General features: G+C 55.3%; 53 protein-coding genes (2 of these 53 only partly in view). 23 read left to right on the plus strand and 30 right to left on the minus strand.

Annotated features, from left to right (window positions below; genetic code table 11):
- Both ptsI and crr read left to right on the plus strand, forming a co-directional pair.
- Nucleotides 1–925 carry the 3' portion of a phosphoenolpyruvate-protein phosphotransferase PtsI gene (gene ptsI, locus LBW88_RS08685; protein ID WP_224930778.1) on the plus strand. Its footprint begins 803 nt before the window's first position, so only the last 925 of its 1,728 coding nucleotides appear in the window; the start codon falls outside the window, past its left edge; the stop codon is at nucleotides 923–925.
- A gap of 42 nt (nucleotides 926–967) precedes the next feature.
- Nucleotides 968–1,471: a PTS glucose transporter subunit IIA gene (crr, locus tag LBW88_RS08690; RefSeq protein ID WP_034825872.1), complete on the plus strand. Its 504-nt coding sequence runs from the start codon at nucleotides 968–970 to the stop codon at nucleotides 1,469–1,471.
- Nucleotides 1,472–1,912: 441 nt separating this feature from the next.
- Here crr and LBW88_RS08695 read toward each other — a convergent pair whose 3' ends face one another.
- From LBW88_RS08695 to LBW88_RS08745, 11 genes are all read right to left on the minus strand, one after another.
- A complete protein-coding gene (locus LBW88_RS08695; RefSeq protein WP_224930775.1) occupies nucleotides 1,913–3,274 on the minus strand; it encodes an ATP-binding protein in 1,362 nt (453 codons plus the stop codon).
- Nucleotides 3,271–3,951: a response regulator transcription factor gene (locus tag LBW88_RS08700; protein WP_224930773.1), complete on the minus strand. Its 681-nt coding sequence runs from the start codon at nucleotides 3,949–3,951 to the stop codon at nucleotides 3,271–3,273. The genes LBW88_RS08695 and LBW88_RS08700 overlap by 4 nt, the downstream gene beginning before the upstream one ends.
- 178 nt (nucleotides 3,952–4,129) lie before the next feature.
- A complete protein-coding gene (cysM, locus tag LBW88_RS08705) occupies nucleotides 4,130–5,011 on the minus strand; it encodes a cysteine synthase CysM (protein ID WP_224930770.1) in 882 nt (293 codons plus the stop codon).
- A gap of 72 nt (nucleotides 5,012–5,083) precedes the next feature.
- Complete coding sequence (gene cysA, locus LBW88_RS08710; RefSeq protein WP_224930767.1) at nucleotides 5,084–6,172, minus strand: sulfate/thiosulfate ABC transporter ATP-binding protein CysA; 1,089 nt, start codon at nucleotides 6,170–6,172, stop codon at nucleotides 5,084–5,086.
- Nucleotides 6,162–7,034, minus strand: a complete 873-nt coding sequence (gene cysW / locus LBW88_RS08715) for a sulfate/thiosulfate ABC transporter permease CysW (RefSeq protein ID WP_224930764.1) — start codon at nucleotides 7,032–7,034, stop codon at nucleotides 6,162–6,164. Before cysW ends, cysA begins: the two co-directional genes overlap by 11 nt.
- Nucleotides 7,034–7,867, minus strand: a complete 834-nt coding sequence (gene cysT, locus LBW88_RS08720) for a sulfate/thiosulfate ABC transporter permease CysT (protein ID WP_224930762.1) — start codon at nucleotides 7,865–7,867, stop codon at nucleotides 7,034–7,036. The genes cysW and cysT overlap by 1 nt, the downstream gene beginning before the upstream one ends.
- Entirely contained in the window at nucleotides 7,867–8,883 is a 1,017-nt protein-coding gene (locus LBW88_RS08725; protein WP_224930759.1) for a sulfate ABC transporter substrate-binding protein, read from the minus strand. Before LBW88_RS08725 ends, cysT begins: the two co-directional genes overlap by 1 nt.
- 194 nt (nucleotides 8,884–9,077) lie before the next feature.
- Nucleotides 9,078–9,974: a Dyp-type peroxidase gene (locus LBW88_RS08730; RefSeq protein WP_224930755.1), complete on the minus strand. Its 897-nt coding sequence runs from the start codon at nucleotides 9,972–9,974 to the stop codon at nucleotides 9,078–9,080.
- 96 nt (nucleotides 9,975–10,070) lie between these two features.
- Nucleotides 10,071–10,691 (minus strand): RpoE-regulated lipoprotein, encoded by a 621-nt coding sequence (locus LBW88_RS08735; protein ID WP_224930752.1) that lies wholly within the window; start codon nucleotides 10,689–10,691, stop codon nucleotides 10,071–10,073.
- A gap of 63 nt (nucleotides 10,692–10,754) precedes the next feature.
- Entirely contained in the window at nucleotides 10,755–11,213 is a 459-nt protein-coding gene (locus LBW88_RS08740) for a DUF2919 domain-containing protein (RefSeq protein ID WP_224930749.1), read from the minus strand.
- A gap of 7 nt (nucleotides 11,214–11,220) precedes the next feature.
- Nucleotides 11,221–11,646, minus strand: coding sequence for a GNAT family acetyltransferase (locus tag LBW88_RS08745; protein WP_224930746.1), 426 nt, complete (start codon nucleotides 11,644–11,646; stop codon nucleotides 11,221–11,223).
- Nucleotides 11,647–11,856: 210 nt separating this feature from the next.
- Here LBW88_RS08745 and amiA point away from each other — a divergent pair, with 210 nt between their 5' ends.
- The gene (gene amiA / locus LBW88_RS08750; protein WP_224930743.1) at nucleotides 11,857–12,714 is read left to right on the plus strand and encodes an N-acetylmuramoyl-L-alanine amidase AmiA; all 858 of its coding nucleotides are present in this window, start codon (nucleotides 11,857–11,859) and stop codon (nucleotides 12,712–12,714) included.
- Nucleotides 12,715–12,761: 47 nt separating this feature from the next.
- Nucleotides 12,762–13,682, plus strand: a complete 921-nt coding sequence (gene hemF / locus LBW88_RS08755) for an oxygen-dependent coproporphyrinogen oxidase (protein ID WP_224930740.1) — start codon at nucleotides 12,762–12,764, stop codon at nucleotides 13,680–13,682.
- 375 nt (nucleotides 13,683–14,057) lie between these two features.
- Here hemF and maeB read toward each other — a convergent pair whose 3' ends face one another.
- Nucleotides 14,058–16,337, minus strand: a complete 2,280-nt coding sequence (gene maeB, locus LBW88_RS08760) for an NADP-dependent oxaloacetate-decarboxylating malate dehydrogenase (protein WP_224930737.1) — start codon at nucleotides 16,335–16,337, stop codon at nucleotides 14,058–14,060.
- A 328-nt stretch (nucleotides 16,338–16,665) separates the two neighbouring features.
- Between maeB and tal the strand changes: the two genes are divergently transcribed.
- The 3 genes from tal to ampH all read left to right on the plus strand — a co-directional run bounded on the left by tal (nucleotide 16,666) and on the right by ampH (nucleotide 21,016).
- Complete coding sequence (gene tal / locus LBW88_RS08765; RefSeq protein ID WP_224930734.1) at nucleotides 16,666–17,616, plus strand: transaldolase; 951 nt, start codon at nucleotides 16,666–16,668, stop codon at nucleotides 17,614–17,616.
- A 69-nt stretch (nucleotides 17,617–17,685) separates the two neighbouring features.
- On the plus strand, nucleotides 17,686–19,695 hold the full coding sequence (gene tkt / locus LBW88_RS08770) for a transketolase (protein WP_224930732.1): 2,010 nt from the start codon (nucleotides 17,686–17,688) through the stop codon (nucleotides 19,693–19,695).
- Nucleotides 19,696–19,840: 145 nt separating this feature from the next.
- Entirely contained in the window at nucleotides 19,841–21,016 is a 1,176-nt protein-coding gene (ampH, locus tag LBW88_RS08775) for a D-alanyl-D-alanine-carboxypeptidase/endopeptidase AmpH (RefSeq protein WP_224930729.1), read from the plus strand.
- Between the two features lie 103 nt (nucleotides 21,017–21,119).
- Here the strand turns inward: ampH and LBW88_RS08780 are convergent, their stop codons facing one another.
- Nucleotides 21,120–22,178: a DUF1176 domain-containing protein gene (locus LBW88_RS08780; RefSeq protein ID WP_224930726.1), complete on the minus strand. Its 1,059-nt coding sequence runs from the start codon at nucleotides 22,176–22,178 to the stop codon at nucleotides 21,120–21,122.
- A gap of 580 nt (nucleotides 22,179–22,758) precedes the next feature.
- On the opposite strand from LBW88_RS08780, the gene LBW88_RS08785 reads away from it, so the two are divergent.
- The 8 genes from LBW88_RS08785 to LBW88_RS08820 are packed head-to-tail and all read left to right on the plus strand — an operon-like array spanning nucleotide 22,759 to nucleotide 30,682.
- On the plus strand, nucleotides 22,759–23,589 hold the full coding sequence (locus LBW88_RS08785; protein WP_224930723.1) for a DeoR/GlpR family DNA-binding transcription regulator: 831 nt from the start codon (nucleotides 22,759–22,761) through the stop codon (nucleotides 23,587–23,589).
- 12 nt (nucleotides 23,590–23,601) lie between these two features.
- The gene (locus tag LBW88_RS08790) at nucleotides 23,602–24,585 is read left to right on the plus strand and encodes a substrate-binding domain-containing protein (protein WP_034825834.1); all 984 of its coding nucleotides are present in this window, start codon (nucleotides 23,602–23,604) and stop codon (nucleotides 24,583–24,585) included.
- Nucleotides 24,586–24,587: 2 nt separating this feature from the next.
- Nucleotides 24,588–26,093, plus strand: coding sequence for a sugar ABC transporter ATP-binding protein (locus tag LBW88_RS08795; RefSeq protein ID WP_224932008.1), 1,506 nt, complete (start codon nucleotides 24,588–24,590; stop codon nucleotides 26,091–26,093).
- Nucleotides 26,086–27,075 (plus strand): ABC transporter permease, encoded by a 990-nt coding sequence (locus LBW88_RS08800; protein WP_224930721.1) that lies wholly within the window; start codon nucleotides 26,086–26,088, stop codon nucleotides 27,073–27,075. Before LBW88_RS08795 ends, LBW88_RS08800 begins: the two co-directional genes overlap by 8 nt.
- A gap of 13 nt (nucleotides 27,076–27,088) precedes the next feature.
- On the plus strand, nucleotides 27,089–28,138 hold the full coding sequence (locus LBW88_RS08805) for an ABC transporter permease (RefSeq protein ID WP_224930718.1): 1,050 nt from the start codon (nucleotides 27,089–27,091) through the stop codon (nucleotides 28,136–28,138).
- Nucleotides 28,138–28,830, plus strand: a complete 693-nt coding sequence (gene alsE / locus LBW88_RS08810; protein WP_224930716.1) for a D-allulose 6-phosphate 3-epimerase — start codon at nucleotides 28,138–28,140, stop codon at nucleotides 28,828–28,830. The genes LBW88_RS08805 and alsE overlap by 1 nt, the downstream gene beginning before the upstream one ends.
- Nucleotides 28,827–29,720, plus strand: a complete 894-nt coding sequence (alsK, locus tag LBW88_RS08815) for an allose kinase (protein ID WP_224930714.1) — start codon at nucleotides 28,827–28,829, stop codon at nucleotides 29,718–29,720. The genes alsE and alsK overlap by 4 nt, the downstream gene beginning before the upstream one ends.
- Complete coding sequence (locus LBW88_RS08820; protein WP_224930711.1) at nucleotides 29,720–30,682, plus strand: ribokinase; 963 nt, start codon at nucleotides 29,720–29,722, stop codon at nucleotides 30,680–30,682. Before alsK ends, LBW88_RS08820 begins: the two co-directional genes overlap by 1 nt.
- 44 nt (nucleotides 30,683–30,726) lie before the next feature.
- Here LBW88_RS08820 and nudK read toward each other — a convergent pair whose 3' ends face one another.
- The 7 genes from nudK to LBW88_RS08855 form a co-directional block, all read right to left on the minus strand.
- Nucleotides 30,727–31,305 carry a GDP-mannose pyrophosphatase NudK gene (gene nudK, locus LBW88_RS08825; protein ID WP_224930708.1) on the minus strand — a complete coding sequence of 193 codons (579 nt, stop codon included), beginning with the start codon at nucleotides 31,303–31,305 and terminating at the stop codon, nucleotides 30,727–30,729.
- Between the two features lie 189 nt (nucleotides 31,306–31,494).
- Entirely contained in the window at nucleotides 31,495–32,079 is a 585-nt protein-coding gene (gene napC / locus LBW88_RS08830) for a cytochrome c-type protein NapC (RefSeq protein ID WP_100701226.1), read from the minus strand.
- 8 nt (nucleotides 32,080–32,087) lie between these two features.
- Nucleotides 32,088–32,519 carry a nitrate reductase cytochrome c-type subunit gene (gene napB, locus LBW88_RS08835; RefSeq protein WP_224930705.1) on the minus strand — a complete coding sequence of 144 codons (432 nt, stop codon included), beginning with the start codon at nucleotides 32,517–32,519 and terminating at the stop codon, nucleotides 32,088–32,090.
- Between the two features lie 11 nt (nucleotides 32,520–32,530).
- The gene (gene napA, locus LBW88_RS08840) at nucleotides 32,531–35,017 is read right to left on the minus strand and encodes a nitrate reductase catalytic subunit NapA (RefSeq protein ID WP_224930703.1); all 2,487 of its coding nucleotides are present in this window, start codon (nucleotides 35,015–35,017) and stop codon (nucleotides 32,531–32,533) included.
- Entirely contained in the window at nucleotides 35,014–35,304 is a 291-nt protein-coding gene (locus LBW88_RS08845) for a chaperone NapD (RefSeq protein WP_224930700.1), read from the minus strand. The genes napA and LBW88_RS08845 overlap by 4 nt, the downstream gene beginning before the upstream one ends.
- Nucleotides 35,305–35,466: 162 nt before the next feature.
- Nucleotides 35,467–36,969 (minus strand): L-asparagine permease, encoded by a 1,503-nt coding sequence (gene ansP / locus LBW88_RS08850; RefSeq protein WP_224930698.1) that lies wholly within the window; start codon nucleotides 36,967–36,969, stop codon nucleotides 35,467–35,469.
- A 277-nt stretch (nucleotides 36,970–37,246) separates the two neighbouring features.
- Nucleotides 37,247–37,519, minus strand: coding sequence for a YdgH/BhsA/McbA-like domain containing protein (locus LBW88_RS08855; RefSeq protein ID WP_224930695.1), 273 nt, complete (start codon nucleotides 37,517–37,519; stop codon nucleotides 37,247–37,249).
- Nucleotides 37,520–37,760: 241 nt separating this feature from the next.
- Here LBW88_RS08855 and narQ point away from each other — a divergent pair, with 241 nt between their 5' ends.
- The 3 genes from narQ (at nucleotide 37,761) to acrD (ending at nucleotide 43,435) form a co-directional block, all read left to right on the plus strand.
- Nucleotides 37,761–39,449: a nitrate/nitrite two-component system sensor histidine kinase NarQ gene (gene narQ, locus LBW88_RS08860; protein WP_224930692.1), complete on the plus strand. Its 1,689-nt coding sequence runs from the start codon at nucleotides 37,761–37,763 to the stop codon at nucleotides 39,447–39,449.
- Nucleotides 39,450–39,490: 41 nt separating this feature from the next.
- Nucleotides 39,491–40,123 carry a response regulator gene (locus LBW88_RS08865; protein WP_224930689.1) on the plus strand — a complete coding sequence of 211 codons (633 nt, stop codon included), beginning with the start codon at nucleotides 39,491–39,493 and terminating at the stop codon, nucleotides 40,121–40,123.
- Nucleotides 40,124–40,318: 195 nt separating this feature from the next.
- Nucleotides 40,319–43,435, plus strand: a complete 3,117-nt coding sequence (gene acrD, locus LBW88_RS08870; protein WP_224930686.1) for a multidrug efflux RND transporter permease AcrD — start codon at nucleotides 40,319–40,321, stop codon at nucleotides 43,433–43,435.
- Between the two features lie 104 nt (nucleotides 43,436–43,539).
- Here acrD and ypfM read toward each other — a convergent pair whose 3' ends face one another.
- Complete coding sequence (gene ypfM / locus LBW88_RS26595; RefSeq protein WP_414004118.1) at nucleotides 43,540–43,680, minus strand: protein YpfM; 141 nt, start codon at nucleotides 43,678–43,680, stop codon at nucleotides 43,540–43,542.
- Between the two features lie 260 nt (nucleotides 43,681–43,940).
- Entirely contained in the window at nucleotides 43,941–45,089 is a 1,149-nt protein-coding gene (locus LBW88_RS08880; RefSeq protein WP_224930683.1) for a Fic family protein, read from the minus strand.
- 546 nt (nucleotides 45,090–45,635) lie between these two features.
- Between LBW88_RS08880 and LBW88_RS08885 the strand changes: the two genes are divergently transcribed.
- Genes LBW88_RS08885 through LBW88_RS08895 form a run of 3 tightly spaced genes read left to right on the plus strand, consistent with a single transcriptional unit; the run spans nucleotide 45,636 to nucleotide 47,338 of the window.
- Nucleotides 45,636–45,995 (plus strand): ArsC family reductase, encoded by a 360-nt coding sequence (locus LBW88_RS08885; protein ID WP_224930681.1) that lies wholly within the window; start codon nucleotides 45,636–45,638, stop codon nucleotides 45,993–45,995.
- Between the two features lies 1 nt (nucleotide 45,996).
- Complete coding sequence (dapE, locus tag LBW88_RS08890) at nucleotides 45,997–47,124, plus strand: succinyl-diaminopimelate desuccinylase (RefSeq protein WP_224930678.1); 1,128 nt, start codon at nucleotides 45,997–45,999, stop codon at nucleotides 47,122–47,124.
- A 25-nt stretch (nucleotides 47,125–47,149) separates the two neighbouring features.
- Nucleotides 47,150–47,338, plus strand: coding sequence for a YpfN family protein (locus tag LBW88_RS08895; RefSeq protein ID WP_224930675.1), 189 nt, complete (start codon nucleotides 47,150–47,152; stop codon nucleotides 47,336–47,338).
- 125 nt (nucleotides 47,339–47,463) lie between these two features.
- On the opposite strand, the gene ypfH is transcribed toward LBW88_RS08895, so the two are convergent.
- The 6 genes from ypfH to dapA all read right to left on the minus strand — a co-directional run bounded on the left by ypfH (nucleotide 47,464) and on the right by dapA (nucleotide 54,204).
- Entirely contained in the window at nucleotides 47,464–48,159 is a 696-nt protein-coding gene (gene ypfH / locus LBW88_RS08900) for an esterase (protein WP_224930673.1), read from the minus strand.
- A gap of 73 nt (nucleotides 48,160–48,232) precedes the next feature.
- A complete protein-coding gene (locus LBW88_RS08905) occupies nucleotides 48,233–50,353 on the minus strand; it encodes a tRNA(Met) cytidine acetyltransferase TmcA (protein WP_224930670.1) in 2,121 nt (706 codons plus the stop codon).
- Nucleotides 50,353–51,219, minus strand: coding sequence for a neutral zinc metallopeptidase (locus tag LBW88_RS08910; protein ID WP_224930667.1), 867 nt, complete (start codon nucleotides 51,217–51,219; stop codon nucleotides 50,353–50,355). The genes LBW88_RS08905 and LBW88_RS08910 overlap by 1 nt, the downstream gene beginning before the upstream one ends.
- A gap of 202 nt (nucleotides 51,220–51,421) precedes the next feature.
- Entirely contained in the window at nucleotides 51,422–52,135 is a 714-nt protein-coding gene (gene purC / locus LBW88_RS08915) for a phosphoribosylaminoimidazolesuccinocarboxamide synthase (protein ID WP_034825771.1), read from the minus strand.
- 144 nt (nucleotides 52,136–52,279) lie between these two features.
- Nucleotides 52,280–53,311: an outer membrane protein assembly factor BamC gene (bamC, locus tag LBW88_RS08920; RefSeq protein WP_084936187.1), complete on the minus strand. Its 1,032-nt coding sequence runs from the start codon at nucleotides 53,309–53,311 to the stop codon at nucleotides 52,280–52,282.
- A 14-nt stretch (nucleotides 53,312–53,325) separates the two neighbouring features.
- On the minus strand, nucleotides 53,326–54,204 hold the full coding sequence (gene dapA, locus LBW88_RS08925) for a 4-hydroxy-tetrahydrodipicolinate synthase (RefSeq protein ID WP_224930664.1): 879 nt from the start codon (nucleotides 54,202–54,204) through the stop codon (nucleotides 53,326–53,328).
- 110 nt (nucleotides 54,205–54,314) lie between these two features.
- Here dapA and LBW88_RS08930 point away from each other — a divergent pair, with 110 nt between their 5' ends.
- Nucleotides 54,315–54,914, plus strand: coding sequence for a glycine cleavage system transcriptional repressor (locus LBW88_RS08930; protein WP_414004074.1), 600 nt, complete (start codon nucleotides 54,315–54,317; stop codon nucleotides 54,912–54,914).
- Between the two features lie 140 nt (nucleotides 54,915–55,054).
- Nucleotides 55,055–55,522 (plus strand): thioredoxin-dependent thiol peroxidase, encoded by a 468-nt coding sequence (gene bcp / locus LBW88_RS08935; RefSeq protein ID WP_224930659.1) that lies wholly within the window; start codon nucleotides 55,055–55,057, stop codon nucleotides 55,520–55,522.
- A gap of 34 nt (nucleotides 55,523–55,556) precedes the next feature.
- Here the strand turns inward: bcp and LBW88_RS08940 are convergent, their stop codons facing one another.
- Nucleotides 55,557–56,624 carry an AI-2E family transporter gene (locus LBW88_RS08940; RefSeq protein WP_224930656.1) on the minus strand — a complete coding sequence of 356 codons (1,068 nt, stop codon included), beginning with the start codon at nucleotides 56,622–56,624 and terminating at the stop codon, nucleotides 55,557–55,559.
- A gap of 210 nt (nucleotides 56,625–56,834) precedes the next feature.
- On the minus strand, nucleotides 56,835–57,671 hold the 3' portion of the coding sequence (locus LBW88_RS08945) for a diguanylate cyclase (RefSeq protein WP_224930653.1). It continues 756 nt past the right edge of the window; the window shows 837 of its 1,593 coding nt (coding positions 757–1,593); its start codon lies beyond the right edge, outside the window; its stop codon occupies nucleotides 56,835–56,837.

The following is a 57,671-nucleotide window of genomic DNA, read 5'->3' on the forward strand; positions in this document are numbered from 1 at the left end:
GGTTGAAGTGTGCGCCAACATCGGTACCGTGCGTGATGTCGCCGGTGCAGAGCGCAACGGTGCTGAAGGCGTGGGCCTGTATCGTACCGAGTTCCTGTTTATGGACCGTGACTCGCTGCCAACCGAAGAAGAGCAATTCCAGGCGTATAAAGCGGTAGCTGAAGCCATGGGCTCTCAGGCAGTCATCGTGCGTACCATGGACATCGGCGGCGACAAAGATTTGCCGTACATGAACCTGCCGAAAGAGGACAACCCGTTCCTCGGCTGGCGTGCGATTCGTATCGCCATGGATCGTAAAGAGATTCTGCATGCTCAGCTGCGCGCTATCTTGCGTGCATCGTCCTTCGGCAAATTGCGCATCATGTTCCCGATGATCATTTCGGTGGAAGAAGTGCGTGCACTGAAGGCCGAGCTTGAGCTGCTGAAAACCCAGCTGCGCGAAGAAGGCAAAGCCTTCGATGAGACCATTGAAGTGGGCATTATGGTGGAAACGCCAGCTTCAGCGGTGATTGCGCGCCATCTGGCGAAAGAAGTCGACTTCTTTAGTATTGGGACAAATGACCTGACGCAGTATACTCTGGCGGTCGATCGTGGTAATGATTTGATTTCACACCTCTATAACCCAATGACGCCATCGGTACTCGGCCTCATTAAGCAAGTGATCGACGCATCACATGCCGAAGGGAAATGGACCGGCATGTGTGGTGAGCTGGCTGGTGATGAACGTGCTACACTACTGTTACTGGGAATGGGGCTGGACGAATTCAGCATGAGTGCCATTTCAATCCCGAGCATCAAGAAGATTATTCGTAATACTAATTTCGAAGATGCGAAGGCATTGGCGGAGCAGGCTCTGGCTCAACCCACAGCGGAAGATTTGATGAACCTGGTGAACAAGTTCATTAAAGAAAAAACGCTCTGCTGATCCACGAGACGCTGGCCCCAAATTACTGCTTAGGAGAAGATCATGGGTTTGTTTTCTAAACTTTTTGGCGAAAAATCAGAGAGCGCGTCAGGGACTATTGATATCGTTGCGCCTCTGTCAGGCGAAATCGTGAATATCGAAGACGTACCTGATGTGGTATTTGCTGAGAAAATCGTGGGTGATGGTATCGCCATTAAACCGACCGGCAACAAGATGGTTGCACCGGTTGATGGTACCATTGGCAAGATTTTCGAAACCAACCACGCCTTTTCAATCGAGTCTGACAACGGCATCGAGCTGTTCGTCCACTTCGGTATCGATACGGTTGAACTGAAAGGTGAAGGCTTTAAGCGTATCGCCGAAGAAGGCCAGAAAGTGAAAAAAGGCGACGTGGTGATCGAGTTTGATCTGCCACTGCTGGAAGAGAAAGCAAAATCTACGCTGACGCCGGTTGTGATTTCGAACATGGACGAAATCAAAGACCTGATCAAACTCTCCGGTCAGGTGACTGTGGGTGAAACCCCGGTTATCCGCATCAAGAAGTAAGCAGCGTCTGGATAGTAAAAGCGGCACCCAATGGGTGTAATGCTTGTCAGTTAAAGCCTCAATTGCAAAAGCTGTCACTGTTAAAAGTGGCAGCTTTTTGTTTGGGGGAGACTGACGGGGTGCGGGCCAGAGCACCTCTGCTGCTGCCGTGCAGGCTGGTGCCGTTCAGGGGCTGGCAATCCGCAACGCTGAAAAAGAAAGGCAAACGCAGAAAAACCTCTGGCTGTGTCCTAAATGATTAGACCACTACACTATGTGTCATCCCCGCCGTTCCGTCAGGCAGACGAATGAAGTGAAGGTACCGCGCAGCGGCGAGAGGACCGCCAGCCCCTGAACGACACCAGACTGCGTCATCCCCCCGAGGCTTAACAAACGAGCATTCCACAATAGGTGCGGTTATTGACTGTGTGGCTGACTTGAACTACAGGACCCTTAAAACCTTCAGTCTTGCTTCCAGCGCGGCAGCTTCAGGGTCAGCTCCAGACCACCCTCAGGGCGATTCACCGCCTGTACCTCACCGTGATGCGCCAGAATCACCTTACGTACGATAGAGAGCCCTAAGCCGTATCCTTTGCCCATCAGTGGCGAATTAACGCGTACGAAGGGATCAAAGATGCTGGAGAGCTTCTCTTCGTCCACGCCCGGCCCCTGATCGCGTACGCGAATCGCCAGCCACTGATTTTCGGCCTGCAACCGCACATGTATGTGCTGACCTTTGTGCGAGAAGCGCAGCGCATTACGCAGCACGTTCTCCACGCCACGGCGAATCAACTCAGCATTGCCGTGCACGGTGTAATCCGCGTTCTCATCGACCTGAAAGTCGACTTTCACGCCTGGGATCTGTGCTTCATAGCGCACATCCGTGACCACCGCATGCAGCAGACCTGTGAGGTCGAAATACTGCTCGCCCGGCATGCTTTCGTGTTCCGCACGCGACAGCGTCAGCAATTCGCCAATCATCTTATCGAGGCGACGCGCTTCTTCATCGATGCGATTGAGAGAGGACTCGACCGATTCCGGCGTTTGCCGCGCCAGACCGGTCGCCAATTGCAGGCGGGCCAGCGGTGAACGCAGTTCGTGGGAGATGTCGTGCAGTAGCTCCTCGCGCGCCTTCACCAGCGTATCAAGACGCTCCACCATGGCATCGAAATCCTGTGCCACGCTGGAAAGCTCATCATGGCGTCGGCGCATCACCGGATAGAGTCGCACTGACAAATCGCCACTGGAGACGCGGGCAAAACCTTCACGCAGCTGACGCATCGGGCGCGTCAGGTTCCAGGCCAGCAACAGGCTAAACAGCAGCCCCAGCGCACCGGCAAAGGTGAACATCGGCTCTGGAATGTTGAGAATACGACGCGGCCCGCCGCCGCCCATCGAGCTATCCTCACGCAACCCTTTGACGTCGTAACGCAGCTCGTACTCTTTGCCGTCCTGTCCTTTCACCCAACGCACAATAATACTGGGGAATGGGCCGTGGAAAGGTTCACTGAAGGTCTCAGGCGGTGCATTGCCCGGCGTAGCAGCGGGTTTATCATGCTGGATGACTGAGAAGAACTGACGGTCGTTGGGTTCCCAATCGGCCATCATGTCATCCAGTGAACTCGGTCCGCCGCGTTCAAGAACAGAAACCGCGGACGCCATCTGTAAATTCACAATACGGCGTATAGCGACAATTTCGGGTGGCTCATGACGATTACCGGAAAGCGTAAAACCTAGCCACAGCAGCTGGCTGATAATGACAAAAACAATCCAGAAGCCCAGTAGGATCTTCCAGAACATGCGGCCGCGGTAGCTGTGTTTCATCGAATGCGATAACCAATACTGCGCACAGTTTCAATGTTAATGCTGTCGGCGGTCAGCGCAGCCAGCTTCTGACGGATATTGCTGATGTGCACATCCACGCTGCGATCGTAAGCTTCACGCGGACGGCCGAGCCCTTTCTCTGACAATTCATCTTTCGACACTACGCGATCTGGCGCACGCAGCAGCAGATCCAGCAGGTTGAATTCAGAGGCGGTCAGGTCAAAGGCTTTGCCCTGCCATTCAGTGATGCGTGTGGCCGGATTCAGGCTCAGTTCGCCCCAGCGCAGCACTTCTTTTTTGTCCTGAACCGGCGCCTGATCTTCAAAACGACGCAGCACGGCACGCAGACGCGCCACCAGCTCACGCGGATAGCACGGCTTCGGTACATAATCGTCCGCGCCCATTTCCAGGCCGATGACGCGATCGATGTTGTCGCCTTTGGCGGTTAACATGATGACCGGTAAGCGGCTGTTCTGGCGCACCTGACGCAGCACATCAATACCGCTCATATCCGGCAGCATAATGTCGAGAATCATCGCGGTATAGTTGCCCGACAGCGCACCTTCAACCCCGGCGGTTCCGGTTAAAACCAATTGCGTTTCAAAGCCTTCCGCAATCAGGTACTGGCTCAGCATGGTGCCAAGTTCTACATCGTCATCAACAAGCAGAATTTTCATCTTTATCTCTCGTACAAAATTGCCGCTATTTTGGCCTGAGTTGGCAATGAACGCAGCCGATTTTACTCGATCCTTACAGTGCCAACACCAGACGATTATCAGGGAGACTATAGACAAAAATGGCCCGGTCGCACCACAACAGTACGCTCAGGCCAGATAAAATGCGGGGGGAAGAAGGTTAGTGGAACACGCCGGTGGAGAGATAGCGGTCGCCGCGATCGCAAACAATTGCCACCACGATGCTACCGGGATGGGCCGCGGCGATGCGAAGTGCACCTGCGACAGCGCCTCCTGAACTCACACCGCAGAAAATCCCTTCACGCTGCGCTAACGCACGCATGGTTTCCTCGGCTTCCAGCTGTGCCATATCGATGACCTCATCCACTAACTCAGGACGGAAAATTCCCGGTAGATAAGCCTCGGGCCAGCGTCGAATGCCGGGAATGCTGCTGCCCTCTTGCGGCTGTAAACCAATGACTTTCACCGCCGGTGCAAACTCTTTGAGATAGCGACCGACGCCGGTGATGGTGCCCGTGGTGCCCATACTGGAGACAAAATGCGTCAGGCGCCCCTGCGTCTGCTGCCAGATTTCCGGACCCGTAGTGAGATAGTGGCCGAGAGGATTGTCGGGATTGTTAAACTGATCTAACACCCTGCCCTCGCCACGATCGGCCATCTCTTGCGCCAAATCGCGGGCGCCTTCCATGCCCTGTTCACGCGTCACCAGCACCAGTTCTGCGCCATAGGCACGCATGGCATCCTGTCGCTCCTGGCTCATGTTATCTGGCATCAGCAAGCGCAGTTTGTAGCCTTTCATCGCTGCGATCATCGCCAGAGCAATACCTGTGTTGCCACTGGTGGCTTCAATCAGTTGATCGCCGGGTTGGATATCACCGCGCAGTTCCGCCTGGTGGATCATCGACCAAGCCGCACGATCTTTTACTGAACCAGCCGGATTATTGCCTTCCAGCTTTAACCAGATTTCACTGCCGTTATTCGGCGTCAGGCGCTGCAACCTGATCAACGGCGTGTTGCCGATAGTATTTTCTAGTGTGGTCACGGTTTGGTTCCAGACAGAAGAGACGCAAAGAAATCGGGCGGGAAAGTCCCGCCCGAAGGAGTGTCAAAAATATCAGGCGCTTTCGGCAAAGGCAACCGGACGCAGCGGTGTCGTGCCGTTGTACAGTCGTGCCTGCTGCAGGCCAACAAACAGGCGCTCGCCGCGAATCGGAGCGGTGTGATCGCCGTCGTAGACCACCGAGAAGACATCACCCTGCCAGCCGCTTGGCTGCACCACTAATTGCCAGAAGTGGCCACGTGGGCTGATCTCCAGTACTTGTACCGGCAGCGGGGTTTCGAGGCTGCTCTGACGTGAGATATCCACTTCCCACGGACGCAGAAACAGCTCTATTTCACCCTGATGCGCAGGCGTATAGCCCAGCGGCCAGCGGTGCGCACCGACATGGAATTGCGAGCCGTGTACTTCACCGTCGAAGCGATTCACTTCGCCGAGGAACTCCAGCACAAAGCGGGTGGCTGGTTCCTGCCACACTTCATCCGGCGTCCCGACCTGTTCGATATTGCCCTGGCTCATCACCACCACGCTGTCAGCGACTTCCATCGCCTCTTCCTGGTCATGGGTGACGAACACGCTGGTGAATTTCAGCTCTTCATGCAGCTGACGCAGCCAGCGACGCAGCTCTTTGCGCACCTGCGCGTCTAGCGCGCCGAAAGGCTCATCCAGCAACAAGATCTGCGGTTCCACCGCCAGCGCACGCGCTAAAGCCACGCGCTGCTTCTGTCCACCGGACAGCTGCGCCGGGAAACGATTGGCGAGATGCGCCAGTTGCACCATCTCCAGCAGTCGCGTCACACGCTGTTTAATTTCAGCGGCGGACGGGCGCTCACGGCGCGGCAGCACGGTCAAACCAAAGGCGATGTTGTCGAACACCGTCATGTGGCGGAACAGCGCATAGTGCTGGAACACGAAGCCGACCTGACGATCGCGCGCGTGAATGCGGCTGACATCTTTACCGTGGAAATGAATCTGGCCGCTGTTCTGATGCTCCAGCCCAGCGATGATGCGCAGCAGCGTAGTTTTGCCCGAGCCTGACGGCCCCAGCAGCGCCACCATCTTACCGGTAGGAATATCCAGTGAGATATCGTTCAACACCGGGGTGCGACCGAACGATTTATTAATTTGTTTAATCTCAATGCTCATGATTTTCCTCCTGTAGGCGCTTCTGCTGATGCTCTAATCGCCACTGCACGATGCTTTTCAGAAACAGCGTCAAAATGGCCATCAGGGTCAACAGCGCTGCCGCAGTAAAGGCGCCAACCGTGTTGTAATCCTGATGCAGTAATTCAACCTGAAGCGGCAAGGTATAGGTCTCACCGCGAATCGATCCCGATACCACCGAGACCGCACCAAATTCGCCAATGGCTCGGGCGTTGGTTAACACCACGCCGTACATCAGCGCCCAGCGAATGTTCGGCAGCGTCACGCGGCGGAACATCTGCCAGCCCGAGGCGCCTAACAGCACCGCGGCTTCATCTTCATTGCTGCCCTGGCTCAACATCACCGGCACCAGCTCACGCACCACAAACGGACAGGTCACAAAGATAGTGGCCAGCACCATGCCCGGCCAGGAGAACATAATCTGGATATTGTGGGCATCGAGCCAACCGCCAGCCGGACCGTTAATGCCCCAGAACAGCAGATACATCAGCCCGGCCACTACCGGTGACACGGCAAACGGAATATCAAACAGGGTCAGCAACAGCTGGCGGCCAGGGAAGGTAAATCGCGTCACCAGCCATGCCAGCAGCGTACCGAACACCAGGTTGACCGGCACGGTGATCAACGCCACCAGGATCGTCAGCCAGATGGCGTGCAGCATGTCGCCATCTTTTAAATTAGAGAGCGAAGCGACAATCCCCTGATTCAGCGCTTCCCAGAAGATGCTGATCATCGGGACCACCAGCAGCAGGAAGGAGATCAGCGCGCCCACGCCAATCAATACCCATTTACCCCAGTTCACCGGCTGGCGTTCAGCATGATTAATCTGCGAAATCTCCGCCATTAGTGGCCTCCTAAACGACGGCCAAAGCGGCTCTGCAGGGTGTTAATCGCGAACAGCAACAGCAGCGAAGCCGCCATGATCACCGAGGCGATTGCGCTGGCTGCCGGGTAATCGAACTCCTGCAGACGAACAAAAATCATTAGCGAGGTGACTTCGGTTTTCCAGGCGATGTTACCCGCAATGAAAATCACCGCACCGAACTCGCCCAGGCTGCGCGTGAAAGATAATGCCGTGCCCGCTAACAGCGCAGGCGCCACTTCAGGCAGCACCACACGGCGGAAGCTCTGCCACGGCGTCGCGCCGAGGGTTTCTGCCGCCTCTTCATATTCCGGGCCTAACTCTTCCAGCACCGGCTGCACCGTGCGCACCACAAACGGGATGCTGGTAAAGGCCATCGCCACCGCAATGCCCAGCCAGGTGTAAGAGACTTTAATATCGAAATGGGCCAGCCATTGACCATACCAACCACTCACCGAGAACAGACCGGCCAGCGTCAGACCAGCAACGGCGGTCGGCAGTGCAAACGGCAGATCCATCAAGCCATCCAGCAGCGCACGGCCAGGGAAGCGATAACGCGTCAAAATCCAGGCCATCAACATGCCAAACAGCGCATTGAAAATGGAAGCGACACCAGCCGACAGCAGCGTCACCTTATAGGCCGCAATCAGCTGTGGATTGGTGACGACATCCCAATACTGCGCCAGCGTCATGTTGGACAGCTGCATCAGCAAGGCACTGATCGGCAGCAGCAGAATCAGGCAGGTAAACAGCAGACTGGTGCCAAGGCTAAGACCAAATCCCGGCAGCACGCGCTTTTGCGCTAAAGCAAACATCAGCCGCGCCCCGCTGCCAGCAATTTGTCCAGCTCACCGCCGCTGGCAAAATGGGTTTTCATCACATTTTCCCAACCACCAAACGCGTCCTGCACGTTAAACAGCGCCGTCTGCGGGAAGCGATCTTTTTGCTCTGCCATCAGCTGAGGATTGTTCACGCGATAATAAAAACCGGTAATGATTTTTTGCGCCTCAGGGGTGTAGAGGAAGTTCAGATAGGCTTTGGCCGCATCGGCGGTGCCATTCTGCTCCACGTTTTTATCCACCCACGCCACCGGGAACTCCGCGAGGATGTTGGTTTTCGGCACAATCACTTCATATTCATCTTTGCCGTATTGATTACGGATGTTGTTCACTTCCGACTCAAAGCTGATCAGCACATCACCCAAGCCACGTTCGGCGAAGGTAGTGGTGGCACCCCGGCCGCCGGTGTCGAACACTTCAACGTTCTTGAGAAACTTCGCCATAAAGGCTTCGGTTTTCGCTTTGTCTTTGCCATCCGCCTGATCGGCAGCGCCCCAGGCGGCCAGATAGGTATAACGGCCATTGCCTGAAGTTTTTGGATTCGGGAACACCAGCTTCACGTTGTCGCGCGCGAGGTCAGCCCAGCTATGAATCTGCTTGGGGTTCCCTTTGCGCACCAGGAAAGCCATGGTGGAGTAAAACGGAGAACTGCTGTTCGGCAGACGCGATTGCCAGTCGGCGGGAATCAGGTTGCCTTTGTCATGCAGCACCTGCACATCCGTCACCTGGTTGTAGGTCACCACGTCCGCACGTAAGCCCTGCAGAATGGCCAGCGCCTGTTTTGATGACCCGGCATGCGATTGTTTAATCGTCAATTTGTCATTCGGATGCGCTGCATCCCACTGCTTTTCAAACGGCGCATTGAGGGCGACAAACAGCTCGCGCGAGACATCATAAGAGCTGTTCAACAACTCTGTTGCCTGCGCTGCACCGGCTAACGCCAGCGACAAGGCGATTCCGCTCATCCATTTTTTCGCAATCGGAAGTGTCATGCTGCACCCTGCTAGTCGGCGATATCGCCAATGCCATTAGATGCTGTCAGTGTATTTATAACTCAGGGCAAACCAGTAACGGTTTTATATATCGTTTGGGGATTTCAAAGTCTAAAAAGGCATAAGACGGCGGGAGAGTTTATGCGGCGGGCGGGATTAACGGTGAGCGGCGCATAAGGCCGCTCACTCTCGTGTTACAACGCCTGCAATGCGTCCAGCGAGGGCGCAAAGAAGTAGCTGCCGGTTACCGGCTTGGTGAAGCGCAACATCGCATCCATCTTGCCGTCACGCTCGCCAAACATGCTCAGCAACTGCTGCTCGATGTTGTACAAGCGATGGCAATAGGAGATGAAGTACAAGCCATGGGTGCCGCTGGCCGAACCGTAAGGCAGGCTTTGACGCAGAATCTTCAGCCCTTTGCCCTCTTCTTTCAGATCGACACGGCTGAGATGCGAGGTGGCGGGACGCTGATCGCCAGGCAACTCTTCGTTATCCACTTTCGTGCGACCCATAACCGCTTCCTGCTTCTCCACCGCCATACGATTCCACAGTTTGAGATTGTGCTCCCAGCGCTGGGTGAAGACGTAGCTGCCGCCGGCATCCGGGCCATTAGCGATAATCGCCACCTGCTGGCGCGCCTCGCCTTGCGGGTTTTCAGTGCCATCGACAAAGCCGGAGAGATCGCGCTCTTCCACCCAGCGAAAACCGTGCGTCTCTTCTTCGATGTCCACGGCGTCAGCAAAAGCCGCCAATGCCGCCTGCGCCAGCGAAAAGTTGACGTCATGGCGCAGTGATTGAATATGGATCAGCAGATCACGCTGCGTCGCGGGTGCAATGCCTTTACCGAGCGGCGCAAAGGCTTTTAGCTCTGGAGCAGAACCCTGGCCTTGCAGATCGCGCCACAGTGCATCGCCAAAAGCGATCACCGCGCCTAATCCGGCATCGGTAAATTTCTGTTGCAGCAGTTCGAGGTGTTGCAGGAAGGTTTTGCTCCCCTGGCGGACAGCATCGAGATCGCCCGTGACGCGGGCTTCAAGCCAAATGGCGAAACGGCGGTGCTCCAACAGGATCCCGCTCTGAAATTGAGACATTGCACTGCTCTCCGGCATGAAAGTTAGGACGATTTTTCGCCCACATCATACCGGAAAGCCACACAATGGTTGTGCGTTAACGCAACTTTTTTTTGCTTAGCGCTGCCAAACGATCTTGCTGATTTTCCAGCTTTTTAAGGTGTCGTCAGCGGGCATTAAACCTTCGGGTCCGTGCCCTTCGCCGCTGTAAACATAAGAGATGTGCTGACTACCCGGTGCGCGACATTCAATATCGCGGGCATCTAATCCGGTGGTGAGTTTGCAGTTGTCGAAGGCTTTACTGAATTTGGCGCTAAACAAATCGCCAATTTTGCTGCCGTCTGCGCTCTTTGCATCCGCATCCATCACTTCAATGCGTTCAACGCTGCTCTGGCCGTTGATCACCAACTTCACTTTGCCATCCTCGAGCGCCTGCCAGAAATCGACAACCTGACCATTCTGGGTGCGCATGCCCTGACGCAGTTGATAATCATTGTTCAGTGCTTTACCGATCGCCGCTTCTGACATGGCGGTGGTGCTGCTTAAGCCTGCCACGCCCTGCTCGGTCACAGTGAGTGATCCACCAAACCAGGTCATCGGATTCAATGCCGACCAGTGATAGCTGAGCGGATTATACCAATGACTTTCGCTCGCGCTGGAGGCGGTAGAGGAACCTGAACTGGCGCAACCCGCCAGAATCATGGCGCTGACCAGCAGTGCGGGACGAACAACTTTCATGAATGCTCCTTGATCTCTTGTGCCGATTGGCGTGCCTGTTGGAGTCGCAAACCGGCAAAAAGTTTATTCGATGTGATGTTCCGGCAGAAAACAGTCGCGCAGGCGCTGATGAGCTTGTAGCCAGACCAGCGCCAGCAGGTCAAACAGCGTCAGTAGCAACGGCAACGGGGAATCGGGAAAAGCGCCCTGCCACAGACCGTAGCCCTGCGACAGCAGACTGATTAAAAACGATGCGATGAGCACAAGTCGCCAGCGCTGCCACAGGCGCGGCCAGCGTTGGCGATAGCCGGTGAGCAACAAACCGATTGCCGCCGGAATGCCCAGCGCTAACCCAATCCAAAAGCTCTGACGGTCTGGATAGAACAGTACAAGCAGATCGTTGCCCTGCTGACGAGATGCGCCCGCCATCACCAGCAACAGCCAGGTACGCGCTTGCAGTAGCAAGATCAGCCAGAAAAGAAATGGCAGCCGTAGCTGCCCTTTCGCATCATACTCATCTGGCAAATATTTCAGCCCCATCATGGGCAGCTTAATACTCGCGGTCTTCGATTAGGCGCTTACCCAACAGCACCGAATCTACTGGCTCGTACTCAAGCTTTTCATAGAAAGCGATCACCTGATCGTTCTCTTCACGCACCATCAGATTGATTTTCGGACAGCCACGCGCGATCAGCTTCTTCTCAAGGCGATTCATCAGCGCGTTGGCAAAACCGCGCCCCTGATAATCCGGGTGCACCGCGAGGTAATAAACTGAACCGCGATGACCATCGTAGCCGCCCATTACCGTGCCGACCACTTCACCGCCGACTTCCGCCACCAGAAACAGTTCGGCGTCGTGGTTCATTTTACGTTCGATATCCAGTTCAGGATCGTTCCATGGGCGTAACAGATCGCAACGCTCCCAGAGCGTGATCACTTCTTCAAAATCTTCCTGGCGGAATGAGCGGATTTCCATCGGCGTTACCCTGCAATTAGGCACAATTCGCTGATTATCACGCATTCTTTGCCAGGCGCAACCCTCACGCCGCGCAACGGAGGAAAAAAACGGCTAAATTGCTGTTAGTACCGTGTAATACAAAGTAATGCGCTGAAATGGTTGTGAAGTCGCCGCAAGGCAGTTGTTACGATATAACACTGGGCAGGATTTTCTGTCAGGGACCCCATTATGAGTAAAATTTCACTGCTGAAGCGCCTCACCAATCGGCGTCAGTTGCTCCTGTCTGGCCTTGCGCTGGCAGTGCTGTCACCCCGCGCGGTGATGGCGAAAGAAGAGAGTTCCAATTTGCGCGTGAGCAATGGTCACACGCCGCCGAAACCGGCGACCAATGGCAAACGCATCGTGATGATCGATCCCGGCCACGGCGGCATTGATTCAGGCGCGGTGGGCGAAGAGGGTTCGGAAGAGAAACATGTGGTGCTGGCGATTGCGAACACCGTGCGCACGTTGCTGCAAAATCACCCTAAAGTGGAAGTGCGCCTGACGCGCGACAGCGATCACTTTATCCCGCTGTATCAGCGTGTGGAGATCGCACACCAGCACGGCGCCAACCTGTTTATGTCGATTCATGCCGATGGTTACACCAGCCCGGATGCCAACGGCGCATCGGTGTTCGCCCTGTCGAATCGCGGTGCCAGCAGTGCCATGGCGCGCTATATGTCTCAACGAGAAAACGATGCCGATAAGGTCGGCGGCGCGGAAGTGCAGGAGAAAGATAACTACCTGAACCAGATTCTGTTCGATCTGGTGCAGACCGATACCATCCGCAACAGCCTGACGCTGGGCAAACATGTGCTGGATCAGATCCGCCCGGTGCATCATCTGCACAGCCAGCATACTGAACAGGCCGCGTTTGCGGTGTTGAAGTCGCCTTCAATCCCGTCGGTGCTGGTCGAAACCTCGTTTATTACCAACCCGCGTGAAGAGCAACTGCTGGGCACCACCGCCTTCCGCCAGAAGATCGCCAGCGCGATTGCGGATGGCATCGTCAATTACTTTAACGAGTACGATCGGCACCAGGCGTAGCTTTTTCCTGTGATAGAATCGCGGCAAATTTCCGGAACGAGTGACTCATGAGCAATCCCGATATTTCCCGCGTCAAAGCGTTCTTATTGACGCTTCAGGATGAAATTTGCGCCCAGTTGGCGGCAGCCGATGGCCAGGCGACCTTCGCCGAAGATGACTGGCAGCGCCCAGGCGGCGGCGGCGGACGCAGCCGCGTATTGCGCAACGGTGCTGTATTTGAGCAGGCGGGCGTGAACTTCTCGCACGTGCACGGCGATCAAATGCCCGCCTCTGCCACCGCGCATCGTCCTGAACTGGCCGGCCGCAGTTTTGAAGCCATGGGCGTGTCACTCGTTGTCCACCCGGAAAATCCGTACGTCCCCACCAGTCATGCCAACGTGCGCTTCTTCATTGCCGAGAAGCCGGGTGCCGATCCAGTGTGGTGGTTCGGTGGCGGATTCGATCTCACACCGTATTACGGTTTCGAGGAAGATGCGCTGCACTGGCATCAAACCGCGTTTGACCTGTGCCAGCCGTTCGGTGAAGACGTCTATCCGCGCTACAAGAAATGGTGTGATGACTATTTCCACCTTAAGCATCGCAATGAGCAGCGCGGCATCGGCGGACTGTTTTACGATGACCTGAACACGCCGGACTTTGATCACTGCTTCGATTTTATGCAGGCCGTGGGCAAGGGTTATCTGGACGCGTATCTGCCGATCGTCGCAAAGCGCAAAGCGCTGCCGTGGGGCGATCGCGAGCGTCAGTTCCAGCTTTATCGTCGCGGGCGCTACGTCGAATTCAACCTGGTGTGGGATCGCGGCACGCTGTTCGGCCTGCAAACCGGCGGCCGCACCGAGTCGATTTTGATGTCAATGCCGCCGCTAGTGCGCTGGGAATATGATTATCAAACCGAAGCCGGCACGCCAGAAGCGGCACTCTACAGCGATTTCCTGCCGGTGAAGGATTGGCTGGGATTGGGTGAGTAACCTTATTTCATACAAACTGGTGTTAAGGCTGATTATTGGATCTGATGGTAATGTCGTCTTAGCAGTGGGCAACCCTGTCCTGGGCTGCTTGTAGATTCTGAATGAAACACTGTTTGAAGCTGCGTATTGGATCTGATGATAACGCTGGCTGGAGCCAGGCGCATGGATGCGGCTGGCAGTTCGGGTTGGCCTGGATGGCCTTACCCGAACGATCCGTCGGCACGACGTGAAAGCCGAGGGTACCGCGCAAGCGGCGCGAGGACGGCCCGGCAGCAGCAGAGGTGCTAAGGCCCGCACCACCACACCATCGTAAAACCGCAACAGCCCACCACCGCATCAACAGCCTCCAGCTGTTGGCCACCTAACCACAATTCATCAAAGCGGCTCGGTCTGCGCCTCCACCACCGCTAATGCCACCATATTCACAATGCGCCTTACCGATGCAATGCGCGTCAGCACATGCACCGGTTTACTGATCCCCATCAACACCGGCCCCACCGTCACCCCTTCCGAGCACGACACGCGCAACAGGTTATAGCTGATGCGCGCCGCTTCCACGTTCGGCATGATCAGCAGATTAGCGGTGCCTTTCAGCGGACTGTCGGGCATCAACTCGCGACGAATACTCTCCACCAGCGCCGCATCACCGTGCATCTCACCATCGATCTCCATTTCCGGCGCACGGCTCTGAATCAATGCCAATGCTTCACGCATCTTGCGTGCGCCCGGCGCATTCGAGGTGCCAAAGCTGGAGTGCGACAGCAGCGCCACGCGCGGTTCGATACCAAAACGGCGCACCGTCTCAGCCGCTAGCAATGTGATATCCGCCAACTGTTCCGCACTGGGATCTTCATTAACGTAAGTATCAGCAATAAAAGTGTTACCGCTCGGCAGGAGCAGCGCGTTCATCGCCCCGGCGACTTTTACGTCATCGCGGAAACCAAATACCTTCTCCACCACATCGTAATGTTCACGGTAATCGCCGATGGTGCCGCATATCAACGCGTCAGCCTCGCCACGATGCACCATGATCGCACCGATCAAGGTCGGATTGCCGATCACCGCGCGCTGAGCGGTTTCAGGCGTCACGCCGCGCCGTTTCATGATCTGGTAATACTCATTCCAGTACTCTTTAAAGCGCGGATCGGATTCGTTGTTCACGATCTCAAAATCCTTGCCCGCTTCGATCTTCAGCCCTTGTTTCTGAATACGCATCGCAATCACATTCGGACGACCAATCAGAATCGGCTTCGCCAGCCCCAGCGACACCAGCTCCTGTGTCGCATGCAGCACCCGCACTTCCTCTCCTTCCGCCATCACCACCCGCTTGGGATCTTTGCGCGCCTGCGAGAAAATCGGCTTCATAAACAGATTGGTTTTATACACAAACTCGGTGAGCTGCTCACGATAGGCATCGAAATCGGCGATCGGTCGGGTCGCCACGCCAGACTCCATCGCCGCTTTCGCCACGGCAGGCGCGATCTGCACAATTAAACGCGGATCGAACGGCTTAGGAATCAGATACTCCGGACCGAAGCTCAGATCCTGATCGTCATACGCCGACGCCACCACATCGCTCTGCTCGGCCTGCGCCAACGCCGCAATCGCATGCACCGCCGCGAGCTTCATCTCCTCGTTAATGGCGGTAGCCCCTACGTCCAACGCCCCACGAAAAATAAACGGGAAGCACAGCACATTGTTAACCTGATTGGGGAAATCCGAGCGCCCGGTGCAGATAATCGCGTCCGGCCTGACCTCCTTCGCCAGCGGCGGCATGATCTCCGGCTCAGGATTGGCAAGTGCCAGAATCAGCGGGTCCTGCGCCATTTTCTTCACCATCTCTGGCGTCATCGCTTTCGGACCAGAACAACCCAGGAAGATATCCGCGCCCGCAATCACTTCATCCAGCGTGCGAGAGCCATTATCCTCAATGGCATACTCGGCTTTGGTCGGCGTCATATTCGGTTCGCGATCGCGGTAGATCACCCCTTTCGAATCGCACACCACAATGTTGTGCTTTTGCATGCCGAGCGCCACCAGCAAATTCAGGCAGGCAATCGCTGAAGCCCCCGCGCCGGAAACCACCAGCCGCACATCGGAGATGGCCTTTTTCACGATAGTCAGACCATTGAGCACCGCCGCGGTACAGATGATCGCCGTGCCGTGCTGATCGTCGTGAAACACCGGAATCTTCATGCGCTCACGCAGCTGCTGCTCAATGTAAAAACACTCCGGCGCTTTAATGTCCTCCAGATTGATGCCGCCAAATGTCGGCTCCAGCGCGGCAATCACCTCAATCAGCTTATCCGGGTCCAGCTCATCAATTTCGATATCAAACACATCAATACCGGCGAACTTCTTGAACAATACACCTTTACCTTCCATTACCGGCTTACCCGCTAACGCACCGATGTTGCCGAGCCCTAGCACCGCCGTGCCGTTGGAAATCACCGCCACCAGATTGCCGCGCGCGGTGTATTTATGCGCCGCCAGCGGATCGGCCGCGATCTCCAGACAAGGTGCCGCCACGCCTGGCGAATAGGCCAGCGCTAAATCACGCTGGGTCGCCAGCGGTTTGGTGGGTGAAACCTGAATTTTTCCGGGAGTGGGGTATTGGTGGAAGTCGAGCGCACTTTGCTTGAGTTGATCGTCCATTGGGCATCCTTTGGCACGGCTGAAAGCCACCAGTATAGGAATTTACGGCACAAAAGAGGGTGAAGGCGCTCAAAGAACACACAGTTACAAGGGCACAGATTGCCACGGCTTCGCCTGCGGCTTTGGTGCAGCCTGCTATGCTTATGGATGGCAAAAAGCGTAGCTGAACCGATCAGGCAACCTCTTCTGTCACAGAAGTACTCCGACGCCACAATCAGAGAAAACGCATTTTCTTCGTGCAACGTCTGTAGCACTGTGTTGAGCCAGGACTCAACAGGAAAGGGCACGAATACCCTGCCCACATTATTGCTAATCAAGGAGTTAAGCGATGAACCAGCTAGATGCATTGAAACAGTTCACCACCGTGGTGGCGGACAGCGGCGACATCGAATCTATTCGCCATTACCATCCGGAAGACGCAACAACTAACCCCTCTTTAATTCTGAAAGCCTCCGGTCTTGACGCTTACAAACATCTGATTGATGACGCCATCGACTATGCGAAAAAACAGGGCGGCAGCAAAGAGACGCAAATCATTAACGCCAGCGACAAAGTGGCGATCAATCTCGGTATGGAAATTCTGAAAAGCGTACCGGGCCGTGTTTCGACCGAAGTGGATGCGCGCCTCTCCTTCGATCGTGGCATGTGTGTGACCAAGGCTGAAAAACTGGTGCGGATGTATGAAGAGAACGGCATTGATCGTTCGCGCATCCTGATCAAACTGGCCTCAACCTGGGAAGGGATCAAAGCCGCCGAAGAACTGGAGAAGAACGGCATCCAGTGTAACCTGACGCTGCTGTTCTCCTTTGCTCAGGCGCGTGCCTGTGCCGAAGCCGGCGTGTTCCTGATCTCCCCGTTTGTCGGCCGTATTTATGACTGGTACAACACCCGTAAACCGCTCGACCCGTACGTGGTGGATGAAGATCCTGGCGTGAAATCTGTGCGTCGTATCTACGATTACTACAAGAAGCATCGTTATAGCACCGTGATCATGGGTGCCAGCTTCCGTAAAGTGGAGCAGATTCAGGCGCTGGCCGGGTGTGACCGCCTGACCATCTCCCCTAACCTGCTGGAAGAACTGGCGAACAGCGATGCGCCACTGGAGCGCAAACTGGAGCCTTCAACCGAAGGTTTCCACCAGCCTGCATCGCTCTCCGAAGCGGAGTTCCGCTGGGAACATAACCAGGATCCAATGGCGGTGGAAAAACTGTCTGACGGCATCCGTCAATTCGCCATTGACCAGCAGAAGCTGGAAGATGTGCTGGCTTCTCGCCTGTAAATCACCACCCTTTTCATGTCGGACGGGCGTCTGCCCGTCCTCATTTGCCCAATCATAAGGGAGAACCCTATGTCTTCACGCAAAGAGTTGGCTAACGCGATTCGTGCTTTAAGTATGGATGCGGTACAAAAAGCAAATTCTGGTCACCCCGGTATGCCAATGGGGATGGCGGATATCGCCGAAGTGCTGTGGCGCGATGTCCTCAAACATAACCCTAACAACCCGGCCTGGGCCGACCGCGACCGCTTTATCCTCTCCAATGGCCACGGTTCGATGCTGCTTTACAGCCTGCTGCACCTCACCGGGTATGACCTGCCGATGGAAGAGTTGAAAAACTTCCGCCAGCTGCATTCGAAAACACCGGGCCATCCCGAAATTGGCTACACGCCGGGCGTGGAGACCACCACCGGTCCGCTGGGCCAGGGCCTGGCGAATGCCGTGGGGATGGCGATTGCTGAGCGCACATTGGCAGCACAGTTCAACCGCCCGGGCCACGATATCGTCGATCATCACACCTACGTGTTTATGGGCGATGGCTGTCTGATGGAGGGGATCTCGCATGAGGTCAGCTCGCTGGCGGGCACGCTGGGCCTCGGTAAACTGATTGGTTTCTACGATCACAACGGCATCTCAATTGACGGTGAAACCGAAGGCTGGTTCACCGATGACACGCATAAACGTTTCGAAGCCTACAACTGGCACGTGGTTGGCAGTGCGGAAGGCATTGATGGCCACGATCCTGAAGCCATTGCGGCGGCGATCAAAGAAGCGCAGAGCGTCACCGATAAGCCTTCGCTGATCATCTGCCGTACCGTGATTGGTTTCGGTTCGCCGAACAAAGCCGGTAAAGAAGAGTCACATGGCGCCGCGCTGGGCGAGCAGGAAGTGGCACTCACCCGCCAGAAACTGGGCTGGCACCATCCACCGTTTGAGATCCCGAAAGAGATTTATCAGCAGTGGGATGCCAAAGAGGCCGGCAGCCAGCGTGAGAAAGCCTGGGATGAGAAGTTTGCCGCCTATAAAGCCGCACACCCGGATCTCGCCGCCGAGTTCAGTCGTCGTCTGGATGGCGGTATGCCTGCCAAATGGAGTGAGGAAACTCAGGCCTTTGTTGACCAGTTGCAGGCTAATCCGCAAAAAATCGCCAGCCGTAAGGCTTCTCAGAACACGCTGGAAGTGTATGGCAAACTGCTGCCAGAGCTGCTGGGCGGTTCAGCAGACCTTGCGCCGAGTAACCTCACCATCTGGTCGGGTTCGAAGTCGATCAAAGAGGATCTCGCTGGGAACTACATTCATTACGGTGTGCGCGAATTTGGTATGACGGCGATTGGTAACGGTCTGGCGCATCACGGCGGCTTTATTCCGTACACCGCGACCTTCCTGATGTTCGTTGAGTACGCGCGCAACGCGGTGCGTATGGCGGCGCTGATGAAAGCGCGTCAGGTGATGGTGTACACCCATGACTCGATTGGCCTGGGCGAAGATGGCCCGACGCATCAGCCGGTGGAACAGCTCGCCAGCCTGCGCGTGACGCCAAATATGAGCGTCTGGCGTCCGTGCGATCAGGTGGAAACCGCCGTGGCCTGGAAAGCCGCCGTTGAGCGCCACCATGGCCCTACGGCGCTGATTCTGTCGCGTCAAAATCTGCTGCAGCCCGAACGCAGCAAAGCACAGGTAGCGGATATCGCTAAAGGCGGTTATGTGTTGCAGGATTGCGCGGGCACGCCAGAAGCGATCATCATCGCCACCGGTTCTGAGATTGAAATCGCGCTGGGCGCGGCGGATAAACTCGGTGCCAGCGGTCACAAGGTACGCGTAGTGTCGCTGCCCTGCACCGACGTGTTTGATAAGCAGGATGCGGCCTATCGCGAATCCGTGCTGCCTTCCGGCGTGAAAGCGCGCGTGGCGGTTGAAGCCGGTATTGCCGATTACTGGTTCAAGTATGTTGGACTGGATGGCGCGATTGTCGGTATGACCACCTTTGGTGAGTCTGCACCGGCCGGCAAGCTGTTCCCGGAATTTGGCTTTACCGTGGAAAATATCGTGAGCCATACCGAAGCATTACTCAAGCCACACTAATCGATCCGGCCCTGCGTCATTTGGCGTAAGGGCCGTTTTTTGATCACAGCCTGATACAGAAAAAAATCCTGCCTTCCCCCTTCACGCCTCGCACAAACTGATTACTATAAGCTTTCCTCCGAATCCTGTTGCGGACGCTTTCCCGTTGAAAAAACGTACTCCCTTTTTACTGGCCTTAATGGTTTCAGTGCTTCCATTAAAAAGCATGGCGCAGACGGTGGCCGATCCGCTGCTGGCTTCTCAGATTGTGGATCGTTACGCCGAGCACATCTTCTATGGCAGCGGCGCAACCGGCATGGCGCTGGTGGCGATCGATGGCAATCAGCGCGTGTTCGCCAGCTTTGGCGATACCAGCCCTGGCAATAACGTGCGCCCTCAGCTTGATTCGGTGATTCGCATCGCCTCGCTGAGCAAGCTGATGACCAGCGAAGTGATGGTCAAGATGGCGGAACGCGGACAGATTCGCCTTGACGATCCGCTGAGCAAATATGCACCGGCTGGCGCGCGCGTCCCGAATTACAACGGTCAGCCGATTCGCCTGATCAACCTCGCCACCCATACCGGCAGCCTGCCACGTGAACAGCCGGGCGGCAAACCGCATCGACCGGTGTTTGTCTGGCCAACCAAAGCCGATCGCTGGCAATGGCTGCAAGGTGCGCAGCTGAAAGCCACGCCGGGCACCCAGGCCGCTTACTCCAATCTCGGCTTTGATCTGCTGGGCGATGCCCTGTCGAAAGCGGGAGGCATGCCCTATCCGGCGCTGTTGCAGCAGTTAGTAACTCGCCCACTCGGCATGAAAGACACCACCTTTACGCCATCACCCGATCAGTGCCAGCGTCTGATGATTCCAGAAAAAGGCGCCAGCCCGTGCAATAACACCCTCGCGGCAGTGGGCAGCGGTGGCGTTTACTCTACGCCGGACGATATGGGCCGCTGGATGCAGCAGTTCCTGAACTCGGCGGTCAATCACCGCACGCCACAGGTTGATCGTCTGCAAACGCTGATCTATCGCCGTGACCAGCTGACCAAAGTGGAAGGTATGGATGTGCCCGGTCGTGCCGATGCGTTAGGCATGGGTTGGGTGTATATGGGGCCGAAGGAGGGACGTCCGGGAATTATTGAAAAAACCGGCGGCGGCGGCGGCTTTATTACTTACATGGCGATGGTGCCACAAAGTAACGTCGGGGTATTTGTGGTGGTGACCCGTTCACCGCTGTCACGCTTCACACCGATGAGTGATGGCGTGAATAACCTGCTGGCGGAGCTGGTCGGTAATCAAAATGGCTCACCGATGATGATCAATGCCATACCTTCCCCCTAAATAATTCGTGAAGCAGAAAGGCGGCAATTGAATGAATCCCCAGGAGCTTACATCAGTAAGTGACTGGGGTGAATGAAAACAGCCAACGCATCTGCAGTGCGAATTATCTAGGGGGTTGGCTGACCCACAGGGTTGGCCAATCATCACTGCTATGCCAGGCATCACAGGTTTTCTCTTCAGCATACTCTGCCAGCGCAAATTCATTGCCGTCATATTGCCAGCGCGTAGCGACACCGCAATCGCCCAGACCGCGACCTTTACTGAAGGTGTAAAGCAAACCGTTGCTGGCATCAAATTCAGCATTAACCAGTTCCATTTGATTGTCACTGCGTCCCGGTGGCGTAAACGGCAAGGTTAGCGTCAGTCCGCGTGCCACATAGGGCTGGCTGCGCGTCACTTCAAACGCCAAATCAATCACGTTGTAGGCACCGGTTTCACAACTGATTAATAGCAGCGCTTTCGTGTCGGTGAGCGGCGCCACACTCACTTCACGTCTCAGCGGATCGAGCGAACAGTTATCGGTGTTAACTCGCCATGTACCGTAATCAATCAGCCCGCTGGTTTCTTCCTGGGTCAACGGCGCTGGCTGCGGCAAGGGAGCAGGCAGTTGCGGGGCCTGCGGCACAGGGGGAACATCCCATTGCGCGCGATCGCCCCGCTTCACCCAGGCGCTGGCGCCATTCACCCGGCCCTGAACTTCATCCATCAGCAGGAGCGCCGCTTTCATGCCGCTAAGTGGAATGATGGCTTTCGCCTGATAGGTCAGTTGCAGAGTATGGGCGTCCAGCGTTTGCGCCAGAAATTCATCGATGGCGATGGCATTGCTGGTGGCGAGATGGTGTGGCTCCACACTCCAGTGTTTGAGGTCTGGTGTCAGGCGACGCTGATCCAGCAGCAAATTATCCTTTAACGGACCACCGGGCAGTTCTCCGCTGTACGCGCTGCCGTAATCGATACGCAGCAGTGGGCGATCGTTAACGCCAGCGCCGCGTGAAAGGGTCATCACTAATCCGTTGTCCCCCGGAAAGCTGCGCGCCACGCAAAAAGCCGCGTTGTTACAGGTGAGCTGCCAGTCAGAAAATGACTTTTGCAGTGGCTCAGCCTGAACGCACGCGACAAACACAAAGGGCAATAAAAGCAGCAACTTCATCCAATAAGACATCAAAAAAAAAGGTCCCCAAATTCCTTGAAAGGAAATCATAGCGTAACGGCAACGTGGTCAGCAGGCCGAAACTGTGAGCTGGCCCTAAAAGCGGTACTAACTGCTGAAAAAGCCGTCGCCTGGGGCGATCTAAGGCTGGAGAAGCAAGGGTTCCATCATCCTTTTTGACTGATTTCCGCTCAATCGGATTCGTCGGACTGTGGAGTCATGTTTTTCTTAAAAGTGTGCATGTGAGTGAAATATCTGCCCTGGCGCAGCCACGCCGTTTGTAAGGGTTAAGCTCAAAACAATTTTTATTCACATCACAAATCGGTCAAATACACATAAACGGTCACAACCGGTCATGATAAGGTGTTTTCATACGGTAATAATTGTTTGCTACCGATCCCCCGATTTAGCGCTAACACGCGTGTTTATGTGAATCAGATCTCTATTAAATGAAAATTTTAGATCTCATTTACATAAAAATTCGACTCACATCACTCTTACGTCGCCGGGCATTTTGACCACTGCGGACTCGTGCGCAGTCCACATTTTCCCGCTGCGGTATCCAGTACTTTATAGCCATCGGAGGGAAGTCATGTTGCCGATTGAAAGACAGCAGCGAATTATTGACGAACTAAATTTAAATGGTCGGGTTATTGTCGCTGAATTAGTCACGTTGTGTCAGGTTTCGCAAGAAACCATTCGTCGTGATTTAACTCAGCTGGAGAAACGTGGGCTGTTGCAACGTAGCCACGGCGGTGCAGTACCAGCAAAACGACAAGCCGCTAACATTCAGGGGAATACGAGGGGTGTTAACGAGTATGAATTATCTTTCCGCCAGCGCATGAATGAACATGTAGATGCAAAGATGGTGATAGCCAAACGTGCACTCGATTTCATCAGCCCCGGCGATTGTATATTACTCGACAGTAGCACTACTTGCTGGTATTTAGCGCGACAGCTGCCGGATATTGAATTAACGGTATTAACTAACTCCATCAGAATTGTCCAAACCCTTGCGGCGCGGGGCAGTATCCGCACCATCTGTCTGGGGGGAGAATATTCTGACCGTTATGAAGATTTCCATGGTGTTGTCGCTGAGCAGCCTTTACGGGAATTTCAGATTAATAAGATCTTTTTTTCCTGTAGCAGTTTAGGCAATGACGGTTATTTACGTGAAGGTAATGAAAACAACGCACATTTAAAACAACAGATGTTATTGGCAGCAGAAAGAAAACATCTGCTGCTTGATGCCAGTAAATTCCTGCGGCCCTCATTCGCGCGTATTTGTCATTATCGCGATGTGGACTTTCTCATCACTGACCAATTAAAAGACAAAGAGCTGGAACAAGAATTAGCCTGGAACGGCGTCAATATTATTGATTGCTCACAGCGCAACAATTCAATGCAGCTAATAAAAAATTAATCCGGAGTCTTTATGAAAAAACATCTTATCGCCTGTTCTCTGCTTGCTCTGTTTGCCGCCACCGGCGCGCACGCTGCTGACAAATTACGCATGGGCATCGTGGTGAAAATTGGCGGTATTCCGTGGTTCAACGCCATGGAAGCGGGCATCAAGAGTGAAGCGGCGAAACGCGGCATTGATGCATGGATGGTAGGCCCAACCGCCGCCGACCCTGCCCTGCAGGTGCGTGCAATTGAAGATTTGATTGCGCAGAAAGTCGACATCATCGGCGTGGTGCCGAACGACCCGAAAGTGCTGGAGCCGGTGCTGAAACGTGCGCGTGAAGCTGGTATTCAGGTCATCACCCACGAATCACCGGATCAGAAAGGTGCGAACTGGGATTTCGAACTGGTAGATGCCCCAACGCACGGCATCAACCATATGAAAGCGCTGGCGAAATGCATGCATGAAGAGGGCAAATACGCCATGTACGTTGGCAGCCTGACCGTGCCACTGCATCAACAGTGGACCGATGCGGCGCTGAATTATCAGAAAGAACATTACCCAAAAATGCAGATGGTGACCGACAAATTCGGCGTCGGCGAATCGCTGGATGACTCCATTCGTACCACCAACGAGCTGATGTCCAAATACCCGGATCTGAAAGGCATTATGGCATTCGGATCGCAGGGCCCAATTGGTGCCGGTCGTGCAGTGATGAACCGTAACAAGATTGATCAGGTCTGCGTGATTGGCGCCTTCAGCCCGGGCCAGGGTGCTTCTCTGGTGCAGCGTGGCGCGATCAAAGGCGGCTACATCTGGAATCCACAAACCGCCGGTGAAGTGTTCGTGCGTATCGCCGACATGATGCAGAAGAAAGAGCCAATCACCGACGGTATGACCATCGACGGTCTGGGCAAAGTGAAAGTTGACGAGGCGACCCACACCATCCTCGGTAACAACACCGAAAGCCTGGATAAAGAAAACCTGCCAAAACTGGTGAAAATGGGGCTGTAATGATGAAAGAGGTGATCCCACAGACGATAATTGCGCTCGACAACCTGTCGAAAACATTTGGTGGCAACCGCGCACTGAGCGATATCTCGCTGAGCTTACTGGCGGGCGAAGTGCACTGCCTGGCTGGCACCAACGGCTGTGGCAAAAGCACCTTAATCAAAGTCATTTCCGGGGTACATGCCCCGGACAATGGCAGCCGCATTACCTTAGGTGATGGCCCGACCTTCCCGCGTCTGACCACCCGTCAGGCGCGTGATTTCGGCATCCAGGTGATTTATCAGGATCTGTCGCTGTTCCCGAATTTGAGCGTGGCCGAGAACATCGCTTTTGAGCACAATCTCAATAGTCTGTTGGGCTGGCACCGCAAGGCCAAGCTGCGCGCAACGGCAACCCGCATTATTGAAGAGCTGAAATTCGATCTCGATTTGGATGAGAAAGTTTCGGCGCTGTCGATTGCCGCACGTCAGCAGGTGGCCATTTGCCGTGCACTGGTCGCCGATGCGCGCCTGGTGATCATGGACGAGCCAACCGCTTCCCTGACGCGCACCGAAGTGAATCAACTGCTGCGCACTGTGCGCTACCTGAAAGATAAAAACATCTGCGTGGTGTTTGTGAGCCATCGTCTGGATGAAGTGCTGGAAATTTCGGATCGCGTAACGGTGATCCGCGACGGTCGCAAGATGGGCTGCTGGCCCGCCAAAGAGATGACGCCACATCATCTGACTGAACTGATGACCGGGCTTAAGCTCGATTATCAGCTTAAAGCACCAACGCGTAATGCCGACCGCGCCATTCTCGAAGTCGAGAATCTGACGCGCGCCGGACAATATCACGACGTCAATTTCAAGCTGTATCAGGGCGAAGTACTCGGCCTGTGCGGCCTGCTCGGTTCGGGTCGCACCGAACTGGCGCTGTCACTGTTTGGCATGACCAAACCCGACAGCGGCAAAATCTGGCTCGACAGCAAACCCGTGCGCTTCCGTGGCCATGAGGATGCCATCAAAGCCGGTATCGGCTATGTCTCCGAAGACCGCTTAACCCTGGGCCTGGTACAGCAACAATCGGTGGCCGACAACATGGTGTTGCCGATCCTCGATAAGCTGCAAAACCGTTTTCACATCATCGACGAATACCGCAAAAACAAGCTGATCCTGCAGTGGATTCAACAGCTCGGCGTGCGCGTGGCCGATCCCAATCTGGCGATCTCCACTCTTTCAGGTGGTAACCAACAGAAGATCGTGCTGGCGAAATGGGTGCTGACCCAGCCGCGCATTTTGATTCTGGATTCGCCCACCGTGGGCGTGGATGTCGGTGCCAAAGCCAGCATCTATCAGCTGATCCACGAGCTGGCGAAGGAAGGTCTGTCGATCATTCTGATTTCCGATGAAGTGCCAGAGGTTTGGTACAACTGCGACCGCATTCTGCACTTCCGTGATGGCACCGTTCATGCCGAATACCAACCCGATACCGTTGAGCAAGAACAGCTGGCGGAGGTGATCAATGCCTGATTTTTCTCGTTTACGTCCGCACTCCAGTCAGGGCTGGCTGGCGTGGGTACTGCTGGCTTTCATCCTGTTCTTCTCGGTAGCCAGCGATCAATTCCTTTCGGTGCAGAACCTGCTGGATTTAGCCGAAAGCTACGCCGTGACCGGCATCTTTGCCCTCGGGCTATTCGTGGTGCTGGTGACCGGCGGGATCGATATCTCCTTCGCTGCGGTGGCGTCGGTGGTGCAATACCTGATTGCTTCGCTGTTTGTGCAGTTCCAGTTTGATAACGCGGCGCTGAGCATCCTGCTGGCGATTGCCTGCGGCACCACCTTTGGCGTGATTAACGCCCTGTTGATCACCTCACTGCGCGTGGTGTCGATCATCATCACCATCAGTATGCAGTCGCTGCTGTTTGGTCTGCTGATGTGGGTGACCGGCGGTAAGAGCCTTTATTCCCTGCCGGACTGGTGGATCACGCTGCGCAGCGTGCTGCCCTTCACCTGGCAAGGCAACAGCTTCCAGATTGGCCTCCCGCTGATCACCATGCTGGTGATTGCCGGACTGACCGCGCTGCTGCTGAATAAAACCAATCTCGGCCGCCAGCTGTATGCGGTGGGCGGCGATGCGGAATCCGCACGTCGTATCGGGATTCGCGTCGGCTTGATTCACGTCTTTGCCTACGGCTGGCTCGGTGCGATGGCAGCGATTGGCGGGCTGGTGCAGGTGTATCGCATGGGTGAAGTGGTGCCGAATGCTTTAGTCGGCGGCGAGCTGGATGTGCTGGCAGCAACGGTGCTCGGCGGTGCCAGTCTGATGGGCGGTAAAGGCACGGTGAGCGGCACGCTAATGGGCGTGTTCCTGATCGCCATTCTGAAGAACGGCCTCAACCTGATTGGCGTCTCCAACTACTTCATGAACATCGTGGTAGGCGGCGTGATCATGGTGGCGATTGCCGTGACTCACTACAAAAAACGTAAAGAAACTGACGTCAGTTTCGTCTGACAGGGGCATTCACATGAAATCACTCTCTGCTCTGCGTCCGGACGGCACCAATATCGGCCTGATGCTGCTGATTGCGCTGGCGCTGGCAATCTTCACCATTATGCTGCCGGGCCGCTTTATGACCGACTCGACCTTTATGAGTATGGCGTTCCAGCTGCCGGAACTCGGCCTACTGACGCTGGCGATGTTTATCGCCATCCTCAGCGGCGGCCTGAACCTGGCGATTATCGCCACCGCCAACCTGACCGCACTGTTTATTGCCTGGACGCTGATGAGCGCCCTGCCCGCTGATGCTGGCACCGGTCAGCAGCTGTTGTGGCTGTTTATTGCCATCATCGGCGCGATGTTAATTGCCGCGGTGATCGGCGTGATTACCGGCGTGATGGTGACGCGAATTGGTGCTCACCCGATTCTGGTGACGCTGGCGACCATGATGACGCTGAACGGCATCGGTATCTGGCTGACCAAAGGTGCGGCCGTGAGCGGCATGCCATCGGTGGTGCAGGCGCTCGGTTCCAATACGCTGTTGGGTATGCCGCTGCCGCTGTGGGTCTTCCTGATTGCCGCTGCGCTGCTGGCGCTGTTCCTCGGCAAAACGCGCGCCGGTAAATGCATCTACATGGGCGGCAGTAACATCAATGCCACCTGGTTTAGCGGCATCAACACCCATCGCATGGTGGTGCTGGTGTACGTGATCTCCAGCCTGCTGTGCGTGTTAGCCGGATTGATCATGATGTCACGCTTCAACTCGGCACGAATGGGTTACGGCGATGCGTATCTGCTGCTGACGGTGCTGGCGATTATTCTCGGCGGCACGGATCCCAACGGCGGTTTCGGCCGCGTCACCGGTGTGGTGCTGGCGCTGATTGCACTGCAAGTGCTCTCAACCGGATTCAATCTGATGAACATCAGCCAGCACGTAAGCCTGGCGATGTGGGGCGCGGTACTGATTGTGGTGCTGGCCTTCAAACAATTTAAAGCCCGTTTTAATGAACATCGTGCCGTCAAGCTGAGCAAACTCGCTGCGGCCCTCAATCCTCTGACCGAAAAAAAGGAAGTCTAATGCGTATTCAAGTCTCCCCGTCGTTGATGTGTATGAATCTGATGGAGATCAAGCACCAGCTGGAAGTGCTGGATTCCCGCGCAGACTTCCTCCATATCGATATCATGGACGGTCATTACGTTAAGAACATCACGCTGTCGCCGTTCTTTATTGAGCAGATTCGCCCGCACACCAAAGTGGCGCTGGATGTGCACTTGATGGTGGAACAGCCGACCGATTTCATTGATGCGATTGCCAAAGCGGGTGCCGATTACATCTGCCCGCATGCCGAAACCATCAACCGTGATGCGTTCCGCGTGATCAACCTGATTCGCAGCCACGGCAAGAAAGTCGGCGTGGTGCTGAACCCGGCCACACCTGTGTCGTTTATCCATCATTACATTCATCTGCTGGATAAGATCACCGTGATGACCGTGGATCCTGGCTATGCCGGCCAACCGTTCATTCCGGAAATGGTGGCGAAAGTCCAGGAGCTGAAAGCCCTGAAGCAGCAGCATGGTCACAAATATCTGATTGAGATTGATGGCTCGTGCAACACGCGCACTTACAACACGCTGGTCGGTGCGGGTGCTGAAGTACTGATCGTCGGCACCTCTGGCCTGTTCAATATCCATGACGATTTAGCAACGGCCTGGGACATGATGCGTGACAGCATCGATGAAGCTCAGGGCCTGGCGAAGGTATCCGCATGATTCCACGCTGGCTGGGTATCGACATTGGCGGCACCGGCACACGTCTGCAGCTGATGGAAGAGGGACGCATCTGGTCCAGCTTCCGCAAGGTGCCGACGGCCAGCTGGGCGCAGCAGCCCGACGCTTTGACGGCACTCGGGCAGTTAATCAGTGAAACACTGGAGCAGCAGCCAGTGAGCGGCGTAATGCTGGGATTGCCGGGCATTCTCAGCCGCGATCGCCAGCAGGTGATTTCGCTGCCGTTTATTCAGGCGCTGGATCACCAGCCGGTGGCGTCGATCCTCACCGAGCGTCTTGGCGTGCCGGTGGCGATGGATAAAGACGTTAACCATCTGATGATGTGGGATTTAATGCAGCTGGAGCAGTTGCCGGATATCGCGGTAGGTTTGTATCCCGGTACTGGCATGGGCAACAGCTTGTGGATCAATGGCCGCTTCTATCACGGCCAGCACGGCGGCGCGGGGGAATTGGGCCACGTGCCGATTGCCGGGAACGCTCTGCCCTGCCCGTGCGGCAACCACGGTTGTGCAGAGACGGTGACTTCCGGCAACTGGCTGAGTCACTGGGCAAGGGCAAACGTGCCGGATACCGATATGTCGGCGCTGTTTACCCAGCATGGCGACCATCCGGAACTGCAGGCGTTTGTGTATCGTCTGGCACAGCTGATTGCTACCGAGATGAACATCCTCGATCCGGAGTACCTGATTTTGGGCGGTGGCGTACTGGCGATGGCGGACTTCCCGCTGGCGCAGTTACGCAGTCAGATTCAGCAGCATCTGCGTCCACCGGCCACACGTGACAATCTGAAGATCGTCTTTAGTCAGTCCACCGATCACACCGGCTGTCGGGGAGCCTGTTTAGCCGCCGAACGCCTGTTCAGGAGTGCATGATGAAAGGAAAAGTGTGTGTGTTTGGCTCGTTCAACCTCGACGTGGTCGCGGTGATGAACCGTTTCCCGATGCCCGGTGAATCACTGACCGCCCACAACAGCATGATGGGACCCGGCGGCAAAGGGGCAAACCAGGCCACGGCGGCGCTGCGTGCCGGGGCTCGCGTACACTACATCGGTAAAGTGGGTAACGATGATTTCGGCACTTTTGCCCGTCGTCACCTCGAGAAAACCGGCTTCGATGCGATTACGCTGTTTACCTGCAAAGAGAAACCCACCGGCAACGCACTGATCTATGTGGCCGGGGATGATGCCGAGAACATGATTTCGGTGTTTCCAGGTGCGAACACCACGGTAACGGCGGCGGAAGTGTCACGTTGCCAGCCTACGGTGGCGGCGGCGGATATTTTGCTGGTGCAGTTAGAGAACAACCTGAATGCCATTCAGCGCATGATTGATAACGCGCGTGCGGGTGGCACCTTTGTGATTTTAAACCCGGCGCCGTGGCAGAAAGTGAGTGATGCACTGCTGGCGAAGGTGGATTTACTGACGCCGAATAGCACCGAAGCGATGCAGATCACCGGTGTGAAGGTCACTGATTTTGCCAGCGCGCAGAAAGCCGCAGAAGTGATGCACCGCAAAGGCGCACGTCAGGTGATTATTACCCTGGGGATGGCGGGTGCACTGCTTTCTACGGCAGAACAACAACCGCTGCGCATTCCGCTGTTCCCGGCGCAACCGCTGGATACCACCGGTGCGGGCGATGCGTTTAACGGCGCGCTGGCAGCGCGTTTAGCTTCGGGTGATGAACTGCCACAGGCGGCTCTTTTTGCCTCGGCGTTTGCTTCGCTGTGTGTGGAACGCTCTGGTGCGGCCAACTCTATGCCGTCTTATGCCGAAGCGCTGGCGCGTATGCAGGCGCATCCGGAGTGCGTGCCTGAGCCGTTGGAAGTGATGGCCTGACTGACGGTGGGCGGCCATTAAGGTCGCCCATAGCATTGCAATCGTTAGGCTTTGAGCCAACCCGCAATCTGCGCGTGCTGCAGCAGCATAATCGCTTTACCATCGAGGATGCGGCCATCTTTCACCATCGCCAGCGCTTCCGGGAAAGGCAACTCCAGCACGGTAATCTCTTCATCTTCCACGCCACCACCGGCGTTGGCGCGCATCGATTCGCTGTATTCTGCTGCGAAGAAATGGACGATCTCGGTCACGCCACCCGGCGACATGTAAGCTTCAAACAGCTTCTCTACTTTGCCTACTTCATAACCGGTCTCTTCGATAGCTTCTTTGCGGATGCAATCTTCTGGCGAGTCGTTATCCAGCAGCCCTGCGCAGGTCTCAATCAACTCACCGCTGGCATTGCCGTTAACGTAAGTCGCAATGCGGAACTGACGAATCAGCAACACGGTATTTTTATCGCGGTTGTAAAGCAAGATGGTGGCGCCGTTGCCGCGGTCATAGACTTCGCGTTTGTGGCGCACGACTTCGCCGTTGCTACGGGTCAGCTCGTAGGTGAAGTTACGCAGGATAAAGTAATTATCTGACAATAACTTATCTTTGATGATGTTGATCTTTAACGACATGGCCGCTCCACCGCTTAAATGAGGGAGCCTGAGATAATAGGCGCTAGCGGCGGGGAAAACTATCTGAATTCGTGCGGTCAATACGCAATGAAGGGCGAGAACGGTCGCGCAATACATTGCGCCGCCACCGCAAAGTGCAGTGAGTGGTAGCGGCGCGATTTATCGCGCGAATTGATGACAATGCGAAAATCAAAAACCGTTCTTCTGCTCGCTCATATCCGGCAGATGGTGGGCGATCCCTTTGTGGCAATCAATACAGGTTTGCCCGTCCTCGACGGCTTTGCTGTGCATCTTCGCCGCGACGGTTTTCTGCGCGGTGAAATCCATATACTCAAAGTTGTGGCAGTTACGGCACTCCTGCGAGTTATTGTTTTTCATCCTGCGCCACTCATTCTGTGCCAGCTCAATGCGCGTCTCTTCAAACTTTTGCGGCGTGTCGATCAGGCCGAAGATCTTGGCGTACACCTCTTTGCTGGCCTGCAGCTTGCGCAGCATTTTCGGGCCCCATTCGTGCGGCACATGGCAATCCGGGCAGGTCGCGCGCACGCCGCTGCGGTTGTTGTAGTGCACCGTTTGCATGTACTCCTGATAGACGTTGTTGCGCATTTCGTGGCAGCCAATGCAGAACTGCTCGCGGTTGGTCATCTCCATCGCGGTATTGAAGCCGCCCCAGAAAATAATCCCGCCGGCAAAGCCGAGAATCAGCAGCGTGCCGAGTGCTAAGCGACTCGGACGTCGCCACCAGCGCCAGATGCGTAATAGTCTTTCTTTCATTGATAACCTCACTGCCCAAAACCGTTAGCCGGTTTAAAGGTGTTCTCCACCACCGGTTTGGCATCGGTCTGCGGGACGTGGCACTGCAAACAGAAGTAGCGGCGCGGCGAAACTGTGCTGCTCACCAGACCATCGCGATCGGTAAAGTGTGTTGGGCTAACGCGCGGCGCACCGGTGGTCAGGTAACTTTGCGTGCCGTGGCACTGCAGGCAACGATTAACGTTTTTCGTCACCTGATAGCCATCGACGCTGTGCGGGATCACCGGCGGTTGGTTCACATAGTTCAGCGGTTTACGGCTCTGCTCTTTCGGCTGATGGATAGTGCCCTGCTGCGTGGCCGTAACTTCCGGGGATTGCGTGAGATCCACGCTATTGCCCGCGTATACCACGCCGCCCAGCATCAGGGCAGCGACGGTGATAAGAGTGAATAAGGGTTTCATTGCATCCTGCCTTAGATTTTGACCAGCTTGACGGCGCATTTTTTATAATCGGTCTGCTTGGATAGCGGATCGGTGGCATCCAACGTGACGTTATTGGCCAGCACACCCGCATCGAAGAACGGCATAAACACCAAGCCTTTAGGCGGTTGATTACGCCCGCGCGTTTCGACGGTCGCCACGGTTTCACCCCGGCGTGACACCACGCGCACCTTCTCGCCACGGCGGAAGCCACGGTCTTTGGCATCCAGCGGATGGATGTACAGCAATGCCTGCGGCACCGCGCGATGCAGTTCCGGCACGCGACGCGTCATGGTGCCGGTATGCCAGTGTTCCAATACGCGGCCGGTACAGAACCACATATCGTATTCGGCGTCTGGTGCTTCAGCGGGTGGCTCATACGGCAGTGCGAAGATGGTGGCTTTGCCATCCGGCTTGCCGTAGAAACGCACGCCCTCGCCCGCTTTAACGTAGCTGTCAAAACCTTCGCGATAGCGCCAGCGCGTCTCCTTGCCATTCACCACCGGCCAGCGCAATCCACGCGCCTCATGGTAGGCATCGAATGGCGCCAGATCGTGACCGTGGCCGCGACCAAAGCTGGCGTACTCTTCGAACAGCCCTTTCTGGATGTAAAAGCCGAAATCGCGCGCCTCGTCGTTCAGTCGATCGTCCGCCACTTCACTCAGCGGGAACTGATTGACCTGCCCATTGGCGTACAGCACGTCGTACAGGGTTTTATCTCGCAGCTCCGGCTGCTGAGCGATCAACGCTTCCGGCCACACTTCGGTTACGCGGAAGCGCTTGGCGAAATTCACCATCTGCCACAGATCCGATTTCGCCTCGCCCGGTGCTTTCACCTGTTGATGCCAGAACTGAGTACGACGCTCAGCGTTGCCGTAAGCGCCCTCTTTCTCCACCCACATCGCGGTCGGCAGGATCAAATCTGCGCACAAGGCACTTACAGTCGGATAAGGATCGGACACCACGATAAAGTTGCGCGCATCGCGCCAGCCTGGCATACGTTCCTGCGTCAGGTTCGGACCCGCCTGCATGTTGTTGTTACACATCACCCAGTACGCATTGATCTTGCCGTCTTTTAGCGCGCGATCCTGTGCTACTGCGTGCAGGCCGATTTTGGCGGGAATAGTGCCCTGCGGCAGCTTCCACAGCTTTTCCGCTGTGGCACGGTGCTTGTCATTGTTGACCACCATGTCGGCAGGCAGGCGGTGCGAGAAGGTGCCTACTTCACGTGCGGTGCCGCAGGCAGAAGGCTGGCCGGTGAGCGAGAACGGACCCGTGCCAGGACGTGAAATTTTCCCGGTCAGCAGATGGATGTTGTAGCACAGGTTATTGGCCCACACGCCGCGCGTATGCTGGTTGAAACCCATGGTCCAGTAGGAGACCACGTTGATGCTCGGGTCGGCATAAAGCTCAGCCAGCGCGATCAGCTGGTCCTGCTCTACACCGCTCATCTCACTGGCTTTCTCTACCGTGTATTCGGCAACGAATTTGGCGTATTCGTCGAAGCTGATCGGCGTGGATTCGCCGCTATCCGGGTTTTTCGCTGAGGCCTGACGCGGATCGCTCGGGCGCAATCCATAACCAATATCCGTCACGCCTTTACGCAGCGTGACGTGATTTTGCAGGAAGGTTTTATCGACTTTATTGTTCTGAATGATGTAGTTGGCGATGAAGTTGAGGATCGCCAGATCGCTCTGCGGCGTGAACACCATGCCGTTATCGGCCAGTTCAAAACTGCGATGGCGATAGGTGGAGAGCACCGCGACTTTGACGTTGTCATCGCTCAGGCGACGGGCGGTCAGACGTGACCAGAGAATCGGATGCATCTCGGCCATGTTCGATCCCCACAGCACAAAGGCATCGGCCACTTCGATGTCATCGTAGCAGCCCATCGGTTCATCCATGCCGAAGGTGCGCATAAAGCCCACCACCGCCGAGGCCATACAGTGGCGCGCGTTAGGATCGAGATTGTTGGTGCGAAAACCGGCTTTCATCAGTTTTGACGCCGCGTATCCTTCCCATACCGTCCACTGGCCGGAGCCAAACATGCCTACCGAGTCAGGTCCGTTGGCTTTTAGCGCCGCTTTAAACTTCTGCTCCATGATGTCGAAAGCCTGATCCCAGCTCACCGGGGTGAATTCGCCCTCTTTATCATAATGACCGTCAGTCATGCGCAGTAAAGGCTGGGTCAGGCGATCTTTCCCGTACATGATTTTCGGCAGGAAATAGCCTTTGATGCAGTTCAGTCCACGGTTCACTTCCGCCTGCGGATCCCCCTGAGAGGCCACCACGCGTCCTTCTTGCGTGCCCACCAGCACGCCACAGCCGGTACCACAGAAACGGCACGGTGCCTTTTCCCAGCGGATCGGTGCACCCAAAGCAGTCACGGCTTTGGTGACGCTGGGAATAGTGAGTCCTGCGGCGATTGCCGCCGCGGCGGCCGCATTGGCCTTCATAAATTCTCGACGACTGACTTTCATGATGCTTCCTTGTGACGATATTCCGTTTCGTCCTGCTGGTGATACACCAGAGAAACGGCCAATACATGCGGGATATTGCGGGTGGCTTCGATGTTGTCCAGCAAGGCGCGGCTGTCTGCGGCACCTAAGGTTACGGCCAGCGTGCCGCGAGCGCTGTCTTCGGCAGCGATATCGCAGTAAGAAAGCGCCAGCAAAGCCTGCTTTACCGCCGGGATGGCGTGGGGTCGCGCCTGGATCACCAGACCGCACACGTGCCAACTGCTTTCAGGGAGAATGGAGTGCGTCATGCGCTCACCTCGTTTAGCCAGCTTGAGATGAGGCGTAAAATAACCTGAGGTTATGCAGGGCTATATCACCCGAAAGGTGTATATCCCGATGTGGGATCAAGGGAAGGACAATTGAAATGAAAACGGGGGCCAAAAGGCCCCCGTTGATGAGAATCGCTGCGATTAACGCGAGCTATCTTCCGCCAGCTTAGCTGACGCATCATCCTGATCGTCATGATGATGGTCGTGCTCTTTCATGGCTTCCGCATGCACGCGTTTGCGCACGCCGAACCAGCCCAGCACCAGTACCACCGCGATCAGCGGCAGTGAAGCGATGGTGTAGGTGCCGTTTGGATAGTCAAACGCCATCAACACCAGCACGCTCACCAGGAACAGCAGCGTCAGCCAGGAGGTGAACGGCGCCCACGGCAGCTTAAAGCTGACGTCTTCCGCTTTACCTTCTTTAATCGCTTTGCGCAGACGCATCTGGCACACCACGATAAAGCCCCACGAAGAGATGATGCCCAGTGAAGCCACGTTCAGTACGATCTCAAATACCTGCGAAGGCACGTAGTAGTTGAGCACCACACCAATCACGTACACCGCGATAGTGACCAGGATACCGGCGAACGGCACCTGCTGTTTGCTCATCTTCGACATGAACTGTGGTGCAGAACCGCCCATCGACATGGAACGCAGAATACGACCGGTGGAGTAAAGGCCAGAGTTGAGGCTCGACAGCGCCGCACTCAGCACCACGATGTTCATCACGCTACCAATATAAGGCACGCCCAGTTTGGAGAAGAAGGTCACAAACGGACTTTGTCCCGCCTGATAGGCATTCCACGGCAGCAGCAGCACCAGCAGCACCACCGAACCGACGTAGAACAGACCAATACGCCAGATCACGCTGTTGATAGCTTTTGGCAGCATGGTTTTCGGGTCTTTACACTCCCCGGCCGCCGTGCCCACCAGCTCAATCGAGGCGAAGGCAAATACCACGCCTTGTACCAAGACCAGCGCAGGCAGCAAGCCGTGCGGGAAGAAGCCACCGTTGTCAGTGATCAGGTGGAAGCCAGTGGTGTTGCCATCCAGCGGTTTACCGCTGCCAAGAAACACTACACCGACGACCAGGAACACCACGATCGCCAATACTTTCACCAGCGCGAACCAGAACTCCATCTCAGCGAACCACTTCACGCCGATCATGTTCATGGTACCGACAATGGCCAGTGCGCCGAGGGCAAACACCCACTGCGGTACATCACCAAACGCGCCCCAGTAATGCATATACAGCGCCACCGCCGTGATATCCACGATACCGGTCATCGCCCAGTTAACGAAGTACATCCAACCTGCAACGTATGACGCTTTTTCCCCAAGGAATTCACGTGCATAAGAAACAAAGCTGCCGCTTGATGGACGGTGTAATACCAGTTCGCCCAGCGCACGGAGGATAAAGAAGGAGAAGATACCGCACACCAGATAAACCAGTGCCAGAGCAGGACCCGCCATCTGCAAGCGTGCGCCTGCACCAAGGAACAGGCCGGTACCGATGGCACCGCCAATGGCGATCATTTGTACCTGACGGTTACCCATCGCTTTCTGATAACCGCTGTCGTGAGAGTTGAGCCAGCGTCTTTTCGCAGCGCGTTGTTCGGCTGCGGTTTTTTTAGTTGATTTCATAGCTTTCCTGTTTGTCCTGACCATCAATCATCGCCTAACCAAACGATTGCGTACGGCGGTGCGAAATGGGGTAAAACCTGCTACCGCAACGGCGGAACGATGCCGCGCGGAGAGCCGGGAAATTACGGCGATGAATCCTACCCGTTCTGCATGAACGAAGCAAAAAATACCGTTTGGTTGCACAAAGTGAATTGTAAGAATCGGTCGCGGTGCACAAAAAAACCGGCCAGTGAATGGCCGGTAAAGGGGTGGCTACAGGGAAAACTACTGGAGGGGATTAACGGTAAATCTCTGCGGTGCCGCTCCACAGGCTGGAGTCGCCTGGGTTCTGCACGCCTATAACGCGGTAATGGCTGGCGCCCATATCTTCCGCTTTTTGCGACAGCTGGCGGGTTGCATCATCGAGTGAACCACGTACGCCGCTGATGGAAACGGTGCCGCTGCTTTGCAGATTTTCCGCCTGCTCAGCACTTAAAGGTTGCGCGGCGAAGGCCGTGAAACTTGCGGTGGCAAGCAGTGCAGCAGTCAGAATGGCAATGGGTTTCTTCATCATTTGCTCCTGTTGTCGTCCGTTCATAAAAGTGATTACGCTGCAAATTATCAGCGATGTAATGAAAAGCAGGCACAGCAGGCCGTAAAGCCGTTCAATAATTCGCCAGCTAACGACATGCAATCCAGGGAAAGGTAAAGAGAAGTGGATTTCTCTGCTAAAAGTAACCTGATGTGACGATTCCGGCTCGCTGTCTGCCTGACGCTGCCTTATAATCCCACGTTCTTATAAGGGTTTTATCGTGATAGTGAAACGTCCTGTTACCCGCACCATAGCCCGTGCTTTGAGCGCGATTGTGTTGTTATCGCTGCTCACCACCGGTCTGGCGCTGTTAACACTCTCCAGCAGTTTACGTGATGCCGAAGCGGTGAATGTCGCCGGTTCGCTGCGCATGCAAATATACCGCCTCGCCTGGGATACCACGCGCGATCCGCAGCAGCTGGCGCAGCACATTCAAATCTATCAGCAAACTCTCCGCTCACCGGCTTTGCAGCATCTGGAACGCCCATGGGTGCCGAAGGAAGTGTCCAGCCGCTATCGCTATCTACGCGACAGCTGGCCGCAGTTGCAGCAAACGTTGCAGCCTGAACGCGCGCAGATCTATCAGCAACGCGTTGCCGGTTACGTCAGTGAGATCGACCGTTTTGTGCTGGCGCTGCAGCATTACGCTGAACTGAAAATGCATCTGGTGGCGGCCAGCAGCCTGTTTGGTTTCCTGGCGATTGTGGCGCTGGCGCTGTGGACCATCCGCTTTATTCGTCGCAACGTGGTGCGCCCGCTGGATTCACTGGTCACGGCCAGCCAATACGTTGAGCAGGCGAATTTCAGCTTTCCGCCGTTATCGATTTCCCAACCCACAGAACTCGGCGTGTTAGCTCAGGCCTTTACCACCATGGCCGAACGGCTGCACTCGCACTATCGCCTGCTTGAGCTGGCGGTGCGTAATAAAACTGAAGATCTCACCCAAGCCAATCGCACGCTGAAATTACTCTATGAAAGCTCACAGATCCTCACCAGCAGCCCACTGAACCCAGAGTTGTTCCAGGGATTGCTGCGGCTGGTTCAACGTCGTGAAGCGTTGACCGTATTGAGCATCACCAGCGACGGCATTGATTTTCAGGCGGGCGTGGCGGAAGACGATCTCGAATGGCAACGTTTGCCGTTGCAGCAAGAGGATCAACGACTCGGCGAACTGTGCTGGCAAACGCGGCGAGCACCACCTGCCGATGAACTGATGCAAAGCCTGGCCAACATGCTGGCGCGCTCGCTATGGATTTGGCAGACACAAAAACAGTACCAGCAGATGCTATTAATAGAAGAGCGATCCACTATTGCACGTGAACTGCATGATTCGCTGGCGCAGTCGCTCTCTTTCCTGCGCATTCAGCTCACGCTGCTGCGCCGCAACGTCGATAATACCCAGATCCAGGCGCAATCCATTATCGCCGAGTTTGATCGCGCCCTGGCCGAGGCCTACCAGCAGCTGCGCGAGTTGCTCACTACCTTCCGTCTGACCATCGAACAGGCGGATTTAGTACAGGCGATGCAGGCCATGATCGCCCCGCTGCAGGAACAGTCCCACGCCGCGATCGCCTTCGATTATCAATCGGGCCTGCAAACACTGGATGCTCAACAGCAGGTACATGTGCTGCAGATCGCACGCGAAGCGCTGCTGAACGCTATTCGCCACGCGCAGGCACAGCAAATCCATATTTACTATCAGCGCGATGCAGATGCCTCCCACCTGCTGACCATTGAAGATGACGGTTGCGGCATTCGCAGCCTTGAAGAGCCACCAGGCCATTACGGCCTGACGATTATGGCGGAGCGCGCTGCCCGACTTTCCGGCAGCTTACTGATTACTCCGCAGACACGCGGCACGCGCGTCACACTGCGTTTCCCACCACGCCCGGCACACCGGCTGGCTTAACGCGATACACTTATGTTGAATGGACCTTGACTGGAGAACTTATGGCACCCTCTTCCCTGACGATTATGATCGTCGACGATCATCCGCTGATGCGTCGTGGTATCCGCCAACTGCTGGCACTGGAACCGCGTCTGGAAGTGGTGGCCGAAGCCAACAACGGCACCGAAGCGCTGGCTGAGGCGCGTCGCCTGTCGCCCGATGTGATCCTGCTCGATCTGAACATGAAAGGCATGTCGGGTCTGGATACCCTGAAAGCCCTGCGCCACGAAGGTATCGCCTCCCGTATTTTGGTACTGACCGTTTCCGACGCGCGCAATGATATTTACGCCATGGTCGATGCGGGAGCCGATGGCTATTTGCTGAAAGACAGCGAGCCGGAATTATTGCTGGCGCAGGTGATGCGCGGTGCATTGGGTGAGAATGTGTTTAGTGAAGTCGTGGCAGACTATCTGGCGACGCGACAGCCGAGCGCCAATCCTTTCAAACAGCTCACCGAACGTGAACTGGATGTGCTGCAGGAAGTCGCACGTGGCTTGTCCAATAAAGAGATTGCCGCCACCTTGCATATTTCCGAAGAAACGGTAAAAGTGCACATCCGCAATCTGCTGCGTAAACTGGATGTGCGTTCACGCGTCGCCGCCACCGTGTTATGGCTTGAGAGCCGCAATGTGTAGCAGCGCACAGAATCCCAGCACGACATTTACACTTTCTCCATAATTTATCCACGATTCTCTAATTTGCGCCGCGTACAGTAAGCAGCAGCAGGAGTTTTCGGGATAGCACCTTGCACTCCGCCGACGTGAAGCCGACCGCGCTTCACGTTTTACATAATAAAAGTAAAAAATACGCAGCTGAGGAGTGTCGGTTCCATGTCGAATTTTTTTATCGACCGCCCCATTTTTGCCTGGGTTTTGGCTATTTTGCTTTGTCTTTGCGGCACACTAGCGATCATCTCCCTGCCCATTGAGCAGTATCCCGATCTCGCACCGCCTAACGTGCGTATTACTGCCAACTATCCCGGTGCCTCTGCGGAAACGCTGGAGAATACCGTCACCCAGGTTATCGAACAGAACATGACCGGCATCGATAACCTGATGTATATGTCTTCTAACAGCAGTAATACCGGTCAGGCGCAAATCACCCTCACCTTTACCGCTGGCACCAATCCTGATGAAGCACGCCAGCAGGTACAAAACCAGCTACAAACCGCACTGCGCAAACTGCCCGCCGCCGTTCAGTCTCAGGGCGTGACGGTGAATAAAACCGGTGACAGTAATATCCTGATGATTGCGTTTGTCTCTACCGACGGAAGTATGGACAAACAGGATATTTCAGATTATGTCGCCAGTAACATTCAGGATCCGCTGAGCCGCATCGACGGTGTCGGCCAGGTGGATGCCTACGGTTCGCAATATGCTATGCGAATCTGGCTCGATCCCAACAAACTGATCGCCTATGCGCTGACCACGGATGACGTGGTGACGGCGATCGAATCGCAGAACACCCAGGTGGCGGTCGGTCAGGTCGGCGGCTTGCCGTCGGTGGATAAACAGGCGCTCAATGCCACCGTGAATGCGCAGTCCATGCTGCAGACGCCAGAGCAGTTCAAAGCCATCACGCTGAAAAACAACAGTGATGGTTCGGTAGTGACGCTGGGCGATGTGGCCGACGTGGCGATGGGCGCGGAGAAATACGATTTCCTTAGCCGCTACAATGGCCAGGCGGCTTCCGGTCTCGGCATTAAGCTGGCGTCTGGCGCCAACGAAATGAACACCGATAAGCTGGTGCGCGCCCGCGTGGAAGAGTTATCGCACTACTTCCCGCACGGGCTGGAAGCCAAAGTGGCTTATGAAACCACGCCGTTCGTAAAAGCCTCGATCACCGACGTGGTGAAAACGCTGCTGGAAGCAATTCTGCTGGTGTTCCTGGTAATGTATCTGTTCCTGCAGAACTTCCGTGCCACGCTGATTCCGACCATTGCCGTGCCGGTGGTGCTGCTCGGCACCTTCACCGTGCTGTATGCCTGCGGATTCAGTATCAACACGCTCACCATGTTCGCCATGGTGCTTGCCATCGGCCTGCTGGTGGATGATGCCATCGTGGTGGTGGAAAACGTCGAGCGCATCATGAGTGAAGAAGGACTTTCACCGCGCGCCGCCACGCGAAAATCGATGGGCCAGATTCAGGGTGCGCTGGTCGGTATTGCGCTGGTGCTGTCGGCGGTGTTCGTGCCGATGGCCTTCTTCGGCGGCACCGTGGGCGCTATTTATCGTCAGTTCTCGATCACCATTGTCTCGGCGATGGTGTTGTCGGTGCTGGTGGCGATGATCTTAACCCCTGCCCTGTGCTCGACGCTGCTAAAACCTCTCGAACAAGGTCACCATCACGGACGGCGCGGCTTCTTTGGCTGGTTTAACCGCAACTTTAACGCCAGCGCGGAACGCTATGAGCGCGGTGTCGCTCGTATCCTGATGAAAGGTGGCCGCTGGCTGTTGCTCTATCTCGGCATTATCGGTCTGATGGCGTTTCTGTTTCTCCGCCTGCCAACTTCATTCCTGCCGCTGGAAGACCGTGGCGTGTTCCTCACGCAGGTGCAGCTGCCGCCGGGTGCGACGTTAGAGCAAACCTCCAACGTGGTGGCGAAGGTCGAAAATTATTATATGACCGCCGAGAAAGACAACGTGCTGTCGGTGTTCTCGACTATTGGTGCCGGTCCGGGCGGTAACGGCCAAAACGTGGCGCGCCTGTTTGTGCGTCTGAAAAACTGGGAAGAGCGTCCAGGCAGCGATCGTACCTCGTTCGCCATCATTGACCGAGCGACTAAGGCCTTCCATAAGATCAAAGAAGGCCGTGTCATCGCCAGTAGCCCACCGGCGATTACCGGCATGGGAAGCTCTTCTGGATTCGATATGGAGCTGCAGGATCACGGCGGTGTCGGCCATACGCAGTTGATGGCGATGCGTGACAAGTTGCTGGAACTGGCCGACAGCAATCCGGCTTTATCTCGCGTGCGTCACAACGGTCTGGATGACAGCCCGCAATTGCAGATCGATGTCGATCAGCGCAAAGCGCAGGCGCTAGGCGTATCGCTTGATACCATCAATGACACGCTGACCACCGCATGGGGTTCAACCTATGTGAATGACTTCCTCGATCGCGGGCGCGTGAAGAAGGTGTATGTGCAGGCAGGTGCGGAGTTCCGCATGCTGCCGGGCGATATCAATAAGTGGTACGTACGCAACAGTAGCGGCACCATGGTGCCCTTCTCCGCCTTCGCCACCAGCCGTTGGGAAACCGGTTCGCCGCGTCTGGAACGTTACAACGGCTACTCATCGCTGGAGATCGTCGGTGAAGCCGCCAACGGCGTCAGTAGCGGTACCGCGATGGATGTGATGGAGAAACTGGTGGGCCAATTGCCGTTAGGCGTAGGCTTCCAATGGACCGGAGCTTCTTATCAGGAGCGTCTCTCTGGTTCGCAGGCGCCTGCGCTGTATGCGATTTCGCTGCTGGTGGTGTTCCTGTGTCTGGCGGCACTGTACGAGAGCTGGTCGATTCCATTCTCCGTGATGCTGGTGGTGCCGCTCGGTGTAGTCGGTGCGCTGGTGGCAACCTGGATGCGCGGTCTGGAGAACGACGTCTACTTCCAGGTTGGCTTGCTCACCGTGATTGGCTTGTCGGCGAAGAACGCCATCCTGATCGTGGAGTTCGCCAATGAGATCAACAGCAAAGGGCGCGAGTTGCTGGAAGCCACGCTGGAGGCTTCACGCCAGCGTTTGCGCCCGATTCTGATGACGTCGCTGGCCTTTATCTTCGGCGTGCTGCCGATGGCCATCAGCAGCGGAGCCGGTTCCGGTAGCCAGCACGCGGTGGGTACAGGCGTAATGGGCGGCATGATCTCCGCAACTGTGCTTGCCATCTTCTTTGTGCCGTTGTTCTTTGTGCTGGTGCGTCGTCGCTTCCCATTGAAAGACAAGCCGCACGATTAAAACCGGAGTCATAAAAAAAGCCGCTATGGAGACATAGCGGCTTTATTGCTTTGTGTGGTTAGAATTACAGCAAGTTGGGAATGCCCTGCTTTTCTCTTCGCGTATTACTTACTACGTAACATCGCTTCGATGAATTCTTTCCAGTTTCCCATTTCGGTGTCGACCATCGTACCCTCTCTTATTGTAGGGCTGATTCTACGCCGTTTTTTTCTACAGGTGAATACGTTTCCACCACTTGTCACCATCGGTAAAAGCGCACAAAAGCGTCATTTTGCCGAAATTGCGTACTGACGCACATTTCAGCAACCCGTTATCACCACAGGGAAAAATCACTGAGGTTATCAAAAGTCGCTTTTGCGAGATTAGGATAATTCTTAGCGGCCTGATGATGCCGCTGGCGACTATTTATGACGTTAATGAAAACGTTTACTGGATCTAATAAGTAACTTTGATAACGCCAAAATAATCATGAAAAAACAAATAAAACGCTGGATGCTGAATCCTGTTATTCCCGCAAAAGTTCGACATATCGTCTGTACTCGTAGCTCCGGTGACGAGACCTGCCTGAGGTCTCAACCAGCACGCCCGCTTCTACCAGACTTTTCACCGCTGCGTTTGCTGTCGGATAAGTTACCTCCAGCAGTTCAACTGCCCGATCAACGGTCAGCTTCGGCATTGTCGGTAAAAACTCAAACAGGCGGATACTGTGTACAGATGTTGACTTCATAGAGAGCATCCTCTTTCTGTCATCAGCAAAAAGGGTCGCAATTCTGATGATGCCCTGCTGGGCTTCCTCAGCGGAGAAGGTCACAGCTTCAAGGAAAAAGGCAACCCACTGCTCCCAGTTGCCGCTGGAGCGGATTTCAGTAAGGCACTGGTAGTAGTATCTCTGATGTTGTTTCAGGTAGCCTGAAACATACAGCAGCGGCTCATTCAGCAGTTTCCACTCTTCAAGCAACATCGCTATCAGCAAGCGGCCGATGCGGCCATTACCGTCCAGAAAGGGGTGGATAGTTTCGAACTGAGCGTGTACGAGTGCTATACGGACAAGTGGCGGAAGTGAATGGTCGGGCGCGTGGATGAACTTCTCCAGATCGGACAGTAAGTCCCCGACTTTTTCAGGCGGCGGCGGAACATAAGATGCGTTGCCGGGTCTTGTGCCGCCAATCCAGTTCTGCGTCGTTCTAACCTCTCCGGGCTGTTTTGCTGCCCCACGTGCGCCAGATAACAGCATCTGATGAGCATTTTTTAACAAGCGCACGCAAACAGGCAGCCCCGATGCGGTATTCATTTCATCGTGAACGAATTTATAGGCTCGCAGGTAATTAGTGACCTCTTCAACGTCATCTACATTCGTGACGGCAAGCCCGGCCTCTTCATCAAAGATATCAGCCAAAGTTGCCTGCGTGCCCTCCAACTGTGAAGTAAGCAATGCTTCTTTACGAATAGCACTGTAGACCAGCCATTCACTCGACGATACCAGCCCTGACATGCCAGACAGTCTGGCCAGCGATTTTTCCGCCTTTTCATTAATCTCAGTGAAAGAGGCAGGATCAAGTTCTGGTGCCGTGGGGGGTAAGGGGGCCGGCATAAATGCACTGACCGTCTCATCATAGCTGGTCGTTGTGATGAGTTGGCCGGAAGCACGTTTCATAAAAATCCTTTCATCGCTGATGACGTTATTTAAAGGTTTTTTAATTATGCCATGCCTTATTAAAGACTGCTTTAATAACGGATTGCTGTTTTAAAAAATTTTTACTTTAAGTCGGACCTGACGCTGTAGCAACCTGAGAGGCGCCAGTCTTGAGGCCTTTGAAAAAGACCCCATCGCGAGGACAGTGAATGTCTAAGGGAACGGAGCACTTACTGTGCTCGATAAACAGAGAAGGAACGTCATTACCTTGAATGGGAAGCGTTCGGGGCTTGCACAAATAAGTGCAGTACGTTCGATAAGCTCCGCGTTAACCTCTGAGAACAGCATCCCTAACCCGAATCGCGTTGATGATGGCCTTCAAATGCTGATTTCATGCTATCTAGGATCATCTCGGTATTGTTACAATCCAGCCCCAGGGAATGCCCCATGTTCTGAACATTAAGCCACTTTGCTTCTTGGCGTCCTGGACCATCGCCAGTGCTTTGAGCATCAGAACGGATACGGCAATACAGGAAACACTTACGCATTTAAGAGTACCGACGCGCTATGTTTAAAATGTACGGCATTAAAAATTGCGACACCATAAAAAAAGCACGCAACTATTTAACCGCATCCGGCATCGACTATCGTTTTCACGATTATCGCGTGGATGGCATCGATGATGCGCTGCTGCAATCCTTTATCGACCAGCTGGGTTATGAAGTGCTGCTGAATACGCGCGGCACCACCTGGCGCAATCTGCCGGAAGCCGAGCGTGAAGCCGTCACCGATGCGGCCAGCGCGAAAGCCGTGATGCTCGCTCAGCCTGCCATTATCAAACGTCCGGTATTGTCTGCGCCAAATGGCGATCTGCTGGTCGGTTTTAAAGATTCCCTTTATCACGCATTTATCCAGGAGAAGTCATAACATGTTCTGTCCGGTCATTGAGCTGGCTCAGCAGCTTATTCGTCGCCCGTCACTGAGTCCGGATGATGCCGGTTGTCAGGGGCTGTTGGTGGCGCGTCTGGAAGCGATTGGCTTTACGGTCGAGCCGATGCATATCGGCGATACGCTGAACTTCTGGGCCACGCGCGGCCAGGGCGAAACTCTGGCGTTTGCCGGTCACACCGACGTGGTGCCACCGGGCGATGCTAATCGCTGGATCAGCCCGCCGTTTGAGCCTTCGATTCGTGATGGCATGCTGTTTGGCCGTGGTGCCGCGGACATGAAAGGATCGCTGGCGGCGATGGTGGTGGCTGCTGAACGTTTTGTCGCGGCTAATCCGCAGCACAAAGGGCGTCTGGCATTCCTGATCACTTCCGATGAAGAAGCCAGCGCGGTTAACGGCACGGTGAAAGTGGTTGAGCGTCTGATGGCGCGCAACGAGCGCATGGATTACTGCCTGGTGGGCGAGCCTTCCAGTACCGAAATCGTTGGCGACGTGGTGAAAAACGGCCGTCGCGGTTCGATGACCGCTAATCTCACCATCCACGGTGTGCAGGGTCACGTGGCCTATCCGCATCTGGCCGATAACCCGGTGCATCGCGCGATGCCGGCATTAAATGAGCTGGTCGCCACCGAATGGGATCAGGGCAACGAATTCTTCCCGCCAACCAGCATGCAGATTGCCAACGTGCAGGCCGGTACTGGCAGCAATAACGTGATTCCTGGTGAATTTTTCGTGCAGTTCAACTTCCGTTTCAGCACTGAACTCACCGATCAGATGATCAAAGAGCGCGTTGCGGCGCTGCTGGATCGCCATCAGCTGCGTTATACCCTGGAGTGGAATGTTTCCGGTCAGCCGTTCCTGACCTCGCGTGGCAAACTGGTTGATGCCGTGGTAAATGCTGTCGCGCACTATAATGAAATTAAGCCACAGTTGCTGACCACAGGCGGCACCTCTGACGGACGCTTTATCGCGCGGATGGGTGCACAGGTTGTGGAGCTGGGCCCGGTGAATGCCACCATTCATAAAATCAATGAGTGCGTGAAAGCGTCAGATTTGCAGATGCTGAGTCGTATGTACCAGCGCATCATGGAACAGCTGATCGCTTAAGTAAGCACGCTAAAGGAGCAATGGGATGGAATTCTTTAAAGAGTACTGGTGGATCTTAGTGATCCTGCTGATGGTCGGTATTTTAATGAACGTTTATAAAGATTTAAAACGTATCGATCATAAAAAATTCATGGATAACAAACCGGATTTACCACCGCATCGCGACTTTAACGATAAATGGGACGATGACGAAGACTGGCCGAAGAAGAAATAATTGCGGCTAACGTTTCCCCTGTAAACCTGACGGCGTGATTCATCGCGCATCTGATAGCGAACTGGCTACAGTAATGCGCGATTTATCTCGCCGTTTGGTTAATTGCCAACCTCACTGTCCTGCCATCACATCATCATGATGACATCATCATCGCCCGGTTTAGCACCGCTGAGCGCCTCGTCAAAATATCGACGCGGAATGGTATAACGCAGATGATTCAACGCCAGCTGCATGCTGCGGTCATCAATCGCGTGCGGCAAATCGTCCACCACATCCAGCGTCACATCGCCTCCCAGCGCGGTTAATCGCTGCATGGCAGCTTCGGCATGCTCTAACGGGATCTGCTCATCATAATCACCGTGGATCAGGTGGATGGTATTCCGTGAACTGGCACGCTCAGGCAATGTGCTGTAGCGACCACTGAACACAATCGCGCGTCCTGCCAGGTCGGCTTTCGCTTTCACGCCTTCCAGAACCATGGTGCCGCCCTGCGAAAAGCCCACCAGTGCGGTAGCTTCCGGCCGAACACCCGATGCCTGCTGCCAATGGCGCACCGACTCCACAAACATCGGCATCACGGCATTGATGCCCTGCTGCTCTGAGCGGTCATGCGCGGGGATATCCGCAAACCATTGGCGACCCTGCGGCTCGCTAGCGGGATAAGGCGCGCCCACCGCCACAACGAACGCTTCCGGAAACGCTTTGGCGAACCAGTTGCCGACTTGTGCCATCGAATCAGGGTTGTCATTCACGCCGTGATACAGCAAAAACAGCTGCGCAGCGTGCGTCGGTTGCTGAACAATTACATATCGTAGTGCCATAAGATCCTCCTCAAATCACTATACGCCGCTGAGGCCACAGTGATATTGGGAAAATTTGAACGAGATAATGGATTTATTGCAATGATGCCAACTGCTGCTGCCACTGTTTCGCGCGGCTGGCATCACACTGCATCAGGGCCGCAGCCGCTTCCTGTCGGAGACGTAGCACCAGTGCCTTGCGGCCACTGATGCCGGCTTGTTGAGCGACCTCAGTCAGCGCTTGTTTTTGCACAAGAATGGCTTCAAGTAGCGGTTGCGAGGAGGCGCGAACCAGGCGCTGTAAAACGGCATAGCTCGCTTCATACGGCCGCTGCGCCCAGGCGAATCCTGCCAGAAGCGGCCAGTCATCATCATTGAGTGTTTGCGGGTGCTCTGTGGTCTCGAAAGGAAGATCAATAATGTCGCGCAGCCACACCGCATCACGCGAAAAACGCTGTGCCGCTTGCTGCTGCAGTCGTTCTCCTGCCGGCGTTAAGGCGCGTATCGCCATCGCGGCATAGCAACCGCTGCTGGCTTCACGCTGAGAGCCGATGCGCACCAGGGTAAAACCACAGCGCTGCCAGAACTGCCACAGCGTCTCGGTATAGCCAAAACTTACAGAAAGGAAATCGCACCCATCGGCCTGCTGCTGTGCCGCGGCAACCAGCGCGCTACCAATGCCACGCTGCCGTTGTGCGGCTAACACGGCGATACGACTGATGCGCTGCGAGCGTAAGGTGGCGGCTTGCGTAAATCCGGCATGCGCAGCCAGTGACTGTGCGACCAGATTACCGCGCGGGCGGCGTAAACCTGCCCAGACCGCTTCAGCCAGCGGCTCCTCTAACCCACCCTCTTCCACCAGCCACAAGGCACCGACAATATTTTCCGGCGTACCAGCCAGCCAAAAGCGCATGCCCGGCGCATCCAGCATGCGGCGAAGATCCAAAGGAGAAGTGCGATAATGCGCGCTCGCCAGCAGACGATAACCTGCTTCCAGCACCCCTTGCTCAGGCGTGGCCGGGAAAATCGTTATCTCGCCGCCAGGTTCGCTTTCTATAGCATCCTCAAACAGCAACGCCTGGCTTAGCCACTTTTCCAGCGGATCGTTGGCAGACCAGCGCAGCGGTTCATCGAGCTGGAAATGTTTTACCTGCGGCAAGGTGGCGCAGAAACGCAGCATAAAGCCGCGCCCGGTGCCTTCATAACCCTGCACGGTAGTGGTCATCAACACGCGCGGAAAACGTTGAACCAGCTGTTGTAACAACGGCGCTGGAATCGCAGCCGCTTCATCAACAATCAGCCACTGCACTGACGGCTCAGCATCCATCGCGAGAATGGCATCTGGCGCCATAAAGTGAAAATGTTCACCGGCAAACGCCGCCAGCACTTCAGTGGAAACTTTGGCGGGTGCCGTTACCAGGCAGTGCTGATTATGCTGCGCCAGCATGCCGGCCAGCGCCGATTTACCACGCCCGCGCGCGGCAGTGATCACCGCCACGCCAGAGGGCATCGTTAGCAATTGTTGCAGGATCTGCGCCTGCTGCTGGGGTGCCTGGCAGTGCCAATCGGGTAAATCCAGCAAGGCAGGTGTACGCTCAGGTTGATGCTGATGCAGTAACTCGGATGCGCGAACAGGCTTATGCCGATGCAATAATTCGGGTGCGCGAACAGGCTTATGCCGATGCAATAATTCGGATGCGCGAACAGGCTTATGCTGATGCAATAATTCGGGTGCGCGAACAGGCTGCTGGTGCTGGTGCTGGTGCTGATCCAGCAACATGACCTGCTGATCCTGCTCCATTAACTGCTGCAGATGGTGAATAAAATGAGGCGTGGCGATGGGTTCAGCGACATCGGCCCAACGCAGGCTGTCGTCATCCGGTTGCGTGGCCCAGTCGTGCCACGGCGGCGTCAGTAACAGCAGCCAGCTTCCCGCACGCAACGTGCCTGCCAACGCCGCAAAGGCCTCCGCATGGAAACCGCTGCGCGCATCGAAAATCGCATGCTGGAATTCACGCCCCAACAACGTACGCAGTGCAGCGGGGGCGACGCGTTGGGGGAAATCATCGTTGTCGCTGAGCGTCAGCCAGTCACCGGGCAGCACCGCACGCCATTCGACCGCCTGTTGCAGCGCCCAGTCAGCTTCACCGGAGACGACGCACAAGCGTCGAATACCCGCACGCTGCATCGCGGCGGTGATATCAATTAATGACATCAGTTAGAGGCGAAGGTGTTGCAGTCGCCGGGGTTACCGCTGTCGAAACCGCGTTTAAACCAGGTATAACGCTGCTGTGAAGTGCCGTGTGTGAAGCTATCCGGCACCACGCGCCCCTGGCTTTTCTGCTGCAGTCGGTCATCACCAATCGCTTCAGCGGTATCCAGCGCTTTCTTGAGATCGCCCACTTCCAGCATATTTTGCTGCTGCACATAATGGCCCCACACGCCGGCAAAGCAGTCCGCCTGCAGTTCCATTTTTACTGACAGCTGATTGGCCTGCGCCTGAGTGGCACCCTGCTGCATCTGACGCACTTTTGGCTCAATGCCCAGCAGTTTCTGGATGTGATGGCCAACTTCATGGGCAATCACATAGCCCTGCGCGAAGTCTCCGCCCGCACCCAGCTTGGTTTTCATATCATCGTAAAACGATAGATCGATATAAACGGTTTGATCTGCCGGGCAGTAAAACGGCCCCATCGCCGACTGACCGGTGCCGCAGCTGGTCGAGGTAGCATTGCGATACATCACCAGCTTAGGCGGTACATACTGTTTGCCCATTTTCTGGAACAGCGTGCCCCAGGTCTCTTCGGTGGTCGCGAGAATCACCTTGGTGAATTTGGCATCTTCATTATCCTGCGCAGAGTTAACCGGGCGCTGTTGCTGTTGCGTCACCGGCGTTTCCCCTTGCAGCAGCGCGGTGAGGTCATAACCGTAATAACCCGCCACCGCCACCACAATCAGCAGGATGATGCCGCCTTTGCCGCGCGGCAAACGGATTTGCCGCCCGCCGCCGCCACCCATTCCGGGTGAATCATTGCGACGATCTTCTACATTGTCGCTTTCACGACGACCTTGCCAGCGCATGGCTCGCTCCTGTTAAAAGGTTTTGCATGATTTTAGTTGGCGGCGTTGCTAATCACCAGCGTTGCGGCGCAAGCGTAGCGAGATTGAGAGAAAGGAGGCGAATTAAAGCGTGCAGGAATAGCAGAAACAGAAAAGGGCGTCATCAATGACGCCCTTACGGCAAGATTTCATCAGTTGCGCAGTGATGCACACCAATTGAAACTTAATCCAGTTTCACACCCAGGCGGTGCGCCACTTCTTCATACGCTTCGATCAGGCCGCCGAGGCTCTGACGGAAACGGTCTTTGTCCATTTTGTCCATGGTCTCTTTGTCCCACAGACGCGCGCCGTCTGGCGAGAACTCATCGCCCAACGTCACTTCGCCATTGAACAGACCGAACTCCAGCTTGAAGTCGACCAGGATCAGACCCGCGTCATCAAACAGTTTGCTCAGTACGTCGTTGGCTTTGAAAGTCAGTTCCTGCATGCGCGCCAGATTGGCTTTGCTCACCCAACCAAAGGTCTCGCAGTAGGATTCGTTAACCATCGGGTCGTGTTTGGCGTCATCTTTCAGGAAGAGATCAAACAGCGGTGGATTGAGCAGCATGCCCTCTTCCACGCCCAGACGTTTTACCAGCGATCCTGCCGCACGGTTGCGTACCACGCACTCCACCGGCACCATCTCCAGCTTTTTGACCAGCGCTTCGTTATCCGACAGCAGCGCTTCCATCTGGGTCGGAATGCCCGCTTCCTGCAATTTGGTCATGATGAAATGGTTGAACTTGTTGTTCACCATCCCTTTACGATCAAACTGCTCGATTCGTGCACCGTCTCCTGCTGACGTATCGTTGCGGAATTCAAGTACCAGCAGATCCGGATTGTCGGTGCTGTATACGGTTTTCGCTTTACCGCGATACAACTCAGCTCGCTTTTGCATCTCATTAACTCCAAACATGAAAGAACCCGTGTTCAGCGGTGTTTCACCGCGCGACGACTGCCTGACGCAATCGTTTACTTCGCCGGGCGCTATTATGCCAAAATCAAAACAAAAAGGCCGGAGAATCTCCGGCCCTTTGGCAATTTATTTGTTCAGTGCACCCTGGAACACGGCCACCAGCGCGTCATTCTGCGCCTGAGTGAGCACATGGCCCTTAGGATCAATGAACTGCAGACTGCTGCGGTTATCCAGATCGCCAACCTGCAATTTGTAATCGCCGTTTGGCAGCTCAGGATCTTTCGCACCAATCGCGTCAAACGCGCTGCTGCCTGGCTGTTTGTAGGTCACTTTCAGACTACCCTGCGAGCGGTTGTCATCAGTCACTTCCATACCCACACGCTTCAGCGCCGCTGGCAGACGCTGCCAGGTGACGTTAAACGGTGAACGCAGCACCAGCAGTGGCAGACCGGTATCATCTGCGCCGCTCTGGACATCAATCTGTCCGGTTGCGCGGCCTGCAGCGGCATCGGCGCTGGCGGTATCAATCTTATCCAGACCGGTACTGATGTCGTTTAGCATCTGGCCGGTGTAGCGTTGGATTTGCGCAGGGGAAGTCACCGTCTCACCTTTCTGCTGCAGTTCCAGCAGACGAACCGTCAGCACTTGCTGATAGCTCTGGTTCTGTACGCTGATCTGGTAACGACCGCGATACTGGTTGTCTTCATCCGCACGGTTCCACTGCACCCAATCGGTGGTCAGCTGCTGCCCAGCATCATCACGCTGTGCAATCGGGAACTTGTAAGACTGGATCACATTGACGACCTGTGACCAGATAGAACCACGGCTGCTTTCCACTGCCAACACGGCCGTGTTGCCATTGAACTGCGCACGCGTTCCGTTCAGCAACGCCAGGGGTTGAGCCGGAGGACGAATATCCAACTCTTTACCTACAGCACCCTTGGCGACAGTGTGCGGCACATCATAATCGCCATTCTGCAGAGGCAGAATCATCCCCGCCGGGGCTTTTAAATCATGCAGTTCAGGCGCCTGCAGGTAAGATTCATCACCGCTGACCTGGCGCTTATAACGCTGATCGCTGGAACAAGCTGTTAGCAGCATCAGGGTGGACAAGCCCACCACGGTTGCCAGCGTCGAGCGCTTAACTGAATAACTCATTGATTCTCCCTAATTTATCGCAGACCCGCTTTAATCAGCGCCTGAGCCGTTTTCGCCTGACCCGCTTCGGTCAGTGGCGTCATTGGCAAGCGCAGCGTGTCATCCGCGATTAATCCTAGCTGTTTCGCTGCCCATTTAACCGGGATTGGATTGGGTTCACAGAAAAGCGTCTGGTGCAGATGCATCAGACGCTGATTCAGGCGACGCGCTTCGGCAAATTTACCCTGTTGCGCCAGCGCACAGAGTTCAACCATTTCACGCGCTGCAATGTTAGCCGTGACCGAAATAACGCCATTGCCGCCCAGTTGCATGGAATCCAATGCTGTCGCGTCATCGCCGCTGACAATAATGAACTCATTATTAACCAGCTCTTGGATCTGAGTAATGCGTGATAAGTTCCCGGTCGCCTCTTTGATTCCGATAATATTTTTGATTTCAGCCAGGCGAGCCACGGTTTCTGGCAGCATGTCGCAGCCGGTGCGTGATGGCACGTTGTACAGCATCTGTGGCAGATCGGTGCTCTCAGCAATGGCTTTAAAGTGCTGGAACAGACCTTCCTGGGTTGGACGGTTGTAGTAAGGCGTCACAGTCAGACAACCCACCACACCGGTGCCGGTGAAGCGTTTAGTGAGAGAGATACCTTCAGCAGTGGCATTGGCGCCGGTTCCGGCAATCACCGGGATGCGGCCATCAGCCAGCTCCAGGGTCTGCATCACCACATCGCCATGTTCTTCATGGCTGAGGGTAGCGGATTCGCCGGTGGTGCCAACAGAAACAATCGCCGCGGTGCCGCTGGCAACATGATAATCAATCAGTTTTTTCAAACTCTCGCGGCAGACATTACCTTTTTCATTCATTGGCGTAATGAGCGCAACAATACTTCCGGTGAACATGGGCTATCCCCTCGACAAACAAGTGCCTCATGTTACGTTTTACCTCGAAAGAAAAGCAAGCGAGCCAAGCCATTCCTGCCCTTGTCAGCAGTTTTTTTTATGTTTACCTTATGGTTATTAGCGAACGTACAGGAAATGCCATTTTGTCGCAGTCACAGCCTCACCATTTGGTGATCACCGCTTTGGGCGTTGATCGTCCGGGAATCGTCAATACCATCACTCGCCACGTCAGTAGCTGCGGCTGCAATATTGAAGACAGCCGTCTGGCGATGCTCGGGGATGAGTTCACGTTCATTATGCTGCTTTCGGGTAGCTGGAACGCGATAACCCTGATTGAATCGACATTGCCAATGAAAGGGGCTGAGCTGGAACTGTTGATTGTCATGAAGCGCACTAATGCGCGCATCACCCCGCCGATGCCCGCCACTGTATGGGTGCAGGTGGAAGTGCCGGATTCGCCCCATCTCATTGAGCGCTTCACCGATCTGTTCGACAAACATCAGATGAACATTGCCGAACTGGTGTCGCGTATTACCCCGGCACAGGAAGGTGTCCCACCGACGCTGTATATTCAGATGACGGCACACAGTCCCGATAACCATGCCAGTGCACCGTTTGAACAAGCCTTCAACAATCTGTGTGAAGAACTGCATGCACAAGGCTCAATTCGTCTTTATAGTGTCACCGACGATGCCAACAACACCCTGTAAACTAACGCCGGGTTATTTCTCCACACACTCTGCCGCACGGCATACCGTGTAGTGAAATAACCCAGAGGGTGGCACCCGCTGGTACTTTTTCCCGCGATGGTGTATTACCCACAGCATGAAGAAAAAAATGGAGAGTTGTGATGAATCCACTGAAAGCCGGTGATACCGCACCGAAATTTAGCTTGCCCGATCAGGACGGCGAACAAGTAAATTTGGCCGACTTCCAGGGACAGCGCGTTCTGGTCTATTTCTACCCAAAGGCCATGACGCCGGGTTGCACCGTTCAGGCCTGTGGTCTGCGCGACAACATGGATGCGTTGAAAACCGTGGGCGTGGAAGTGCTGGGCATCAGCACCGATAAGCCTGAAAAACTGTCACGCTTCGTCGAAAAAGAAGTGCTGAACTTCACCCTTCTCTCTGATGAAGATCACCAGGTGTGTGAGCAGTTCGGTATCTGGGGTGAGAAAACCTTTATGGGCAAAACCTATGACGGCATCCACCGCACCAGTTTCCTGATTGATGGCAACGGCAAAGTTGAGAAAGTTTTCGACGACTTCAAAACGTCGAACCACCACGATATCGTGCTGGATTATCTGAAGTCGGCATAAAACAAAACGGGTGCACAATGTGCACCCGTTTTCTTTACCCCTGCTGATGCTCCAGCGTGGTTTCAGGCCAGGCGCGGACCACGGCTTTGATTAACGTGGCCAGCGGGATGGCGAAGAACACGCCCCAAAAGCCCCACATGCCACCAAAAATCACCACCGAAAGTATAATCACCAGCGGATGCAGATTGACCGCTTCAGAGAATAGAATCGGCACCAGCACATTACCATCCAGCGCCTGCACCACCAGATAAACGATAAACATCGTCCAGAATTCGGTGCCTAAGCCCCACTGGAACAGACCGACGCCAATAACCGGAATGGTGACCACCATGGCGCCGATGTAAGGGATCAGCACAGAAATCCCCACCAGCACCGCCAGCAGCAGCGCGTAATTAAGTCCCAGTATCAGGAAGGCAATCCAGGTGACAAAACCTACCGCGACCATTTCCAGTACTTTGCCGCGAATGTAGTTGGTGATTTGCTGATTCATCTCCTGCCAGACCACGCCCGCCAGACCACGATTGCGCGGCAGCACACGACGCACAGCGTTCAGCATCTGATCTTTATCTTTCAGCAGGAAGAACACCATCAGCGGCACTAGCACCAGATAGATCATCAGCGTCATCAATCCCACCAGCGAGGCGAGAGAGTATTTCACCAGTGATTCACCTAATCCGGTCAAACGGCTGCGCAGATTTTCCACGATGATATCGATGATGCCCGCATCCACCAGCGCCGGGAAACGTTTCGGCAAACCCGCGGCATAGACGTAGAGCTTGTTCAGCATATTCGGCAAGTCACGCAGCAGGTTGATGCCCTGCTGCCAGGCCACCGGCGCGACAATCAGCACCATCACCAGCAAAATGCCAGCGAACACAATCAGCACCATGCTGGTCGCGCAGGTACGGCTGCATCCCAGGCGCTGCAGCCGAACGGTTGGCCACTCCAGCAGATAAGCCAGCACCAGCGCGACCAGCAACGGTGCCAATAACCCACTGAAGAAAAACAGGATGCAGAACGCCATCAACAAGATCACCAACAGGCCAATCGCCTCGGGATCGCTAAAGCGACGTTTGTACCATTGGAAAAGCAGAACCAGCATTTCACTTCCTTGACGCCAAAAACGGGATGGCGATTGTACAGAAATTTGCAGCGATTGCCTGATGCGCATCAATGCGCACCCTACGAATATCAGATGATATTATGCGTCTGTGCGCACCTTACGAAAACCCGGCGATATTGCGCGTCTGTGCGCACCGGACCCGTTGCGCTGTCTTGTTGTAGGGGAGCCATTTATGGCACCCGGAAAGCGCTAGCGCGTAATGCTACTCACGAGCGCGTCCTGGCCGGCAATCATCACGCAGTTACGCCCGGCATTTTTCGCCTGATAAAGTGCAGCATCCGCCTGTTTCAGGCTCATGTCTTGCGGCCCGTTGTCCGCTTCCCAATGCGCGATACCCACCGACAGCGTGATATGGCCGACATGGTCAATCCAGCTCTCGGCAATGCTGGTGCGCACGCGCTCGGCAATCACACGCGCTTCTTCCGTTGAGGTAGCTGGCAGCAGCATCAGAAACTCCTCGCCGCCGTTACGGCACACCACGTCAGTCTGGCGCGCACTGTTGCGCAGGGTTCGTGCCACCTGTTTGATCACTTCGTCACCCACATCATGGCCGAAGTTGTCGTTCACCCGTTTGAAGTGATCGATATCCAGCGCCAGCACCGCGAAGGGCTGACGCATGGTTTCGAAGTAATCCAGCACCGCACTCAGGCCACGGCGGTTAAGCAGGCTGGTCATCGGATCGGTTTGTACTTCCGATTTCAGCCGACCGATTTTGTCCTGAACCAGACCAATCCCCGTCAGCAAGGCGCGTTTCACCTGCGCCGCTTCGAAGTACCAGGCTCGAATACCGCCAATTTCACCCGATACGCCCTGGGTATCCATCTGGCTGGCTTTACGCGCCAGTTGCCACAGCGGCAAGGCAATCAGACGGGCGAAAATCACCGCCATCAGCAAGGTCAGCAGCGCAAACGGTACAGAGTTTTTCAGCACTTTCAGCAGCAAGCCGGAAAGCGGTTGCAGGGTGACGTCAGTCGGTTTGAGCGCCACCACCATCCAGCCAGTGGTCGGCACAATGGCGTAACCCGC

This window comes from Pantoea sp. alder81, assembly GCF_020179835.1.
In the GTDB taxonomy this organism is placed as follows: Bacteria; Pseudomonadota; Gammaproteobacteria; order Enterobacterales; family Enterobacteriaceae; genus Pantoea.

Bases quoted from the DNA above. Each gene is read 5' to 3' on its own strand.
- crr (WP_034825872.1), top strand. From the start codon at position 968: ATGGGTTTGTTTTCTAAACTTTTTGGCGAAAAATCAGAGAGCGCGTCA.
- LBW88_RS08695 (WP_224930775.1), bottom strand. From the start codon at position 3,274: ATGAAACACAGCTACCGCGGCCGCATGTTCTGGAAGATCCTACTGGGC.
- LBW88_RS08700 (WP_224930773.1), bottom strand. From the start codon at position 3,951: ATGAAAATTCTGCTTGTTGATGACGATGTAGAACTTGGCACCATGCTG.
- cysA (WP_224930767.1), bottom strand. From the start codon at position 6,172: ATGAGCATTGAGATTAAACAAATTAATAAATCGTTCGGTCGCACCCCG.
- cysW (WP_224930764.1), bottom strand. From the start codon at position 7,034: ATGGCGGAGATTTCGCAGATTAATCATGCTGAACGCCAGCCGGTGAAC.
- cysT (WP_224930762.1), bottom strand. From the start codon at position 7,867: ATGTTTGCTTTAGCGCAAAAGCGCGTGCTGCCGGGATTTGGTCTTAGC.
- LBW88_RS08725 (WP_224930759.1), bottom strand. From the start codon at position 8,883: ATGACACTTCCGATTGCGAAAAAATGGATGAGCGGAATCGCCTTGTCG.
- LBW88_RS08730 (WP_224930755.1), bottom strand. From the start codon at position 9,974: ATGTCTCAATTTCAGAGCGGGATCCTGTTGGAGCACCGCCGTTTCGCC.
- LBW88_RS08735 (WP_224930752.1), bottom strand. From the start codon at position 10,691: ATGAAAGTTGTTCGTCCCGCACTGCTGGTCAGCGCCATGATTCTGGCG.
- LBW88_RS08740 (WP_224930749.1), bottom strand. From the start codon at position 11,213: ATGATGGGGCTGAAATATTTGCCAGATGAGTATGATGCGAAAGGGCAG.
- LBW88_RS08745 (WP_224930746.1), bottom strand. From the start codon at position 11,646: ATGGAAATCCGCTCATTCCGCCAGGAAGATTTTGAAGAAGTGATCACG.
- amiA (WP_224930743.1), top strand. From the start codon at position 11,857: ATGAGTAAAATTTCACTGCTGAAGCGCCTCACCAATCGGCGTCAGTTG.
- hemF (WP_224930740.1), top strand. From the start codon at position 12,762: ATGAGCAATCCCGATATTTCCCGCGTCAAAGCGTTCTTATTGACGCTT.
- maeB (WP_224930737.1), bottom strand. From the start codon at position 16,337: ATGGACGATCAACTCAAGCAAAGTGCGCTCGACTTCCACCAATACCCC.
- tal (WP_224930734.1), top strand. From the start codon at position 16,666: ATGAACCAGCTAGATGCATTGAAACAGTTCACCACCGTGGTGGCGGAC.
- tkt (WP_224930732.1), top strand. From the start codon at position 17,686: ATGTCTTCACGCAAAGAGTTGGCTAACGCGATTCGTGCTTTAAGTATG.
- LBW88_RS08780 (WP_224930726.1), bottom strand. From the start codon at position 22,178: ATGTCTTATTGGATGAAGTTGCTGCTTTTATTGCCCTTTGTGTTTGTC.
- LBW88_RS08785 (WP_224930723.1), top strand. From the start codon at position 22,759: ATGTTGCCGATTGAAAGACAGCAGCGAATTATTGACGAACTAAATTTA.
- LBW88_RS08790 (WP_034825834.1), top strand. From the start codon at position 23,602: ATGAAAAAACATCTTATCGCCTGTTCTCTGCTTGCTCTGTTTGCCGCC.
- LBW88_RS08795 (WP_224932008.1), top strand. From the start codon at position 24,588: ATGAAAGAGGTGATCCCACAGACGATAATTGCGCTCGACAACCTGTCG.
- LBW88_RS08800 (WP_224930721.1), top strand. From the start codon at position 26,086: ATGCCTGATTTTTCTCGTTTACGTCCGCACTCCAGTCAGGGCTGGCTG.
- LBW88_RS08805 (WP_224930718.1), top strand. From the start codon at position 27,089: ATGAAATCACTCTCTGCTCTGCGTCCGGACGGCACCAATATCGGCCTG.
- alsE (WP_224930716.1), top strand. From the start codon at position 28,138: ATGCGTATTCAAGTCTCCCCGTCGTTGATGTGTATGAATCTGATGGAG.
- alsK (WP_224930714.1), top strand. From the start codon at position 28,827: ATGATTCCACGCTGGCTGGGTATCGACATTGGCGGCACCGGCACACGT.
- LBW88_RS08820 (WP_224930711.1), top strand. From the start codon at position 29,720: ATGAAAGGAAAAGTGTGTGTGTTTGGCTCGTTCAACCTCGACGTGGTC.
- nudK (WP_224930708.1), bottom strand. From the start codon at position 31,305: ATGTCGTTAAAGATCAACATCATCAAAGATAAGTTATTGTCAGATAAT.
- napC (WP_100701226.1), bottom strand. From the start codon at position 32,079: ATGAAAGAAAGACTATTACGCATCTGGCGCTGGTGGCGACGTCCGAGT.
- napB (WP_224930705.1), bottom strand. From the start codon at position 32,519: ATGAAACCCTTATTCACTCTTATCACCGTCGCTGCCCTGATGCTGGGC.
- napA (WP_224930703.1), bottom strand. From the start codon at position 35,017: ATGAAAGTCAGTCGTCGAGAATTTATGAAGGCCAATGCGGCCGCCGCG.
- LBW88_RS08845 (WP_224930700.1), bottom strand. From the start codon at position 35,304: ATGACGCACTCCATTCTCCCTGAAAGCAGTTGGCACGTGTGCGGTCTG.
- ansP (WP_224930698.1), bottom strand. From the start codon at position 36,969: ATGAAATCAACTAAAAAAACCGCAGCCGAACAACGCGCTGCGAAAAGA.
- LBW88_RS08855 (WP_224930695.1), bottom strand. From the start codon at position 37,519: ATGAAGAAACCCATTGCCATTCTGACTGCTGCACTGCTTGCCACCGCA.
- LBW88_RS08865 (WP_224930689.1), top strand. From the start codon at position 39,491: ATGGCACCCTCTTCCCTGACGATTATGATCGTCGACGATCATCCGCTG.
- acrD (WP_224930686.1), top strand. From the start codon at position 40,319: ATGTCGAATTTTTTTATCGACCGCCCCATTTTTGCCTGGGTTTTGGCT.
- ypfM (WP_414004118.1), bottom strand. From the start codon at position 43,680: ATGGTGACAAGTGGTGGAAACGTATTCACCTGTAGAAAAAAACGGCGT.
- LBW88_RS08880 (WP_224930683.1), bottom strand. From the start codon at position 45,089: ATGAAACGTGCTTCCGGCCAACTCATCACAACGACCAGCTATGATGAG.
- LBW88_RS08885 (WP_224930681.1), top strand. From the start codon at position 45,636: ATGTTTAAAATGTACGGCATTAAAAATTGCGACACCATAAAAAAAGCA.
- dapE (WP_224930678.1), top strand. From the start codon at position 45,997: ATGTTCTGTCCGGTCATTGAGCTGGCTCAGCAGCTTATTCGTCGCCCG.
- LBW88_RS08895 (WP_224930675.1), top strand. From the start codon at position 47,150: ATGGAATTCTTTAAAGAGTACTGGTGGATCTTAGTGATCCTGCTGATG.
- ypfH (WP_224930673.1), bottom strand. From the start codon at position 48,159: ATGGCACTACGATATGTAATTGTTCAGCAACCGACGCACGCTGCGCAG.
- LBW88_RS08905 (WP_224930670.1), bottom strand. From the start codon at position 50,353: ATGTCATTAATTGATATCACCGCCGCGATGCAGCGTGCGGGTATTCGA.
- LBW88_RS08910 (WP_224930667.1), bottom strand. From the start codon at position 51,219: ATGCGCTGGCAAGGTCGTCGTGAAAGCGACAATGTAGAAGATCGTCGC.
- purC (WP_034825771.1), bottom strand. From the start codon at position 52,135: ATGCAAAAGCGAGCTGAGTTGTATCGCGGTAAAGCGAAAACCGTATAC.
- bamC (WP_084936187.1), bottom strand. From the start codon at position 53,311: ATGAGTTATTCAGTTAAGCGCTCGACGCTGGCAACCGTGGTGGGCTTG.
- dapA (WP_224930664.1), bottom strand. From the start codon at position 54,204: ATGTTCACCGGAAGTATTGTTGCGCTCATTACGCCAATGAATGAAAAA.
- LBW88_RS08930 (WP_414004074.1), top strand. From the start codon at position 54,315: ATGGTTATTAGCGAACGTACAGGAAATGCCATTTTGTCGCAGTCACAG.
- bcp (WP_224930659.1), top strand. From the start codon at position 55,055: ATGAATCCACTGAAAGCCGGTGATACCGCACCGAAATTTAGCTTGCCC.
- LBW88_RS08940 (WP_224930656.1), bottom strand. From the start codon at position 56,624: ATGCTGGTTCTGCTTTTCCAATGGTACAAACGTCGCTTTAGCGATCCC.